A 54,299-nucleotide genomic window follows, 5' to 3' on the forward strand; every position below is an offset into this window, starting at 1 on the left:
GCTCGATCGTTGGCTTCCGCGACACCCAGCAGACGGTCTGCACCGGCGTCGAGATGTTCAAGAAGCAGCTCGATGAAGGTCTTGCGGGCGACAACGCTGGCCTCTTGCTCCGCGGTATCGCGAAGGAAGATGTGGAGCGCGGCATGGTTCTGGCGAAGCCGGGATCGATCACGCCGCACACCGAGTTCAAGGGCGAGATCTACGTTCTGAGCAAGGAAGAAGGCGGACGCCACACACCGTTCTTCAACGGCTACCGTCCCCAGTTCTACTTCCGCACCACGGACGTGACCGGATCGGCGAAGCTGCCGGAAGGCACCGAGATGGTGATGCCGGGCGATAACATCCAGCTCGAGATCACGCTGCACACGCCGGTCGCGATGGAGAAGGGTCTCCGCTTCGCGATTCGTGAGGGCGGACGCACGGTTGGCGCGGGTACGATCTCCGAGATCATCAAGTAGTTCAAGACTAACGAGGGTTGCCGGTACAAGTAGAGGTTCTTGGTCGGCAATCACTCCAAACGATCTTTGTGGTTAGAAAAGAGAAATAACATGGCTGGACAGAGAATCAGGATTCGTTTGAAAGCTTATGACTACCGCGTGCTGGACACGTCGACCGGCGAGATCGTCGAGACGGCGAAGCGCACCGGAGCCCAGGTTGCGGGACCGATTCCGCTCCCGACGATGAAGAACAAGTACTGCGTTCTGCGCTCGCCCCACGTCGACAAGAAGTCGCGTGAGGCCTTCGAGATCCGCACGCACAAGCGTCTGATCGACATCCTCGAGCCGACGCAGCAGACCGTGGACGCGCTGATGAAGCTCGACCTGCCGGCTGGCGTGGACGTTGAGATCAAGACGGTTCAGAAGTAAGTAAGAGCGTTGTAAGTTGTGCGTTCTACGTTGTAAGTGAAGGCGTAACACCGGCAGTGCTGGGCTAAAGGCCAAGCATGATGAGGAAAGGAAATTCAAATGTCCGTAGTAGGAATTCTCGGTAAGAAAATCGGCATGACCCAGATCTTCGATGAGCGCGGTGATGTTCACCCGGTCACGGTTCTGAAGGCTGGCCCATGCGTTATCACGCAGATCAAGACGATGGCGAAGGACGGCTACGAAGCCGCGCAGATCGGCTATGTCGACTTCATCAAGGCATCGAAGGTCAACAAGGCGATGACTGGGCACTTTGCGAAGTCGAACGTTCCTCCGGTCAAGATGATCAAGGAGGTCGCACTGGAGTCGACCGAGGCAAAGGCCGGCGATCGCATCCTGGTGGACATCTTCAACGATGAGCGCTTTGTTGACGTGATTGGAACCTCGAAGGGCCGCGGATTTGCTGGTGTCATTCGCCGCCACGGCTTCGGCGGCGGTCCCAAGTCGCACGGTCACATGTTCCAGGTGCAGGGTTCGATCGGAGCTTCGTCGTTCCCGTCGCGTGTATTCCCTGGGCAGCGTATGCCGGGCCACATGGGCCACGCGCAGATCACGGTCCGCAACCTTCGCATTCGTGGCATCGATATGGACGACAACCTGCTTCTGGTCGAAGGCGCTGTACCCGGACCGCGTGATGGTTTCGTGCTGATCTCAAAGGCTAAGGCTCCGCCGCGCGAGCGTCGTGGGTTTGCCGGTGCGGCTACGAAGGACGCATTGAAGGCTTCGAAGAAGGCTGCTCCTTCCAAGAAAAAGTAATTCGGCATAACTGAATTAGCTAGCTAGTTCAGAAACAAAGTTAGGGCCCGCCGCATCGATGGCGGGCAAGAAGAGAGAAGAACGATGGCAAACATCAACGTAGTAAGCCTGGCGGGAAAAAAGGTCGGGGAGTTCGAACTCGCCGACCTGTTCAGCCAGGATGTAAACGACGCTCTGCTGTGGGAGTCGGTGAAGCACTACCGCGCCGCGCTGCGCCAGGGAACTGCAGCCACCAAGACGCGTAAGAACGTCTCCGGTTCGGGCAAAAAGCTTTGGAAGCAGAAGGGCACGGGCCGCGCACGTATCGGATCGATCCGTTCGCCGCTCTGGCGCTCGGGTGGTACGGTCCACGGACCTCAGCCGCGCAGCTACGAGTACGCTTTCCCGCAGAAGAAGCTCATGGGCGCTCTTCGTTCGGCTATCTCTTCGAAGATCACCGAGGGCAAGATCACCATCGTTGAGAACTTTGATGTAGCTGAGGCGAAGACCAAGCTCTACCGCAAAGCGCTCGACACGCTCGAAGCCGGCAAGACGACGCTGTTGGTTGAGTCCAGCCGCAAGCTTGACGAGAAGCTGTACCTGGGATCGCGCAACCTGCAGGGTGTTGAGCTTGTGCTCAGCTCCGAGGTTCACCCTTACGACCTTCTCCGCTACGAGCACGCTGTGTTCTCGAAGGATGCCTTCGAAGCGCTGCAGGACACGTTGAAGAAGTTTGTATCGAAGCGCAAGCACGCTGAGAAGAATGCTGCAGAAAGCGAGGTTGCGTAATGCCTACCCTCTATGAAGTGATTCGCCGGCCTCTGATTACCGAGAAGGGCATGACCGTTAAGGAGACGCAGAACACGCTGGTGTTCGAAGTCGCCCTGAAGGCAACAAAGACTGAAGTGAAGCAGGCCGTTGAGACGTTGTTCAAGGTAAAGGTCGAGACGATCCGCACCGCGACCGTTGAAGGCAAGGAGCGCCGCCGTGGTAAGTACTCCGGCTACCGCCCTGACTGGAAGAAGGCTTATGTTCGCCTGAAAGAAGGCGAAAAGATGCCGGAGTATCTCGACAGCTTGTAAGTCGAATTTTTGAACGAATTTCGAAATTTGCGTCGCTATAGAAATAAATAGCCGCGCGGCAGAAGGAACAAGATAATGCCGATTAAGTCATTTAGACCGATTACACCGACACTCCGCTTCCAGACGAAGCTCGTCAACGACGACCTGACGACGGACAAGCCCTACAAGCCTTTGCTGGCGGTGAAGCCCCGTACGGGTGGCCGCAGCAGCACGGGTAAGCTGGCTATCCGCCACCAGGGCGGCGGTCACAAGCAGAAGCTTCGCTTGATCGACTTCAAGCGCGACAAGTACGGGATCCCTGGCAAGGTTGAGACGGTTGAGTACGATCCGAACCGCAGCTCGCGTATCTGTCTGATCGCTTACGCGGACGGCGAGAAGCGTTACATCATTCAGCCGATCGGTCTGACGGTTGGTCAGCAGATCATGAGCGGACCGGATGCAGACATCCTGGTCGGCAATGCGCTGCCGCTGAAGAACATCCCCACCGGCACGATCGTGCACAACATCGAGCTTCGTCCCGGCAAGGGTGCGCAGATGGCGCGTTCGGCTGGAGCGCAGGTGAACCTGATCGCGAAGGAAGGCGACTACGCGCTTCTGAAGCTGCCTTCGGGCGAGACCCGCAAGGTGCTGGTTGAGTGCATGGCGACGATTGGCCAGGTAGGCAACACGGACCACGAGAATGTCACGATCGGTAAGGCGGGACGCAACCGCTGGAAGGGCATTCGCCCTGCCAACCGCGGTGTCTCGATGAACCCGGTCGACCACCCACACGGTGGTGGTGAAGGTAAGACTTCAGGCGGACGTCACCCGGTCACTCCGTGGGGTCAGCCGACGCGTGGTTACAAGACGCGTAACAACAAGCGGACGGATGTATTTATCGTCAAGCGTCGCAGCAAGTAATTCGGTTTTCGTAGTTAGTTTTCAGTTCTTAGTTCTGAGAGAAACACCAAGTCTCGCACCTAAGAGATTCGTCGTATCGAGCATTGCAACAGATTTACGGAGCTAAGCAAATGTCACGTTCACTGAAGAAGGGTCCTTTCATCGACGCGCACCTCATGAAGAAGATTGAGGGCATGAACCAGATCAACGAGAAGAAGGTGCTGCGCACCTGGTCTCGCCGGTCGACCATCCACCCCGACTTTGTCGGTCACACCATTGCGGTCCATAACGGCCGCAAGTTCATCCCGGTCTACGTGACGGAGAACATGGTTGGCCACAAGCTGGGCGAGTTCTCGGCGACCAGGACCTTCAAGGGGCACTCGGCCAAGTCGGGCGAATCGGCAAAGCCTCGTTAGTCTCCCGTTCGTCTGTAGGGCGGCAATCTGCCGCGATGAAGTGCAGTGACGGAACAAGTTTGAGTTACGAAGGACGATGTTATGGCTAAGGCAGCAGCAGTAAAAGTGAGAGAGTTTCGCGCGGAAGCTAAGTTCCAGCGCACCAGCCCGCAAAAGGCGAAGCTGGTTCTCGACCTCATCAAGGGACTCCGTGTGGAGCAGGCGCTCAACACGGTCCACTTCAGCACGAAGCGTATCGCTCCGGTGGTGGAGAAGGTCCTCCGTTCGGCGATCCAGAACGCCAGCTACGTCTCGGACGAGCAGGGCCTGGATGTCGATGTCGACAACCTTTACGTTCACACCGCGGTGGCAAATGAAGGCCCGCGCATGAAGCGTATCCGCCCTGCCCCGATGGGCCGTGCGTTCCGCTACCAGCGCAGGCTGGCACACATCATCGTGACGGTCGCCGAGAAGAAGGCGCCGGAAGCAGCAGTGGCGAGCGAGCCCGAGGCGCCGGTCAAGAAGGCAGCAGGCAAGAAGACTGCAGCCAAGAAGACCGCCGCGAAGAAGGCTCCTGCTAAGAAAGCCGCCAAGAAGACGGCCGCGAAGTAAAGAAGCAGATTCCCTTCGGGAATGACAAATAGGTGTGGTTCCTTCGGGAATGACAAAGAAGATTTGAAGTAAAATTAAGGTTTTGCGAATGCCCTGCCGGCTCAACCGGCAACAGGGCCGGAGTAAAGGAAGCTATGGGACAGAAAGTCCATCCGTATGGGTTTCGCCTCGGGATCAACAAGCCGTGGAAGTCGCGCTGGTTTGTAGAACGCGGCTACGACAAGCTGCTGGTCGAGGACGTAAAGCTGAAGGCCGAGCTGCGCGAGAAGCTGAAGGCCGCTGGCGTGAGCTCGGTTGAAGTCGAGCGCCCAGGCAACAAGCTGCGTCTGATCATCCGCACCGCGCGTCCGGGTATCATCATCGGCCGTAAGGGTGCCGAGATCGACAAGCTCAAGGCCGACATCCAGAAGCGCACCAGCCGCGAGGTGTTTATCGACATCCTCGAGGTGAACAAGCCGGAGCTCGATGCTCAGCTTGTGTCCGAGGCGATTGCGTTGCAGCTCGAGAAGCGCGTCAGCTTCCGTCGCGCGATGCGCAAGTCGGTTGATTCGGCCCTGCGCTTTGGCTGCAAGGGGATCAAGGTCCGCGTATCGGGCCGTCTGAACGGCAACGAGATTGCGCGTTCGGAGTGGTATCTCCAGGGCCGCCTGCCGCTGCACACGCTGCGCGCGGACATCGACTACGGCTTCTCCGAGGCACACACGACCTATGGAATCATCGGCGTGAAGACTTGGGTCTATCGTGGCGACATCTACGAGCAGAAGAAGCGTCGCGACCAGGTTACGACGACGGGCGCTTTCGCCAGCTAATTGCAGCGAAGGGCAGCTTGAAGCAGCTAAGCGCAGCGGAACACCGCTGATGGCAGCAGGATTTGATGGACTGGTTCCTGGCGGAAAGCCGGGGCCAGAAGCTAAGAGCTAAGAGGGTTTCATTATGTTGATGCCAAAGAAGGTCAAGTACCGCAAACAGCAGCGCGGCCGCATGTGCGGTAAGGCATGGCGCGGAAGCGATCTGTCATTCGGCGAGTTTGGCCTGAAGGTGACCGAGTGCGGTTACATCACGGATCGCCAGATCGAAGCTAGCCGTATCGCGATGACGCGTTTCATCAAGCGTGGCGGTAAGGTGTGGCTGCGTATCTTCCCGGACAAGCCGATCACGAAGAAGCCTGCCGAGACCCGTATGGGTAAGGGTAAGGGAGCTCCAGATCATTGGGTCGCGGTTGTGCGCCCGGGCAAGATCCTGTTCGAGATGGAAGGCGTAACGCCTGAGCTCGCGAAGGAAGCGATGCGCCTGGCTGCCCACAAGCTGCCTCTGAAGACGAGCTTCGTGATGCGTCACGACGTGAAGGCTACGGTAGCTGCGAAGTAGGGACAAGGGATTAGGGAGAAGGGAATAGACGGCCAGAACGGCGCTAGGTCTTAATCCGGTAAGAACGTTCGTAATTCGGAATTGAAGAGAGAAGAACAATGGAACTCAAAAAGATTCGTGGCCTGAGCGACGAAGAGCTGAAGACGGAGCAGGCGAAGGCCGGCGAACAGATCTTCCGCATCCGCTTCCAGAAGAGCCTGGGCAACCAGGAAGGCATCAAGAAGCTGCGCGTGCTGAAGACCGACATCGCACGCATCAAGACGATTGCTCGTGAGCGCACTTTGAGTGCGGAGCGCGAGGCCAACCCGGTGGTGAAGAACGTCGCCCCGGCCAAGAGCACACGCACCGCGCGCAAGAACGCGAAGAAGGGCTAACCCATGGCAGAGACAGTGAACACTACCCCCGCAACTACGGACGCAACGGCTGAAGCAGCGGCTACGCGCCGCAACGAGAAGGTCGGCCTCGTCGTTTCGACGAAGATGCAGAAGACGATCGTGGTTGAGATCGAGATGCGCAAGGCGCATCCGAAGTACAAGCGCGTGATGAAGTCGAATAAGAAGTTCTACGCGCACGACGAGCAGAACTCCGCCCGCGTCGGCGATGTGGTCCGCATCCGCGAGGCGCGTCCGCTTTCGAAGCTGAAGCGCTGGTCGCTCGAGGAGATTGTTCGCCGCTCCTCGCTCGCGCAGGCTGAAGACAAGGCCCCGGTCGCTGCACCGGCGAAGTAGTTCGCCCGGAAGATAAAGCAGATCCTCCGCTTGCAGCGAAGGATGACAAGATTTAGAAGATTTGGTTAGAGATTCAGGAGCCGAACGATGTCAGTACAAATGAGAACAATGCTTGACGTGGCCGATAACTCGGGCGCACGCAAGTTGCAGGTAATCCTTCCGCTCGGCGGCGGGCTGGGCAAGAAGGCCGGTCTCGGCGATGTCGTTACGGCAGCGGTGAAGGAAGCTTCGCCCGATGGCACGGTCAAGAAGGGCAAGGTCGTGAAGGCGGTCATCGTCCGCACGCGCAAGGAGTATCGCCGCCGCGATGGCACGTATATCCGCTTCGATCAGAACGCGGCTGTCGTGATCAACGACTCGAACGAGCCGGTGGGAACGCGTGTCTTCGGACCTGTGGCCCGTGAACTTCGCGACAAGAAGTTTCTGAAGATTGTTTCGCTGGCACCTGAAGTTATCTAACTTCGGATGTTGGTGATTCGTAAGTACCAAGCAAGCCGGTCTTAGACCGAGGGACTTCGGCGGATAACCGGGGTCGATAGCGAGGAGCTAGTTATGGCAAGCATCAAGATCAAGCGGAATGACCAGGTTGAAGTAATTGCTGGCAAGGATAAGGGTAAGAAGGGCCGCGTCCTTCGTGTCATCGGAGAGAAGAACCGTCTGTTGGTTGAGGGCGTGATGATGATGAAGAAGCACGTGAAGCCGAACCCGCAGCGGAATATCAAGGGCGGCATTGCGGAGCAGGAAGCGACCATCCACATCTCGAATGTGATGCTGATCGACGCTGAGGGTAACAGGACGCGCGTCGGCACCCGGGTTGAGGGTGACAAGAAGGTTCGCGTTTCGAAGGTTTCGGGCAACGTGATTCCCGAGAAGAAGAAGTAAGAAGCGAGAGCGAAATGCGGGGATTCTTCCGCTTCACTTCGTTCAGCGTCAGAATGACGGCGGTATTGTAACTAAGGTTCACCCTACGAAACGGTAATGGCTCACTCGAAAAGCAGATCCTCCGCCTTCGGCGAAGGATGACAAGCTGAGAGAATGGTCAAACCCCGGAACCGTGGAGAAAGCGAAGAGAGCAATCATGGCGGCACGATTCAAAGAGAAGTACAACAACGAGATCAAGCAGGCGATCGCGAAGGAACTGAACATCGAGAACGCGATGGCGATTCCGAAGCTTGAGAAGATCGTCATCAACATGGGTCTGGGCGAAGCGACCCAGAACGTCAAGATCATGGACCCGCTCGTGGCTGATCTTGCTGCGATCGCCGGACAGAAGCCGGTTACGACTAAGGCGAAGAAGTCCATCGCGGCCTTCAAGGTTCGCGAGGGCATGCCCATCGGAGCGATGGTTACCCTGCGCGGCGATGCCATGTACGAGTTCCTGGACCGCCTGATTTCGATCGCGCTTCCGCGTGTTCGTGACTTCAAGGGTGTTTCGGCAAAGAGCTTCGATGGACGCGGCAACTACACGCTGGGTCTGCGCGATCAGCTCATCTTCGCTGAGATCGACTATGCGAAGGTTGACAAGCTCAAGGGCATGAACGTGACCATCGTGACGACCGCCAAGGACGATAATGGCGCTCGCACGCTGCTCAAAGCGTTCGGTATGCCCTTCCGTACTGCCTAAGCGTTAGAAACAGGCAGAACAAGTTCGGTGAAATCCACAAGTTTCGCGTAGAATTGAAAGAGAGTTATGGCAACTACAGCAAAGCGCGTCAAAGACGCACGAGTTCCGAAGTTCAAGTCCCGCCAGCACAACCGTTGCCAGATCTGCGGTCGTCCTCGCGCTTTCCTGCGTAAGTTCGGCGTCTGCCGTCTCTGCTTCCGTTCGCTCGCCCTCAAGGGTGAGATTCCGGGTGTTGTGAAGTCCAGCTGGTAATTCCGTTTGACGCGGGCTCGGCGCAAAGCTGAAGCCCGCAAAACTCCAGAGACCTCATTTCGTTGCTTCTTCGGGAGCTTCAGAGTGCAGAAGTCTGGACGTAACAAGTAGCAACATTTCCGCTGGTTCTCACGAGTGCTTTCACAAAAGGCAAGCGCGAGCGAACGGGGAATGAAGGAGAATTGATGAACCTGACCGACCCAGTAGCAGATTTTTTGACCCGTATCCGCAACTCCGTCCGTGCCCGCCACCAGAAGCTTGACGTTCCCGCCTCGAAGTTGAAGGCGGAGATCGCTCGCATTCTGAAGGAAGAGGGTTACATCGCGAACTTCAAGCCTGCTGAAGAGAACGGCATGAAGGTGATCCGCGTGTACCTGAAGTACGGCCCGAACAACGAGTCCGTCATTCGCGACCTGAAGCGCATCTCGCGTCCCGGTTGCCGTGTTTACCTTGGCCGCGATGAGATTCGTCGCGTGCAGGGTGGACTTGGTATCTCGATCATGACGACCCCGAAGGGTGTTATGACTGGCCGCCAGGCTCGCCGTGAAGGCGTTGGCGGAGAGATTCTCGCCGAAGTTTGGTAATTCTTTTTGGATTTAGGGAGTACGGCGTGAGATATCGCCGGGCTGCAGTGGAACTTATCGGTTTCGACTCATAAGGGACTCGCAAGCCACATAAGGATTCGTATATGTCACGTATTGGTAAGAAGCCGATTCCGCTTCCGGCGGGCGTCAAGTGGACCGTCAACGAAGAGGGCACCTCTGTTCTTGTCGAAGGCCCGAAGGGCAAGGTCAACGCGATACTTCCTGGCGGCATCAAGCTCGTCGTCAAAGAGGGCAACCTTATCGCCGAGCGCGAGAACGATAAGCAGGCTGCGTTTCACGGGCTTGCTCGTGCGCTTGTGTTCAACGCGGTCACTGGCGTTACGACCGGCTGGACCAAAGAGATCGACATCGTCGGTATCGGATACCGTGCGGAGTTGAAGGGCAAGAACATGGTTGTGTTCACGCTCGGCTACTCCCACCCGATCGAGTTCCCGCTGCCTACCGGCATCGAGGTAACGATCGATCCGAAGCAGACTCACCTTACCGTTTCGGGCATCGATCGCCAGAAGGTCGGTCAGATTGCCGCCGACATGCGTTCGCTGCGTAAGCCTGATCCGTACAAGAACAAGGGCGTCCGCTACACCGGTGAGAAGCTGAAGAAGAAGGTCGGAAAGACCGGCGCCAAGTAAAATTTAGGGGCCAGGGCTAGCGTCCTGGTCCCACAAAAAGAGATAGAGACCGAACGTCATCAGCACTCTGGTGACGCTACTAGGAAGGAAAAGAAAATGATTAATCCTCGTCAACGCAATGTCATTCGCCAGCGCGTTCACACGCGCATCCGCGAGAAGATGTCGGGCACCGCAGAGCGTCCGCGTCTGAACGTTTATCGCTCGCTCAACCACATCTACACGCAGCTGATCGACGACCTGAACGGCGTCACGATCGCTTCGGCTTCGTCGATGGGCAAGAAGGGCGAAGAGAAGGTCTACGGCGGCAACGTCGAGGCTGCAAAGGCTGTCGGCAAGCTGATCGCTGAGCGCGCTCTCGAGAAGGGCATCAAGAAGATTGTGTTCGATCGCGGCGGCTACCTGTATCACGGCCGCGTGAAGGCTCTCGCTGATGCGGCCCGCGAAGCTGGGCTCGACTTCTAAAGGTTCTTTAGGCGCCTGGATAGGCAGCCAGAAAGCTGGGAAAGAAATATGGCAGTTATCAAGAAAAAGATTGACGCAAACCGGCTGAACCTGAAGGACGAGGTTGTTTCGATCAACCGCGTGACCAAGGTCGTCAAGGGCGGTAAGAATATGTCCTTCGCCGCGCTGGTTGTGGTGGGTGACGCCGGTGAAGGCGTTGTGGGCTACGGTTCGGGCAAGGCTAAGGAAGTTCCCCAGGCGATTCGCAAGGGGATTGAGTCGGCCAAGAAGAACCTGTTCAAGATCAACCTGACCGAGACCACGATCCCTCACCAGGTGCTTGGGCACTTCGGCGCAGGTTCGGTGATGTTGAAGCCGGCGCCGGAAGGTACCGGAGTCATCGCCGGCAAGACGGTTCGCGCCGTCATGACCTCGGCTGGTATTCAGAACGTGCTGACGAAGTCGCTCGGTACGGCGAACCCGCACAACGTGATCAAGGCGACGTTTGACGCGCTGATCCAGTTGCGCAACAAGAGCGAAGTTGCTGCGCTGCGTGGCAAGGCTGAAGACGAGCTCTAAAGACAGTTTTAGGTTGTACGTTTTGCGTTGTAAGTAAAGACGCGGACGGCAACTATCAGGAGAATAGTTATGGCAGATACAAATGCAGTCGCGAAGATTAAGCTGCAGTACTTCCGGTCCAAGATCTGCACGCCGGTAAAGCACAAGCTCGTCATCAAGGGCCTCGGCTTTACCCGGTTGAACCAGATTGTCGAACGCGAGGACACACCTTCCGTTCGCGGCATGGTGGCGAAGGTTCCGCACCTGGTTCGCTACGTCTAAGGGCAGGAAATAACCCGCAACACAAAATCAAATGCGAGTCGGCCAGCTTCGGGCTGCCGGCGTTATAGCGAGGAAATAGAAATGGCAATCCGTAATCTTTCCAATCTGCGCGCTCCGAAAAAGGCGAATGAGAACAAGAAGCGTGTCGGCCGCGGTATGGGTTCGGGCATGGGTAAGACCTCGACCCGCGGACACAAGGGTCAGGGATCGCGCTCGGGTTCGAGCCTAATGCGTGGCTTCGAGGGCGGCCAGATGCCGCTGCACCGCCGTCTGCCGAAGCGCGGCTTCACCAACATCTTCCGCGTCGAGTACACCGTCCTCGGTCTCGACCGCGTGGCTGAGCTGGTCGCTGAGCATGGCGCGATCGAGTTCACGCTCGAGAAGATCGTTGAGCTGAACCTGCTTCGCCGGAAAAACGGTCTGATCAAGGTTCTGAAGAATGGCGAGATCAGCTCACCTGTAACGATCCATGCCCACAAGTTTTCGAAGTCGGCTAAGGAAGCGATCGAGAAGGCTGGCGGCAAGGCGATCGTGATCGGCGAAGTCGCTGCTGCGTAAGAGTTACTAAGGACTTATCTGGAAATGGTGAGGCCAGGCGAGCATGCCTGGCCTCACGCGGTAGAATGATCCCAGTAAAACACTTCTTCAAACTTGCCCTAGCCCCCGAGGTTCCAGAGTTCTGATGTTTGACAAAATCGCCAACATCTTTCGTATCCCCGACCTCCGCAAGCGCGTTCTTTTCACGCTAGGTCTCCTCGCTGTATACCGTCTTGGCGCGCATATCCCGACACCGGGCATCAATGCTGACCTGCTGGCACAGTTCTTTAACCAGAACTCGGGTTCCGCGCTTGGCCTAGTCGACCTGTTCTCGGGCGGAAACCTGCGTAAGCTGACGGTCTTCGCGCTGGGCATCATGCCGTACATTACGGCGTCGATCATCTTCCAGTTGCTTACGGTGATCTATGAACCGTTGGCGAAGCTGCAGAAGGAAGGCGAGCTTGGCCGCCGCAAGATCACTCAGTGGACCCGCTATGTGACGGTGCTGCTTGCGATTGTTCAGTCGAGCGCGATTGCGGTCTCGCTGACGAGCACCCAGACCGGTTCACCGATGGTGACCATCTCGCATCTACTCTTCGTTCCGCTCTGCGTGCTGACGCTGACGACGGGAACGGCGTTCATCATGTGGCTGGGAGAGCAGATCACGGAGCGCGGTATTGGCAATGGTATGTCGCTGCTGATCTTCACGGGTATCGTGGTCGGTCTGCCGCGTGGCATCGAAGACCTTTACGTAAAGGTTCGCGATAATGCGTGGGGTGCTTTGACTCCGCTTGCTGTGATCATCCTCGTCGTGGGCATGATCGCGGTGGTTGCGTTCATCGTGTTCGTCGAGAAGTCGGAGCGCCGGATTCCGGTGCAATATGCGAAGCGTATTGTTGGCCGCAAGATGATGGGCGGGCAGTCAACGCACCTTCCGCTGAAGGTGAACTCTGGTGGAGTGATGCCGGTCATCTTCGCGAGCTCGATCCTGTCTGTGCCGCTGCTATTTGGTGGCGTGAACTGGTTCGGGACGCCGCTGCGCGAGACTTCCTTCTTTGGCCCCATCTTCAAAAACATCGCTCCGAGTGAGCCGATGTACGAGTTGATCTTCATCGTTGCGATCATCTTCTTCGCTTACTTCTACATCTCGATCGTCTTCCGTCCGGATGACATTGCGGACAACATGCGGAAGTACGGCGGGTTCATTCCTGGCATTCGTCCGGGTAATCGTACGCGCGACTTCATCAACGATGTGCTGACGCGGATCACGCTGGTTGGCGCGATCTACCTGATCATCATCTCGCTGGTGCCGACGCTGCTGATCAGTGGTATTCACTTCAACCATCTTTGGTTGATCGGGCCGGTGTTTGACCGCCTGCCGACGTGGATGACCAATGGTTTGGGCGTGAACTTCTACTTTGGTGGAACTTCGTTGCTGATCGTTGTCGGCGTGGCGATGGATACGGTACAGCAGATTGAATCGCAGTTGATCATGCGGCACTATGACGGATTTACGCCGAAGTCTGGCCGCATCCGTGGCCGCAAGAGCTGGTAAGGAAACGCATTGACAGATTCCACACAGACACAACCGGCTCCGGCAGATGATTTCCTGCCCGGGCCGGTTCTTCTTCTTGGCGCTCCCGGAGTGGGTAAGGGTACGCAGGCGCAGATCCTGATGGAGCAGCACGGGATTCCGCAGATCTCGACGGGTGAGATATTGCGGAAGAACATTGCTGATGGGACAGAGCTTGGCCTGAAGGCGAAGGGGCTGATGGACCAGGGCCTTTTTGTTGACGACGAGACGGTGAACGGTATGGTTGCGGCTCGGCTGCATGAGCCGGGTGTCGAGCGCGGGTTCATTCTCGACGGCTACCCCAGGACGCTGGCGCAGGCGGGGTTCATCGACAGCCTGCTGGAGATTCATAAGGCTTCGGGCGTGGCGCATGGATCGCTGAACCTGCCACTGCTGGCGGTGAGCATTAGGGTTGAAGAGCAGGAACTGCTAAAGCGGATTACCGGGCGACGGATCTGCCCGACTTGCAAGCGAAGCTACAACATCTATGCTCAGCCTCCTTTGAAAGAGGGCGTCTGCGATGTCGAGGGTAGCGAGCTGGTCCAGCGGCCGGACGATACGGAAGAGACCTTTCGCGAACGCATGGTGGAGTACAACGCAAAGACGGCGCATGTGATCGAGCACTATCGTGGCCGCGGGTGCTTTGCAGAAGTCGATGGCGAGAGGCCGGTTGCAGAAGTGACGGCTAGTGTCGTTGCGGCCCTGAAGAGTCTTCGTGCTGCGGAAATGGTTACGAAGGGATAGAAGCGTACCTCAGCGGCTAAAGCCGCGGGGCGGGCGAAGCTCTGATGGCACGGCTGAAGCCGTGCCTTTCAGCGAGACGAAGATCGTAGTGTGTCTTCGCTCCATCTAAAGGATCTATGGCGATTGTGATTAAAACCCGGGCTGAGATTGAGAAGATGCGGGAGTCAGGCAAGCTGCTTCGGCAGGTGCATGATGTGCTCGCGCCGCTGGTTGTGCCGGGTGCTACGACGATGGATCTGGAGAACGCCGCGAACGCGAAGATCGCGACATGGCCCGGGGTGAAGGCTGCGTTCAAGGGGTACCATGGGTTTCCGGCGGCGTTGTGCACGTCCGTCAATTCGCAGGTGGTGCATGGGATTCCGAACGAGAAGGTTGTGCTGAAGGATGGAGACCTCGTCTCGATCGACTGCGGGCTGATCCTGGACGGGTACTACTCGGACGCTGCGGTGAGCTATGCGGTGGGTAAGGCGAGCGCGCAGACGCAGAAGCTGCTGGATGTGACGAAGGCTTCGCTGGAAGAGGCGATCAAGTTTGCGGTGGTCGGCGGGCGGCTGTTCGATATTGGGGCGGCGGTGCAGACGATGTGCGAGGCTGAGGGATTCGGCGTGGTGCGAGATTTTGTGGGCCATGGCATTGGGCGCTCGATGCATGAAGACCCACAGGTGCCGAACTTTGGGACCAAGGGCAAAGGCCCTAGGCTTAAAGAAGGCATGGTGCTGGCGATCGAGCCGATGATCAATGCAGGCAAGCCTGATGTGAAGACCCTAAAGGACGGCTGGACGGCGGTTACGGTGGATGGAAGTTACAGCGCCCACTTTGAGCATACGGTCGCTATCACAAAAGATGGGCCCTACGTGCTTACCCGCTAGGTTTTTCAAGGGAAACAGGGTATCATTAGAGATGCTGCGTGAACCTCGGCTTTCGTGTGCCGTTGTGATCCAAGCAAATCAACAAGTTTCACGGTTTTGGTTGTTGTTTCCAAGGAGATTGGTTTGTCGAAGGAAGATGCAATTGAAGTAATGGCTGTGGTCGTCGAGACCCTGCCAAACGCGATGTTCAAGGTCGAGCTCGAGAACAAGCATCAGGCGCTCGCGCACGTATCTGGACGTATGCGTAAGAACTTCATCCGCATCCTCCCCGGTGATCGCGTTGCGATTGAGTTGAGCCCGTACGACCTCAACCGTGGCCGCATCGTCTACCGCTACAAGTAGACTCTCTCCCCCTGAAGGAATTTAGCTAATAGCTTCCAAGCGCTAGCTGAAGTAGAAGTTGGGTACTATCGCGCGCCTTCAACCGGCAGTATGCGGTCGAAGGGCGAAAGCTGTTGTTTGAAGGGAAAGAACATGAAGGTTCGTGCATCCGTAAAACCGATTTGTGACAAGTGCAAGGTCATCCACCGCCGTGGTGTGGTGCGTGTGATCTGCGAGAACGCCAAGCATAAACAGCGCCAGGGCTAAGTTCGTGGTGGCCTTCCCACATCTGGCGATGAAGCTGCCAGATATAGGGCACCCGGATTTTTGCTGGAGTTGAGAGCAAGGCTCTAACAGTTTCTGAAGTACCCGGACCCATTGGGCGAGTTAGCCGAAGTCAAGGCTTGCGATGAACCTGGTGGAATCGATCCGCAACCAATTCACCCCGCTTCGCGACATGGATTCGCGAGGCCCTACAGAAAAGGAACCCTATGGCACGTATTGCCGGTGTCGATGTCCCGAACAACAAGCAGGCGAAGATCGGGCTCACGTACATCTTTGGAATTGGCGATTCGCGCGCGATGAAGATCCTCACGAAGGCTGATGTTGACCCTATCGCGAAGATCGGCACGCTCGACGAAGACGCTCTGAACCGCATCCGTCAGGTGATCGAAGTTGAGGGCGGCATTGAAGGCGATCTCCGCAAGGACATCTCGCTGAACATCAAGCGCCTGATCGAGATCCAGTCGTACCGTGGCCTTCGCCATCGCCGCAGCCTCCCGGTTCGCGGACAGCGCACCCACACGAACGCTCGTACCCGCAAGGGCCCCCGCAAGGGCACGGTTGCCGGTAAGAAGAAGGTGACCAAGTAATGGCGAAGACACAGAACCAGCAGAAGAATAAGTCGGCGGCAGGGAAGAACAAGAAGTTCAAGAAGCGCGAGCGGAAGAACGTTCCGTACGGTCTTGTCTTCATCCAGGCGTCGTTCAACAACACCATTGTCACGATCACGGACCAGACCGGCAACACGCTGAGCTGGAAGAGCTCGGGTTCGCTCGGCTTCCGCGGATCGCGCAAGGGCACCCCGTTTGCGGCACAGCAGGCAGCGGTTGGAGCGGCGAATGCTGCTCGCGACCACGGTCTTCGCTCGGTCGATGTGCGGGTTTCGGGACCGGGTTCGGGACGTGAGTCCGCGATCCGTGCGCTCGCGACTGCGGGCATCGATGTGCGCAGCATCCGCGACGTTACGCCGATGGCGCACAACGGATGCCGTCCGCCGAAGCGCCGCCGCGTTTGATCTAAGTATGAAAGCGATGTGCCGCAGCTGAGAGATTGGCTGCGGCACATCGGTCGTATCAGATTCACTGGATCGGGACATGAAGCGCTGGTATGGCGTGTAAACCGATCGTCACTCGATTCAGGAGATAAGAAATGGCACGTTATACCGGAGCAGTATGTCGTCTTTGCCGTCGTGACGGCACCAAGTTGTTTCTCAAGGGAGCCAAGTGCTTCAGCGAGAAGTGCCCCGTTGAGAAGCGCAACTTCCCCCCAGGGCAGCATGGACAGAGCCGCAAGGTGAAGAAGGTTGTGGGCTACGGTCTGCAGCTTCGTGAGAAGCAGAAGGCCAAGCGCATCTACTTCACGCTCGAGACCCAGTTCCGCGCGTACTACCAGAAGGCTTCGAACAAGACCGGCGTTACCGGCGAACTGTTGCTGCAGCAGCTTGAGACGCGTCTCGACAACGTGATCTACCGTCTTGGCTTCGCCATCAGCCGCCGCCAGGCTCGCCAGGTCGTTCGCCACGGACACGTTCAGGTGAACGGCCGCAAGGTGAACATCCCTTCGTTCCAGTGCAAGGTTGGAGATGAGATCGCGATCCGCGAGGGTTCGAAGGCGCTTGCCATTCTTGAAGAGGCGAAGGGCTTTGCCAGCGGCCAGAACTCCGTGCCGTGGCTTGACATCAACCGCGATGGTCTGTCGGGCAAGGTGCTCTCACTGCCGTCGCGTGCGGACATCAACCTGCCGGTGAACGAGCAGCTGATCGTCGAACTTTACAGCAAGTAAGCAGCAGGCTTGCTGTTGATTGGAAGCCTCGGCAGGGTAGAGGCGAAACGCAGATTCCCTTCGGGAATGACAAACAAGGGTGGGTCGTCGCTGGAACAGGGCGGCTCGCCTGTGCATCACCCACAATTTCACCCGCAACCGTAGTACACCGCCATAATCGCAGAATGCATCGCGAGTGAGCCGGATAAGGAGAAACACATGCTTTGGAGAGGTTTTCAAAAGCCCAAGCGTCTTGCAGTCGACACCGAAACACTCACAGACAAGTACGGCAAGTTTTCCGCTCAGCCGTTTGAGCGTGGTTTCGGTACGACCATCGGCAACGCGCTTCGCCGCACCCTTCTTTCTTCCATCGAAGGCGCTGCTGTAACCGCCGTTCGCATCGAAGGCGTGCTGCACGAGTTCCAGTCGATCACCGGCGTGGTTGAAGATGCGACCGACATCATCCTGAATCTGAAGCAGATCCCGTTCAAGCTGAACGGCGAGGGCCCGAAGGCGCTCTACCTGCGTTCTGACGCTGCTGGCGTCGTGACCTCGGGGATGATCGAGGCTGACGGTGATGTTGAGATCCTCGACCCGAACGTGTACGTGTGCACCATCTCCGAGGGCGGCAAGATCGACATGGAGATGCGGTTGAAGCGAGGCCGTGGCTACATCTCGGCCGATAAGAACTTCGATGGCGACCTCGGTCTCGGCTTTATCCCCGTTGACTCGGTCCACTCGCCGGTTCGCAAGGTTAATTACCTCGTTGAAGCTGCGCGTCTCGGTCAGATCACCGACTACGACAAGCTCTCGATCGAGATCTGGACGAACGGTACTGTGCTTCCTGCTGACGCGCTTGGCCTTTCCGCGAAGCTGCTGAAGGACCACATGACCATCTTCATCAACTTCGAAGAAGAGATGGAGGCTGGTCACGACGGTCTGCACGACGGCCCGGCGATCAAGAACGAGAACCTGAACCGTTCGGTTGAGGAGCTTGAGCTTTCGGTCCGCAGCTACAACTGCCTGAAGAACGCGAACATTGCGACCATCGGCGAGCTGATCCAGAAGACCGAAGCCGAGATGCTGAAGACGAAGAACTTCGGCCGGAAGTCGCTCAACGAGATCAAGGAGATTCTTGCTCAGATGGGTCTGTCGCTCGGCATGAAGATCGACGAGAACGGCAACCCGCAGCCTGGCCCGACCTCGGTTCTTCCGGCGGCGACGCTTGCAGCGAGCTTCGGTCACTTCGACGATGACGATGAAGAGGACGACGAGGATGATCTCGACGATCTTCAGGGCAGCGAACCAGAGAATTTCTAACCAGCACTGGGTTCACGAGGCGGATCATCTGCCTCGTGAACCCATTTTCATGAAGTGAACTATGTAGTATCCGACGCCTGCAAAAGCAGGAGTCGAAGGAGATCACAATGCGTCATCGTAATGCCGGATTTAAACTCGGCCGCAATACCAGCCACCGTCGCGCCATGCTGCGCAACCTCGTCACGTCTGTCATTCTGATGGATCGCGTTGAGACCACCATCACCAAATGCAAGGCCACTCGGCCAATCATCGAGAAGATGATCACGCTGGGTAAGAACGGTTCGGTTCACGCACGCCGCCAAGCTCTGGCTTACATGATGACGCCCGAGTCGGTTGACCGCTTGTTTAATGTCGTTGCGCCGCGCTATGCGAGCCGCAATGGCGGCTACCTGCGCATCACGCGCAGCGGGCCTCGCAAGGGCGATGCGGCGGAGATGGCTTACATCGAGCTGCTCGGAGCCGAGCATGAGCTGAACGAGAAGGCGCAGAAGCGTGCCGAGGCTCGCGAGAAGAAGCGCGCTGAGCTGGCGAAGCAGCTTGAAGAGCGTGGAGAGGGCGAACAGCCTGATCCGAACGCAGAGGTCTAAAATTAGGGTGTAGGGAACAGGGTTTAGGGTGTAGTCGGATTACGGCCTTAGCCCTCTGCTCAGCATTTGAAGGAAAGGCGCAAGTCCCCATGGGATTGCGCCTTTTCTTTATTTCTCAGAGAAACCTTTGTCTCATTAGCCATGCAATCTGAAACCTCTTGGGGGGGGGCCAGATCGAAGAGATGGCTTGGACGGTAAGGTCTATGAGCCTGATTTGGTGAGTTCTTCCAGGCGCTGGTTGGCTTCCTCGAGCTGACGCTGTGTCTGGCTCAGTTTGGCGCGCACCTCGTGGATCTCGGCCAGGACCTGTTGCAGCGATTTGCGTTGCATTCGAAGTTCAAGGCGGACGTTTACCTGGCGGCCGAGGATCTCCAGCGCCTGCTTCTGTTCGGGGTTCAGGCGGCGGGAGACGGTGTCGATGACACAGAGGGTGCCCAGGGGATGACCATTTGAGGTTGATATCGGCATTCCGGCGTAGAAACGGATGTTCGGCTGGTTGAGAACCATGGGGTTGTCAGCGAAGCGGTGATCGGCGGTGGCATCTTCGACGGTGAAGACGGACTCCTGCAGAATGGCGTGAGCGCAGAAGGCGAGGCTGCGGCGGCTTTCGCCGCGAGGGAGGCCGATAGCGGCCTTGAACCATTGGCGGTCTGCGTCGACGAGGCTTACGAGGCCGATCGGGGTGCCGCAGAGCGTGGCCGCGAGCGTGACGAGTTCGTCGAACTCCGGTTCGGCGTCGGTATCGAGAATTCCGAGCGCGCGCAGAGTGGCAAGTCGCTCGGTTTCATTGGGTGGGATGGCTGCTGCCTGCACGAGAGCTTCTCCAATCACATCATCGGAGGGAAACGGGACCAGGCGACGCGTGTTGCATTTTGGGACAGGTCAGTGGCAAACCCATTCATCGCGGTGAGACTGCGATGAATGGGGCACAGAGCCTTGGTGAATTGGTACTGATTTGTGCGTGTCTCATTTGACGATGGCGTTGTAGCCGTCGGCGAGGAGATGCTGGCGCATGGTGTCGGCATCTTTCCGGGTGGCGAAGGGGCCAACCTGAACGTGGAGCAGGTGGTCCTGGGGCTCGTTGCGGATGAAGACGGAGTAGCCCTTTTTCTTGAGCGCGGCGATGAGGGTGTCCGCGTCTTCCTGGTGGGAGACAGCGGCGATCTGGACCATGGTGGTGCCGTTGGGGCTCACGGGCGGCATGGCTGTGGGCGGCGGCGAGGCGGCATCTGTGGGTGCCTTTGGCGGGGCCGGATGGGCTGCGGTCGTGGCGGTCTTTGCCGGGGTCGAAGTGTCTTCAGAGGGTGTCACCGGGGCGGTTACGATATCGCCGTCGGGGTCGTGGGCGGCGTTGCTGGGGATGTCTTGAGGTTCGGAGGCTGGTGTGGTCGCGGCGTGGACGGGCGAACCGGGATTGCCCGCCGCTGGCTTGAAGCTGCTGAAGATCCCGCCCGTGGAGCTGGAGGGCTGAGGCGTGGCGGCGGTGATGGCCGTTTGAACTGACTTGCGGCCCATGGAGTATCCGAAGCCAAAGAAGATGGCGCAGAGCAGCGCGAGCGCGAAGAAGATGCCGAGGATGGTGCCGATTCCGAGGGAGATCTCGCGGTCATCCTGGTCGATGCGCGAGCGGTCGCGGTAGTCGGATACATCGTGGTCTCTGTCGTGAAGGATGGCCATTTCTCAGTCCTGTTAATGGTTGCTTGAGCGGTTGGCAGAAAGGTTCGGGCGGTTCAGGTGACGTGAGCTGTATCGAGAGTCTTCGCTCAGGATGACGGAGTTGTCGGCGAGTCAGGTTTGGGAGCGGTGAAGGTCTTGTTGAGGAGGTTCATCAGCTCCATCGGTAAAGGGAAGACGATGGTGGTGTTCTTCTCGACGCCGATCTCGGTGAGGGTCTGGAGGTAGCGGAGTTGGAGGGTCATGGGCTGGGTGGCCATGAGCTCGGCGGCTTCGACGAGCTTGGCGGCGGCGTTGAACTCGCCTTCGGCGTGGATGACTTTGGCGCGGCGCTCGCGTTCGGCTTCGGCCTGCTTGGCCATGGCGCGGAGCATGGACTCGGGCATGTCGACCTGCTTCACTTCGACGGAGACGACTTTTACGCCGAAGGGTGCGGTGTGGCCGTCGATGATGCTCTGGATGCGCATGTTGAGTTGCTCGCGGTGGGCGAGGAGGCCGTCGAGGTCGACTTCGCCGAGGACGGAGCGGAGGGTGGTCTGGGCGAACTGCGAGGTCTGGTAGATGTAGTTGGCGACTTCGATGACGGCCTTGGTGGGGTCGACGACGCGGAGGGTGATGACGGCGTTGACCTTGAGGGTGACGTTGTCGCGGGTGATGACGTCCTGCGAGGGGACTTCCATGGCCTCTTGGCGGAGCGAGACCTTGGTGATGGTCTCGAGCGGACGGAAGACCCAGACGATGCCGGGGCCGGCGGCGGCTTCGCGCACGCGGCCGAGACGGAAGATGACGCCGCGCTCGTACTCCTTGAGGATGTTGATGGAGTTGAGGGCGTAGAGGACGATGACGGCGACAACGATCAGTAACGGCATTTTGGGGTGACCTGTGCACTTTGGGCCGCAAGATGCATGCCTGTGCGTACCAAGTTTACTCCCGCATGGTTGCAGAGCGAATGCGAAATCGCCGCGTGGGACGTGCCTATTCTGGCTCACCCGTGGGTATAACGAGTAGAGTGAGACCTTCGATGGCGTGGACCCTTGCGTGAGAGCCTACCGAGAGGGCCGCAGTGGGCGAATCGAGTCGGGCTTGCCAGAGTTCGCCGCGGACTTCTACCTGGCCGGTCGGAGCGAGGGGAGTGATGACGGTGGCGATCTGGCGGAGCATGGCTTCGGGGCCGATTAGGACCTTGTTGCGGCGGGCTTTCAGGGCAACGCCAGCGAGGAAGAAGGAGATGGCTCCAAAGCCGATGCCGGCGGCGAGGGCGGTGGAGAGGTGGACTCGGAGTTCCGGGACCGGGCTGTCGACGAGGGTGGCGAGGCCGAAGACGAGGCAGGCGATTCCGGCGGCGGCGAGGACGCCGTGGCTGGCGAACTTGGCCTCAAGCACGATCATGACGAGAGCGGCGAGGAGCAGGGCTACGGCGGTGTGGCGGACGGGCAGGAGGTTCAGGCCGAAGCCTGCCAGCAGGACGCAGAGCGTGCCGAGAGCTCCGGGGATGATGGTGCCGGGAACGTTGAATTCGAGATAGATGAGCAGGCCACCGGCGACCATGAGCAAGACGGCGAGGTCGGGGCTGGCGAGGCGGGTGAGCAGGCGCTCGCGGGTGCTGGGGGCGTCGGTTTGGATGACTGCGTTCTTCAGGCTGAGGACGGCGGATGTCCCGTCGAAGCGCTTGATGGTGCGGCCGTCTAGCTGGCGGAGAAGAGTGGCGTCGTCGGGGGAGATGAGGTCGATGAGCTTGAGGTCGAGGGCCTCGGAGTCGCTGTAGGACTTGGAGTTGCGGACGGCGTCCTCGGCGGCGGTGACGTTGCGGCCACGGCGGGAGACGAAGGAGCGCAGGAAGGCGGCGGTGTCGTTTTCGAGCTTCTCCTTCATGACGGGGTCAAGGGTGGTGCCTTCGACTACGGGGTGGGCGGCTCCGGCGTTGGTACCGGGGGCCATGGCGGCGATGTCGGCGGATTCAAGGAGGAAGAAGCCCGCGGAGCCGGCCCGGCTGCCGGTGGGGGAGATGTAGACGATGACGGGGATAGGGGAGGACTCAATCGCCGTGACGATAGTTCGGGTGGAGGAGAGCAGACCCCCGGGGGTGCCTAGGGTGAGGAGAACGGCGCTTGCGTGGGAGGTTTGGGCGTCGCGGAGGCCTCGGGCGATGTACTCCTGGGTGATGGGTTGGATGGTGTCGTGGAGGGTGAGTTTTAGGACGGTAGTTTGGGCCTGTGAATGGGGCGCCAGAAAGAGCGCTAGGAGAAGGAGGAGGATCCCACCCATTCGATGAAGCCGAATGGATGGGGCACCCGGAGTGTTGGGGCGGTCTTTGGGAGTGCCATTCGCGCTTTGCGCGAATAGCCACCTTGGCGACGATAAAGCCGTCGCGAAGATGGGACATCCGGCATTCGCGGTATGAGAGCAAGACAAATGCGGGGGTCTCTCCACTGCGCTCCGCTCCGGTCGAGATGACGGGTGTACACGGGCGATAACGAATTTGCGGTCAGGCCGAATGGAGGTCATGGGATGGATTGGCCTCGGGAGATGAGTTGCTGCTTCATGCCGATGGCTGGGCCGTTCTTGGGGTCGAGTTTGAGGGCATCGGCGACGTCGTTGGCAGCGGCGGCCAGGTTGTCCTGCTTGAGGTCGAGGCGTGCGAGGACTATGTAGGCTGTGGCGTTGGGTGCGAGTTTGATGGATAGCTGCGATTCGGTGCGGGCGTCTTCGTCTGCGCCGCTGCGTTCGCGGACCTGGGCGATTCCGGCTCGGGCGGCGAAGGATCTTGGGTCGGCGGCGAGCGCGGCCTGGAACTCGCGTTCGGCTTCGGGGACGAGGCCTTGGGCGAGATAATCGTTGCCGAGTTGGGTGTATTGGGTGGCCTGTTCAGCGGGCGGGAGGGTGGCGAGGCGCATCGCTCGGACCTGATCGAGCTGGAAGGCGGCCTGGCGGAAGGACGCCTCGGAGAACGTGCGACGGATGCGTTCGAGGGGCTCGAAGCCGCCGGCGTTTATGGCGTTGGTGAGTGGGGTCCCGGTGAGGTGGAGGTTGGAGGCGATTCGGGATTTGAGTTCGGTGGCCTCGGTGTCGGCGGGGCGGAGCTTGAGGGCGGTGTCGATCTCGGGCTGGGCGTGGATGGGGTCACCCTGACGAAGGATGGCCAGGCCGAGGTTGAAGTGGTAGTCGGGATCGTTGGGGTCGGCGGTGGTGACCTGGCGGAAGAGGGCGACGGCGTCTTTACCCTGGCGGCTCTGGGCGACGGCCTCGTTGTTCAGGACTTCAGGGAGTGGGAGACGCGCTGCGACGAGCTCGAAGGCCTTCTGGGCGTCGGCGTAGTGGGCGCTGTTGAAGCGGGCCAGTCCGAGGAAGAAGTTGGCTTCGAGGGTGACGCGGTCGTTGGCGGGGACTTTGACGAGGGTGGCAGCAGCCTGGTCGTACTGGCGGGCTTGGTACTGGGCCTTGCCAAGGGCGAGGAGCGCGGCGGCGAAGTCGGGGGCTTCGTTGACGGCGGCCTGGAGGCGCTTGATGCGGTCTACGGAGCTGGTGGACTCGATGCCGCGAATGAAGTTTTCGAAGGCGCTGAGCTTGGCACCGCCGGGAGCGGAGAGGAAGGTCTGCAGGGCGACGGGGAACTTCGGGTCGATCTGGCGGGCGACCTTCCAGGCGATGGCGTTTTCGCAGTCGAAGAGCTTGGGCAGCTCGCTCGAGTCTTCGAGGGGGTTGGAGAGGTGGAGTTGCTTGACCTCAAGGACGCGGGCCTGGACGGAGATGCGGCCGTTGGCGACGGTGTAGTTGCCGACGATGACGTAGTCGGCGTCGAGGGTCTGGGCGATGCGGATGGTGGTGGCGCGGGTGGGCCGGAAGTCGATGGGAAGGCCGAGGTGGTCGAGGGCGAACTGGCGATCGTCGCGGGTGATGGTGAGGAAGCCGGAGGAGTTGAGGCGGCGATCGAGGGTATCGGGGAAGGAGTCGGCGATCCAGTTGAGGCTGGGGTCGCCGGAACGGTTCTCGAAGGGAAGGACGAGGACAAGACGGCCAGGCATGGCGGCGTCGGGGGACTGGCTTATGGCTGCGGTGGCGGAGAAGAGGGTGCAGGCGAGCAGGAGGAATGAGGCGCGGAGGTGGTGAAGGTTCAGCACATCCAAAGTATAGAGCGCGACAGGTTTATAGGAGTGTGATTGGGGTTGGCACTCGAAGGACGAACGTTTTACTTCCCACCCATGCGATGAAGCCGCATGGATGGGGCACCCGGGAAGGATGACGCAGTTTGGAAGGCCGGAGAAGAACAGGCAAATGCAAATGCAAAAGCAGATCCTCCGCTTCGCGAAGGATGACAAGGGTTGAGAGAGTGGCGAGGTTGCCTATCGGGGTGGGATGAGGCGGGCGTCGACGATGCGGGGGAAGTGAAGAATGGCGGCCCACTCGCCGCCGCGCGAGGTCTGCCAGACGACTTCGCCGTGGAGGATGGCGGCGGCTTCATTGGGGAGCAGATCGAGGTGGAAGTCGAAGTATTTGGCGTCGTTGGCGGAGTTTCGACCGGCAAGGTTAATTGCTCCGCGGGGTGGTGCCCATTTGGTGGAGAAGAGCAGGGCGGTGTCGTAGGCTCCGGGGTCAGAGGCGGCGTGCTGGATCTGGGCGAGGGAGAAGTTTTCTATAGCGACGAACTTGTACGGGTGGGTGGTGTAGCCGAGGTCGGGGCGGGAGATCTCGGCGGCTGCGGGCCATGCGGTGAGGACGGTCGCTTCGGGATAATGGGCCTGGAGGAAGTCGATGGCCTGCTGATGGACGACGATCATGTCGCGGTAGGTGAGGTTGTCCTCGGGTGCGAAGGCGTAGGGAGGGTTGATCCAGATGCCCGCGAGGAAAGCGACGGCGGTGAGCGCGGCGAGCCAGAGCCACTGCAGGCGCGGCATGTGACGCTGCCAGATGGCTACGCAGATCAAGATGACCAGTGGGTACATCGGGAGGAGGTAGCGGGTGAGGAGCGCGCCGCCGAGGATCGAGAACTCGAGGACGTTCGCGATAAGGATGACGCAGATTGCGGCGACGATGGGGCGCGAGAGGCGGGCGCGAGTGGCGATGGCGGGCATGAGGATCGCGGCGATGGCGCAGGCTACCGCGACAAACATGTTCATGTGCAGCGTGAGATGGACGATGCGGTGGTAGAGGCAGAGGAAGATGCGGTAGGCGCTGAGGTTGGCGGTGGCGTTGTAGCGGAGGAACTCGGGGTTGCCGAAGATGAAGCCGGTCTTGAAGCGGTGGTAGCCGTACCAGGCGAGGAGCGGGAGGACGGGGGTTGAGAGAGCGACTACGGATTTCAGATGCGTTGTCGCGGGGGTCTTTGGAAGGGCTCGATTGCGTCCTGCGCGGAGGGACAGCCAGAGCTCATACGCCGCAAGGGCCAGCGGGGTGATGATGGCGGTCTCTTTGGAGAGAGCGGCCAGGGAGAAGAGGATGGCGATCTTCAGGTGCGGACGATCTTCGTTTGGTTCAAGGTAGAGAGCAATGGCCCAGAGAGTGAAGGCGGCGGCGAAGATGTCGGCGTGGGCGAGGGTGCTCTGGGCGAACCAGACGGGATAGATGGCCGTGAGGAGGGTGGTCGCCCACGCGGCTCTTTCGCCGAGCAGCGTGCGGGTGAGGCGGAAGACGGCCAGCAGAGCGGCGGCGGCGAAGAGGCAGACCAGGACGCGCGTGGCGAGGATGTGGAAGCCGAAGATCTTCCACCATCCGGCCATGACGATCATCGGCAGCGGAGGGTGGGCGTTGGTGACGGTCGATTGAGGGATTAGCGTGCCGGTGCGGAAGAAGTCGAGAGCGGCGGGGACGTAGTAGCCACCTTCGTCCCAGAAGTAAGGGAGATGGAGGAGGGTGTAGTGCGAGGCTAAGACGGCGAGGAAGAAGACGGGAAAGAGGACGCAGACATATGTTGGTTTGTTTACGGGGGATGGCTGCGGGGTGAAGGTCGGCATGGAGTTTGTTGGCAGAAAGGTGCGGGCGGTTGAGGTGATGGATTACCCTCGGGGTCCTTCGACTGCGGACCTTGCAGCTACGCCAGCGTTCGCTCACAATGTCGGTCTGTTCCCGTGGCGGAGAAAACATATCCTCCGACTTCGTCGAAGGATGACAAGTCTAGGTAGTTGTTGTCCAGCCTAGTTGACCGGGCCGCCGCGCTGAGGGATTGGAACGACAAAGCGGGGTTCGCCGGAGTCTTCGGACTTGGGCTCAAGGGCGAGGTTGCCGAAGGTCTGCTCGTACTGGGCGAGATTGTGGCCGAGGACGTTCCAGAGGGCCTTGGCCTGCTGCGGGCTGAGGTAGATGCCCTGGAAGTTTTCGATCGCGACCTGTGCCTGCGATTCCTGGTGCATGGTGCCGAAGACGAGGAAGAAGTCCCAGACGCTCATGCGCACCTGGACGCTGTTGGCGTAGGAGTTGCGGTAGTCCGAGGTGGTGGAGAGCTTCAGCTCGGGCTGGTCGGGGTTCTTCGGGTCGCTCAAAAGATTGTCTCGCGGGTCGGGTCAGACCGGTGTTGGGTAGATCAGAGTTTTGGTGCGAAAGGGGGGACTTGAACCCCCACGGATTGCTCCGCCAGATCCTAAGTCTGGTGCGTCTGCCAATTTCGCCACTTTCGCACTTCCAAGGGACCTCTCTATTGTACTGCGTGCGACCGGTTGAGCAATCTACCGGGTAACCGTGCCGCGTAACGTACCGAATGTGTCGTCGACTGAAGGCATTCCGTCTTTTATAGCGAAGTTTTTTTGAAGCGTGGGGTAACGTGGACTCACTGTTGATGGGGACTTTACAAGAGGGGGACGTATGAAGCAGTTTTTGAGAGCAAGTTCAGGTCTTGGAGTGGGTATTTTCCTGATGGTTTGTATGACTGCACGTTCGCAACAGAAGCCCGCTTTTTCAGAGCGGCCGGCCACCACTCAAAATGTTGCGGCGGCCACCCCTGCAGTGACGACTGCTGTCCCGGTGACGACCACCGGAGGCACGGCTGGCCTGATGCCGGTGTGGACGGGAACGTCGACGCTCGGGAACTCGATCGTCTACCAGACAGCGACCGGGATCGGGATCGGACGCTTCCCGAACGCCACGCTGGACATCGGCGGGACGTCGACCTTTCGCGGTTCGATGGGAGTCTCGCGCTCAGGCGATGCGACGACTTCGGCGGGCACAAAGTCCTTCCCGATCCTGATGCAGTCGTCGGTTTATAACACCTCGGTGAGCCAGAATGTACTTCCTTATTTCCAGCTTCAGACCGAGCCGGTAGCGAACAACACCGCCTCCGCAGGGGCGACGCTCAACTTCCTTTACTACAGCGGGATAGGGGCGGCGCCGAGTGAGAGCGGGCTTTACTTCAATGGCAATGGGACCATCCATTTTGCTGCGGGACAGACGTTTCCCATCACCACGGGAGCAACTGGCCCTGCAGGACCTCCAGGGCCGGCCGGACCCACTGGTCCGCAAGGTCCGGTGGGCCCTGCGGGACCGACGGGTAGCGTGCCTGCGAATCTTACGGCGATCTCGGGGCAGTTGAGCACGACGAATGGTGTCGCCTATCTGGGCTCTGACACTTTTCAGTTTCCGGGTAGCTGCGTCATTGGAGATGTCTTTCTTTCGGTAAATGGCTACGGGTCGGGCAATGCCTTACCGGCCGACGGTCGATTGATCCCCATTCAAAACAACACGGCGCTGTTCTCGCTGATCGGAATCAACTTTGGTGGCAACGGAACGTCGAACTATGCGTTGCCGGATCTGCGTGCGTTTGCGCCAAAGGGGATGCAGTACTCGATCTGTCTCAACGGAATTTTTCCTTCAGAAAATTAGTCTGCCTGTATTCGAGAGTCGTTGGCATCCGCGCGGATGAGATAATTTCCATTCGCGCGGAAACCCTCGCTTTTGATTGAGGCATAGATTGAAGAAGGCATTGATTACGGGAGTTACGGGACAGGATGGAGCGTACCTGGCGGAGTTTCTGCTGGCAAAGGGGTACGAGGTACATGGGATCAAGAGGCGGTCGTCGCTGTTCAATACGGCGCGGATCGACCATATCTACGAGGACCCGCATCAGCCGCATCCGCACTTCATCCTGCATTACGGCGACATGACGGATTCGACGTCGCTGATTCATATCGTCCAGAAGGTACAGCCGGACGAGATCTACAATCTTGCCGCGCAGTCGCATGTGCAGGTGTCGTTCGAGCAGCCGGAGTATACGGCGAATGCCGATGGGCTGGGGGTCCTGCGGCTTTTGGAGGCGATTCGGATACTTGGTCTGGAGAAGAAGACGAAGTTCTACCAAGCGAGCACGTCGGAGCTCTACGGGTTGGTGCAGGAGACTCCGCAGAGCGAGAAGACTCCGTTCTATCCACGATCGCCTTATGCGGTGGCGAAGATGTATGGGTATTGGATCGTGGTGAACTACCGCGAGGCGTACGGGATGTACGCGTGCAACGGGATACTATTCAACCATGAGTCGCCGCTGCGCGGAGAGACGTTTGTGACGCGGAAGATTACGCGAGGGCTGGCGCGGATCAAGGTGGGTCTGCAGAAGGAGCTGTACCTGGGAAATCTGGATGCGCTGCGCGACTGGGGACATGCGCGCGATTACATCGAGATGCAATGGCTGATGCTGCAGCAGGAGAAGCCGCAGGACTTCGTGATCGCTACCGGCCAGCAGTACAGCGTGCGAGATTTTGTGAAGCGCTGCGCGGAGTTGCTGGAGCTCGGACTGGCATGGCAGGGTTCAGGCGTGGACGAGAAGGCCCTCGACAAAGATGGCAACGTCATCGTTGGAGTCGATCCACGGTACTTCCGGCCTTCCGAAGTGGAGACACTGCTGGGCGATGCGGGGAAGGCCTGCCGGGAGCTTGGATGGACGCCCAGGACGAGCTTCGATGACCTGGTTCGGGAGATGGTGGAGGCGGATCTTAAGTCTGCCGAGCGTGATGCGCTGGTGCGGAAGCATGGGTTCGCTGCGTATAACGTGCGGGAGAACTAAAGGCAGGGTGTAGGGGATAGGGTGTAGCGCGATGTTTTGGGTGGGGTATGGACAAGGGCAGTAGGATCTTTGTGGCAGGGCATCGCGGGCTGGTGGGGTCGGCGATTGTACGTGGGCTGGAGGCGGCGGGGTATTCGAACCTGCTGCTGCGGACGCGGGCCGAGTTGGATCTAACGGACCAGCGGGCGGTGGCGGAGTTCTTCGCGGAGGAGCGGCCGGAGTTTGTGTTTCTTGCTGCGGCGAAGGTGGGCGGGATTCTGGCGAACGATACCTATCCGGCGGAGTTCATCCGCGAGAACCTGGTGATGGAGACCAACATCATCGAAGCGAGCCGTCAGGCCAGGGTGAAGCGGCTGTTGTTCCTGGGGTCGTCGTGTATCTATCCCAAGCTTGCGCCGCAGCCGATGCCTGAATCGTGTTTGTTGACGGGGCCTCTTGAGCCGACGAACCGAGCGTATGCGTTGGCGAAGATCGCGGGCATCGAGATGTGCTGGGCTTACAACCGGCAGTATGGGACGCGATATCTTGCGGCTATGCCGACGAATCTCTATGGGCCGGGGGACAACTTCGACCTGAATACATCGCATGTTCTGCCCGCGCTGATGCGCAAGACTGCGGATGCGGTGAAGTCGGGCGCTGCGACTGTGACGGTTTGGGGGAGTGGGACGCCTCGGCGGGAGTTGTTGTACTCGGACGACGTGGCCGAGGCTTGTCTGTTTCTGATGAATCTGGACGAAGAGAAGTTTGGGACGCTGCTCGTCGAGGATGCTCCGCCGCTGATTAACATTGGAACGGGTGAGGATGTGACGATCCGTGAGCTGGCGGAGACGGTGGCTCGGGTGCTGGGTTTTACCGGGGAGTTAGTCTTCGATGCGACGAAGCCGGATGGGACGCCGCGGAAGCTGATGGATGTGGCTCGGCTGCATGGGCTGGGGTGGCGGCATAAGACGGGGCTTGAGGCGGGGATCTCGAAGACGTGGGAGCTAGTGCGGGGGCAGCTTTAGATTTGTTCCGCGAACCCACATCTGGCGATGAGGCTGCCAGATATGGGGCACCCGGCACCCGGAACCCGGCAGCGGCAGTATAAGCAATTGCAACAGCCAATGCGGGGTCTCTCCACTGCGCTGCGCTCCGGTCGAGATGACGCTTCTCAGATGAGGATGACGGGATTTTGGGGTGGGTGCGTTATCTTAGGCAGTATCACTCGGAGGAAAGTTCATGTTCATTCATAAGTTGCGGTCCGCCGCGATTGCGGTGGCGATGGTTGGCGTTTCGTATGCGTCGCAGGCACAGGGCGTCGAAGTGAAGCATCTACAGCCGAACCCCAAAGCGGCGATTGCAAGCGGTGTGTGGGCGGGAGACACGCTTTATCTGAGCGGACAACTGGCTGACCCGGTCACTCCGGCGGATGCGGCCAAGGGAACTCCGGCGGTCTATGGCGATACCGAGCAGCAGGCGATGTCGGAGCTGATGAAGATTCAGGCGCTGCTGAAGGAGCAGGGTTTGGACATGAAGGATGTCGTGAAGATGACCGTGTTCATGGCTGGCGATCCGGCCAAGGGCAACAAGCTGGACTTCGCTGGGATGATGGCCTCGTACACGAAGTTCTTTGGGACGAAGGAACAGCCGAACAAGCCGGCGCGTTCGGCGATGCAGGTTGCGGCTTTGGCGGCTCCGTGGGCGCTGTTGGAGATTGAAGTGATCGCGGTGCGGTCTAAATAGACGGGATGTTGCGGGCTGGGATCGAGAAGAATGACCCAGTCCGCCAGCCCAGCTTATAAGCGAAGGCCCATCTTCTTTGAGTCTCGGCCAGGTCTTGCTCATCGGGCGACTCGCGGGTGAAATTGGTGTCGCCGAAGGCTATGAATAGCCAGAAAAACGGAAACGCGGCATCGGACCATAGGTTCCACTGCTTGCCCGGCAGGCCGACCCAATCTCCCAAAAAGCAGATGAAACTTAGAGCGATCAGTAGCAGCGTAATCTTGTCGATCCACGGCGGTACGGTTTGGCGACCTATCCAACTCTCTCTCAGCTTGACGTTGGAAGACATTCGAAAAACGGTATAGCTGATCATCGGAATTTCTAGGAGGACTAGGATCGCCGAGGAGATTATCAGCACATTATTTGGGTTGTTGATTGTTCTGCGGAACAAACCTAAAGACACGATAACGGTCATCAGTAGATTGATCGTTGTGCGGAAGCGGGGCGGGTTCGCTCGGGATCTCCAGCGCTGCGGAGTGTTTTCGGCGGAAGTGATGGAGGCGAACATGCGCCGATTGTAGCTGTAGATGGCTGAGAAACAAAGGCCAATGCGGGGGTCTCTCCACTTCGCTACGCTCCGGTCGAGATGACGGGGCAGTAGGGCGCGAATTGGCGGGTTGGGGAGATGCGGAATCGGGCCGCGCTACACTGAATCAGACCATCTGATGCGCCTGCTGACCCGGTATATCCTTCGCGAAGTTTCGTCCCATGCGGTGCTGGGCGGGGTGCTGTTCACGTTTGTGCTGTTCATGCAGCATCTCTCGGACATTCTGGGGCTGGCGGTGCGGAACTCGGCGAGCCTGGGCGATGTGTGCCGGATCATCCTGTACATGCTGCCGAATACGCTGACGGTGACGATCCCGATGGCGATCCTGGTGGGGATTCTGCTGGGTCTGAGCCGGCTGGCGGCCGATAGCGAGATTACGGCGATGCGCGCGAGCGGGATGGGCGTGCTGGGGTTCGTGCGGATCGTTTCGATACTCGCCATTGCGGGCATGGCCGCGGGGCTGGTGAACTCGATCTGGCTGGCACCGAGATCGGCGGCGGCGCTGTTAGGGCTGGAGAGTTCGCTGAAGTCGAGCCAGGCTTCGTTCGAGGTACAGCCTCGGGTCTTCTACGAGGACCTGAAGAACTACGTGTTGTACGTGCAGGAAGTGAAGCCTGCGCTGGGCGGGGCTTCGATCTGGAAGCATGTGTTTCTCGCGGACTTGAGCGATCCGGAGTCGCCTCATATTACGACGGCGGACAAGGCCGTGGTGGTGAACGATCCTGGATCTGCAAACGCGCTTCCGGGTGGGGCGGACGGCGCAACAATCCGGCTGCATCTGCTGGATGGGACGCAGCACCAGGTCTCCGCGAGCAATCCTGGGCAGTACGACATCTCGACGTTTACGACGACGGATATACCGCTGCAGACTGGGGTACAGAACGGCACAAGGGTGAGCCGTTCGGATACGCCGATCCATGCACTGAGCCTGGCGGAGGTCTACCAGCTGAGCCGGGTCGCGCCGAAGGATGCGAAGGATTTTTCTTCGAGGCCGTTTCTGATCGAGCTGAACTCGCGGTTCTCTTACCCGTTTGCCTGCATCGTGTTGATGCTGGTGGGTGTGCCGCTGGGGTTGTCCTCGAAGCGCAGCGGCCGGAGCACAGGGATCGTGCTGGCGATTGCGCTGGTGTTTGTGTACTACCTCACTTCGCTCGTGGGTGTGGCATTCGCGAAGTCGGGGAAGGTGTCGCCGTTTGTGGGGGTGTGGTCGGCGAATTTGATTTTTCTGGTTGCGGGCGTGCTGCTGCTGCAGCAGCTGTCGCGTGGCGGCATTGCGCTGAACATCTTTGCGTCCGTGGGGCAGTGGCTGGGACGGATGCTGGAGCGGATGATGAGCCGCGATGAGGACGGGCCGGGGGCTGCGGAGCGGGTCACCATGGCGCAGAGGCTTGCGATCTTCCGCGCCACGTTGCATATACGGTTTCCGCTTTTGCTGGACGACTACGTGATGCGGGAGTTCGTGACGAACTTCTTCTTCGTTCTGTCGAGCTTCGCGGTGCTGTTCATTGTATTCACCTTCTTTGAGCTGATCGGCGACATCATCCGCAACCGGACCGCGCTGGTGACGGTGGGCGAGTATCTGGTGAATCTGATTCCGTACATCATCTCGGCGGTGACGCCGCTTTGCGCTCTCGTCGCGGTGCTGGTGACGTTTGGTGCCTTGAATCGCTCGTCGGAGCTGACGGCGATGAAGGCTACGGGGATCAGTCTGTATCGCGTGGTTGCTCCGGTGTTGGTGATCGCGGCGGTTCTGGCGGCTTCGCTGTTCGCCTTCGACGAGTACTACTTGCCGGGGGCGAACCGGCGGCAGGAAGCGCTGCGGGCGGTGATCAAGAACAAGCCGGCGCAGACGTTCCTGCGGCCAGACCGGAAGTGGATCTCGGGACAGACGGGATCTACTGCGGTTCCGGCTGTTACAACGACGGGGAAATCTGGAAGGATCGTGCAGCCGGCAGCGGCTGGCGAGCCGGCGAGGATCTTTTACTATCAGTTCTTCGACAGCAACAAGGATGTCTTTGCGAACCTGACGGTGTTTGAGCTGGAGCCGGATACGTTTGTGCTGCGGCGGCGGATCTTTGCCTCGTCGGTGCGGTGGGACGGGCATAACTGGATCTTCGACCAGGGATGGCAGAGGACGTTTGCGGGCGAGACGGTGGGGACGTATGAGCCGTTCGCGGTGGCCGAGTTTCCTGAGATCAAGGAGCAGCCTTCGTACTTCAAGAAGGAAGATCTGCAGTCGCAGGAGATGTCGTTTGCGGAGCTGTCCGACTATATCGGCGACCTGAAGCAGAGCGGCTTCGACACGATGCGGTTGCGGGTGCAGTTGATGAAGAAGATCGCCTACCCCGTGGTGACGCTGGTGATGGCGATCCTGGCGGTGCCGTTTGCGCTGTCGATGGGCAAGCGCGGGTCGCTGGTGGGGATCTCGACGGCGATTGGGCTGGCGATCTCATACTGGGTGGTGGCGGGACTGTTTGAGGCGATGGGTAATGTGAATACGCTGCCGCCGGTGCTGGCGGCGTGGTCGCCGGATGTCTTGTTCGGGATCGCTGGGGCGTATTTGCTGCTGCGGACGCCGACGTAGAAGGGGAATCCCACCCATCGCGGTGAAGCTGCGATGGATGGGGCACCCGGAACCCGGACCTGACGCCGACACAGTTCACACAAAGTAGCGGCTGGAGACGGTAGGATAGAGGCATCTATGAAGCTTGCTCTCGCAGTGTTCGCGCTCTCCTCCGCCGCCCTCGCTCAGACACCCGCTCCGGCAACTGCCGCGAAGCCTGTCACTCACCATGCCGCTACGACGGCGACTGCTAAAACGGCAGCTGCGGGGCCGCCGAAGGTGGTTGGCGTGCCGCATACGATGTACTCGCTGAAGTACATCGACACGAAGATTGGCACCGGGCCACTGGCTGAGCCGCGGAAGTACTACACGGTGAACTACACGGGATACTTTCCCGATGGAACCAAGTTCGATTCTTCGCTGGACCGCAAGGAGCCGTTTACGTTCCCGTATGGCGCGCATCGCGTGATTATCGGATGGGACACGGGATTTGAGGGAATGCACGTCGGTGGAAAGCGCCGGTTGTTCGTGCCGTATCAGCTTGCTTATGGGCCGTTGGGAAATCCGCCGCGGATGCCAGCGAAGGCGAATCTGATCTTTGATGTGGAGCTGATCAGCTTCTCGGATACTCCTCCTGTGCCGCCGACGCCTCCTGCACCGCCCGCTGCTCCGAAAGCACCGGCCAAGCCTGCGGATGCGCCTGCTGCGGCACCTGCTGGTGCCCCGGCAACGCCTCCGCCAGCTAGCGCGCCAGCGACCGCTCCACCGGCGGACAAGCCTGCGACTCCGCCTGCTCCGGATAAGCCGGCTACACCGCCTTCGAAGTAAGGTGGACTCAGAAACATGGGCGGCTGAGAATCTTCAGCCGCCTTTGCCGTCTCTAACGTAAGGAGATTCCGACAGAAATATGTTCAAGAGACTCGCGCCGTTAGCACCCTATCTGAAGCGTTACTGGCCGAGTCTTGCCCTGGGCGGTGTGTCGACGGTCTTCTATAACGTGGTCAAGGTGCTGATCCCGCTGGTGATTGGGCACGCGATCGACGATATGCACTCCGGCATCACCGAGCAAAAGGTGATGTATCACGCGCTCCGGCTGGTGGGGCTGGCGGTGCTTTCAGGGTTGTTTCTCTACCTGACCCGGCAGGTGGTGATCGGGGTCTCGCGCAAGATCGAGTTCGATCTGCGGAACGATATGTTCGCGAATCTGGAGCGTCAGTCGGCTAGCTACTACCAGACGCATCGGACGGGCGACATTATGGCCCGAACGACCAACGATCTGAACGCGGTGCGGCAACTGCTGGGCCCGGCGATCATGTACAGCGCGAACACAATTGTGTTCACGGCGGCGGCGCTGCCGTTCATGTACAGGATCAGCCCGAAGCTGACGTTCTTTGCGTTCGTGCCGCTGCCCTTGGCTTCAGTGCTGGTGCAGTACTTCGGCAACCGGATTCATACGCGGTTCGAGCGGATCCAGGCGATGTTCTCGGACATCTCGGCGAAGGCGCAGGAGAACTTTTCCGGAGCGCGGCTGGTCCGGGCGTTCGCGCAGGAGGATGCGGAGATCGCGTCGTTCGAGAAGGCGAATCAGGAGTACATCCGGCGGAGCCTGCTGCTGGTAAGGCTGATGGCGATGCTTTGGCCGACGCTGGAGTTTGTGCTCGGGCTGTCGCTGATGATTACGCTGCTGGTGGGTGGGCACGAGGTGGTGTCGCACTTCATCTCGGTGGGCGAGTTTACCTCGTTCAACGTGTACATGGTGCAGTTGACGTGGCCGATGATCGCGGTGGGCTGGGTGGTGAATCTCTTTCAGCGTGGCACGGCTTCGGTGGTGCGTATCGACGAGCTGTTGAAGGAGGTGCCGACGATTCGTGACGCGGAGGGCGCGGCGCACACGGCGGAGGAGATCGAAGGCGCAATCAGCTTTCGCAATCTGAACTTCGCTTACAACGAGGGCGCGCCGGTGCTGTCGGATATCGATCTGGAGATTCCGGCGGGGTCGAGCCTGGCCATTGTGGGGCCAACCGGGTCGGGCAAGACGACGCTGGTGAACCTGATTCCGCGGCTCTACGACGCACCGATGGGGAGTGTGCTGATCGATGGGCGGTCGATCCGGGAGTACCGGCTTGAGGACCTGCGCCGAAGCGTTGGATTTGTGCCTCAGGAGACGTTTCTATTCTCGGATACGATCCGGGAGAACGTGGCGTTTGGCGTTGCGAGCGCGACCGATGCGGAGGTGGAAGCGGCGGCTTCGACGGCACATATCAAGACGGAGATCCTGGAGTTTCCCAAGGGCTTCGCGACCATGGTGGGCGAGCGTGGGGTGACGCTCTCCGGAGGGCAGAAGCAAAGGACGGCGATTGCGCGTGCGGTGCTTCGCGATCCAAAGATTCTGGTGCTGGACGATGCTCTGGCCAGCGTCGATACCTACACGGAGGAGCAGATCCTTGGCGGGCTTCGCGAGGTGATGCAGGGAAGAACGACGATTCTCATTGCGCACCGGGTGTCGACGGCGAGGAACGCGGACAGGATTGCGGTGCTGGTCGAGGGACGGATTGTGGAGCTTGGCACCCACGAAGAGTTGATTGGAGAGGGTGGGTATTACAGCGGGCTTTATGAGAAGCAGCAGTTGGAAGAAGAGATTGCTGTGACGAGCTAGGGTTGTAGTACGAAGACAAAGGCGAAATTCGGGGGTCTCTCCACTGCGCTTCGCTCCGGTCGAGATGACGATTCTTTGAGGATGCGGAATCAGAGTTGAGAGTTATGCGCTCCAGCTTGAGCGTTTCGCTTCGCCAGTGGGCATCTCGAGGCGAGATGTATTGGGGACGAAGGTCTCTTCCTGGGTGCGGAGTTCGCGGGGGAGGACTCTTCCCGCGACGGGGTCCTTTGCGGCTACGGCCCAGGCTTCGCGGACGTTGCGGACACAGGCGATGACCTCCAAAAGCTGTTCTTTCGAGGAGTTGTGCGAGGCCTCGAGCGTCATGGTGAACATGGCCGCATAGAAGTCCGAGAGCACAGCCGCTTGGGTTGGGCCGACGTCTGGCCGCAGTCGGGCCTGGAGGTACATGAAGACATCGATGGCCTTCTTGACGGCCATCCTGCGGCCCTGAGTGTCTTCCTCTTCGACACATTGAACCGCGCGATGGAGAAATCGGATCGCGCCGTCGTAGAGGGCGAGGACGAGTTCAACGCCGGTGGCTCCCGCAAGTGCCTTTTCCCGATAGCTGCTGCTGTCCATGGACTTCCTTAGCTGTTCGTGTACTCGTTGTAGCCGCTGATGGCGCTATAGATCTGGTTGATTTCGCTCAGTTGCTCCGGGATGGCCTGGAGCTCCTGGTCTGCGGTGGTGAGTTCGGCGGTAAGGGTCGTCTGCTGCTGTGCGATGAGGGCATCCTGCGCGGTGATACTGGCGTTAAGACTGGTCTCCTCGGTCGAGTTCTGTTGCTGCGCGAGGGAGACTGCACCGTTGACCGAGGTGTTCCCAAGGTTGCTGAGCGTCGTGCTGAACGTCTGGCCGAAGCTACCGGAGTTTTGAAAGTAGCCGACGATGTCGGAGAAGTTGGCGTTAAGCGCGTTGTCGAGTGTGCTGGTGTCGAGGGTGAGCGTGCCGTCCGTGTTGGATGTAATGCCAAGCTGCGAGAGGCTGTTGATACTTCCGCTGGCTGAGCCCCCGAAGATGGCTGACTGGAGCTGGGTCTGAATGAGAGAGAGCGTAGGGCTGCCATAGAGCGGCTCGGGGTTGCCCGAAGAGTCGTTTTTTTCCTGGCCGGAGATGTCTGCGATGACGGCGTTGTACGCCTTGACGAGCGAGCTGACCGCGGATTCGATGTCGGTGTTGTCGTTGGTGACCTGGATCTGGACGGTGGTGCCAGGAGAGGACGAGAGGAGTTGAAAGGTGACTCCGGGAATAGCGCCGGTGACGGTATTGGATGCACTGGATACGGCGAGGCCATCCACGGTGAGGGCGGCGTTAGCCCCTGCCTGTGCGGTGTGGAAGGCGATGGCCGTACTGGTGGTGGAATCGGTGAGCGAGCTCGAGACGGTGATGGCGCCCGCCGCGCCGCTGGTGTTGCTGGTGATGGAGAGGCGCGATCCGTTGGCGTCCGTGACAATGCTGGCGGTGACGCCGACGGCGGCGTTGTTGATCGCTGTGGCGAAGGTCTGGAGGGTGTCGCTGGTACCGCTGACGACGCTGATCTGATGGCCGTTGATGGTGAGACTGCCGCTGAGGGTGTCGCTGGCGGTGGCGATAGAGTCCGAGTAGTTCGATGCCGTGGTGGCGAGCGAGGTGACGACGACGCTGTGGCTGCCGGCGACGGCGGTGGTGTCGGCACTGGTGAGGGTGAGGACATTGGTGTTGGAGCTTGAGCCCTGCTTCTCCGCGAGGACCCCATCGAAGGAGGTGAGTGACGAGAGGGCGGTGCTGAGCGTGGAGAGGTCCGTGCCGAGCGTGCTGAAGACGGTGTCCTGCGCCTGCAGGGCGGCGAGTTGTGTCTTCCAGGGTGTCTCGATGGCCTGCTGCGTGGCGAGGATCGCGGTGACGGTGGTGGCGACGTCGAAGCCCGCGCCGCTGGTGGCCGAGCCAAAGTTCAATCCGACAGTTCCCATGATGGGCGCTCCGTGTGTATCTCTGTCCGTCGTGCGCGGTCGTCGTGTGACCGGCGGCGGTGACGGGGCTGTAAGAACTTACCTTTTCAGAGCAGTTCGGCTGCCACTGTGCGGCGCAAATAGTGAGAAGCGGTTGAGGTGCTAACGGAAAAATGCGGGTAAGACCCATGAGGCCTTACCCGCCGTAGAGTGTGGCGGTTTATTGCAGCAGCTTGAGGATCTCCTGCTGCACGGTGTTGGCCTGGGCGAGAGCGCTGATGCCCGTCTGGCTCAGAACCTCGTACTTTGCGAGGTCGCTGGTTGCCTGGCCGTAGTTGGTCGCCTGAATTGCGTTCGAGGCGGAGGTGAGATTGACGTTTGCCGTGTTCGCAACGCCAGCCGCGGCGTTGAGCTGGTTGATGTTGGCACCGAGAATACCGCGCTGGTACGCGACGTCTGCAATGGCAGAGGTTAGGCTGGTCAGCACTGCCGAAGCATTGCTGGCGGTCAGGGTGTTGATGCTCTGGTCAGTGAAGTTGACCCCGGCACCAGGCGTGGCCTTGGTGGTCTGGGTCAGGGCGCTTCCGGTGAAGTTGAGGGTTGAGCCCGTACCTGCAGGCCCATAGATGCTGAGCGTGCCAGTGGTAGAGCTGTAGGATGCGACGATGTTGGCATTCTGAAAGGTTGTGTTGGCGTTGATCTGCGCGGCCAACTGACTACCGGTCGTGCCTGCGTTCACGGTGATGGAGGTCTGGGCGCCGGTACCTACGCCGATGGTGAGCGTTCCCGCAACCGTGGTGGGCAAGGTAGACAGAACGATGCTCTCCAGCGAACGGCCATCGACCGCAGCCGTGCCGGAAGCGGCAACCGGAGCCGTGTCCGTAACGCCGGCAGCGGTGGTCGACGTCAAGTTGCTGGTAAAGGTTACCGAACCGCCGATGCCGCTGACGGGCCCCTTGATGGTAATCACGCCTGTTCCAGTGTTGACGGTTGCGGTGATCCCCTGCGAAGAGAACGTCGTATTGGCGTTGAAGGCTGCGGTGAACTGGCTGGCGGTAAGGCCAGTCACGGAGAAGTTGTTCGCGGTGCCGCCAGACAAGGAAACAGCGATGGTGCCGCTGATCAGGTCGGTTGCATTGGTTGGGGTAATGGTGCCAGTCGATTGCACGCTGGCGGCGGAGGTGCTGCCGGCTGCTGCGACCGTCACGGCTCCGGTGGAGACTCCGCCGGTGGACGGACTCTGACCTACGCTGGCCGTTGTGAGGATGCCTACCGTGTCGTTGTACGTATTGGCACCAGTGGCTGAACCATCGGATACGAAAAGGTTCGTGGTGTTAGCAGTAAAGACCTGGTTGCCGGAGAAGTTCGTCGACGAGCCGATTGCACCGATCTCAGAGAGGATGGTCTGATACTCCTGGTTAGCGGAACTGACCTGCTGAGAGTTGAGGGTGGAGTTTGCGGACTCTGTCGCCAAAGTTACAGCGCGGGTGAGGAGGCTGGTGACCTGGGCCAAAGCTCCGTCTGCGGTCTGCAGAAGTCCGGTACCGTTGGTGGCGTTCTGGGCGGACTGTTGCAGGGCGGCTTCGTTGGCCTGCAAGCCGTTAACGACTGAAAGGCCGGCCGCGTCGTCCGCGCCGCTGTTGATCCGTGAACCGGAAGAGAGCTGTTGCAGGACCGTCTGCAGACTCGCCTGAGTCTGGTTCAGATAATTCTGCGCGTATAGTGCCGAGATATTGTTGAGGACACTCAAGGACATTGTGTTCCGCTCCTGTACTAACGATTTGGTGGTATCAAGGTTTTGACATCAGCGCCGAGTCTGCCCCGAGTGCCGATCGGACCCTGTTGCCCACGAGCTCTTGCAGGTCCCGATCATCATGCGGAAGGCTCCGCGTTCCCAGACTTCATCGGCGACGGGACTTTTCGCATTAGCGTGTCTGAATGCGAGAACGGGAAGTATGCGGTGGCGGGAAGGATGAAGGTCGATTCCTTGAAAGTCGGCTCGTGAGTGGGGAGTGGCCGCCGATGAAGCATTCGAGGCGGGGCATCCGATGATTGAGCTGACCAGGCTGAACGGTAATAAGTTCTCTATTAATTGCGACACGATCAAGTACATCGAAGCGGCGCCGGATACGACACTGTCGTTGACGACCGGAGAGAAGATCCTGGTGGTCGAGACATGCGAGACCGTGGTGCAGCGGTGCATCGAGCATCGGGCGAAGGTGCTGCGTTTAGCTTGGCCGGACGCGCGCATGTTTCTGACCGGCAAGCCGGTGGAAGGTGCGAACCCAAATCCGGCCAAGCCTGCGCTCGTGGGCTCTTCCAACTCCTGATGGGCGACTTGTAGTGGCAGTGATTGCGGGTCAGAAAGGAACTTCCTGTGGACATCGCCAGTGTGATGGGCATAACCCTGGCCCTGCTGGGCATCCTGGGCGGCATGTTGATGGAGGGCGGGAGCATCGCCCAGATCACGCAGCCGACCGCTGCGATCATCGTGCTTTGCGGCACCGGCGGGGCAGTGCTGCTGCAGTTCCCTTTCAGCATCTTCATGGCCGCGGTGCGACAGGTGGCGAGGGTGTTCACGGTAGAGGTCTCGAATGCGCAGGTGACCTTGAGCCAGATTGTGGAGTTTGCCAACAAGGCGCGCAGGAGTGGCGTGGTCTCACTCGACGAAGACCTGCCGCGCATCGCGGAGCCTTTCATGAAGCAGGCGCTGATGCTTGCCGTCGATGGCATGGATCCAAGCTCTATACGGCAGATCATGCACCTGGAGCTGGAGAACGGCGCGGAGATTGAAGAGAAGATCGCCTCGGTGTTTGAGGCTGCGGGCGGGTATTCGCCTACGGTGGGAATTCTTGGCGCGGTGCTGGGGCTAATCCAGGTGATGCAGCATCTGGAGAACATCAATGAAGTGGGTAAAGGTATCGCCGTAGCGTTTGTGGCGACGATCTACGGAGTGGGACTGGCGAACCTCGTCTATCTCCCCATTGCGGGAAAACTGAAGATCAAGCATCGCGAGGAGCAGGTGGTGAAGGAGATGGTGCTGGAGGGTATTGTGTCGATCCTTGAAGGCATGAACCCGCGCATGCTTGAGTTGAAGCTGAATACTTATCTGCTGGAAGCGCGCGCTGAAGAGCAGCGGGCAGAAGATCGCAGGATTAAATAATGAGGAAGAAAGCGGTATCGCATGTGAGCCACGAGCGATGGCTGGTGTCTTACGCGGACTTCATCACGCTGCTCTTCGCATTCTTCGTGGTGCTGTTTGCTTCGAGCCGTGGGGACAAACGCAAGCAGGTGCAGGTGTCGGATGCGATGAAGTCTGCGTTCTCGGAGATGGGCGTCTTCGATCCAAGTTCGAAGACGATCTCGTTGATGAACGCGGGCGGGGCGACCTCTTCGGGCAAGCCTGTCCCCTTGCCCATGGCCGAGTTGAGTCCAGAAGAGTTGAAGAAGGCGATCGACCAGGTGGTGGCGAACCAGGTGAGCCAGGGGAAGCTGGCAGCGGGCAGCGTGACCACGCGCATTGCTCCGGATGGGCTGGTGATTTCGCTGCATGATGCTGGGTTCTTCGCGTCGGGGTCGGCGGACGTGAACCCGGCGTCGCTGCATATTCTGACGACAATCATCGAGGCTCTGCCTAATCGTCGGCTGCGCGTGGAAGGTCATACGGACAATGTGCCCATCCACACGCAGCAGTATGCGACGAACTGGGAGTTGTCGACGGCGCGGGCGTCGGCGATTGCTCGGTTCATCATTGAGCGGCATACGATTGACGCCAATAATCTATCGGCGGCTGGCTATGCGGAGTTCCATCCCGTGGCGAGTAACGACACGGAAGAAGGCCGCACGCAGAACCGGCGTGTGGACATCATTGTCTTGTCAGGCCAGGTATCGTAAGGACGCCCTACGCGGACGGCGGTCACTTCGTGCGGTATTGGGCTTCGCGTGGTGCTCCCGTTGGTCGCAAGATGAACCCTATGCTGACCAACGTGAGGCCCACGCGAAGCGGTATACATGTCACGAAGTGACCGCTCCGCGCGTAGCGGGCCCGTCCGGCAGGAGTCCAGGCTACTTTGTTAGGCCAAGTATCTTGACGATGACGCGCTTGTCGCGCCGGCCATCGAACTCCGCATAGAAGATGCGCTGCCACGGGCCGAGGTCGAGTCGGCCCTTGGTGATGGGCAGCGTCGTCTCGTGATGCAGCAGGAGCGACTTTAGATGAGCGTCGCCGTTGTCTTCGCCGGTATGGTGGTGCTTGTATCCGGGCCAGCGTGGGGCGATGTTTTCGAGCCACTGAGAGATGTCTTCGAGCAGGCCATCCTCGTGGTCGTTGACGTAGATGGCGGCGGTGATATGCATGGGGCTGACGAAGCAGAGACCGTCGTCGATGCCGCTTTCATGGACGATATCTTCGATCTCGGGCGTAAGGTGCACCATCTCATAACGCTCCTTCGTGTTGAGCGTCAGGTAGGCAGTGTGGGACTTCATTGTGGCCATGAATCTCCTCTAAAGATCGCAGTGTTGCAGCTAATAAACGGGCCGAATGGGAGAGATTTATAGTGAGGGGATGAGCCGCGAGACCGATGCTGCCGATATTTCCAGTATGCATTCGAACATCACTGAAGTGTTTGATGCAGGATTAGAGTGCATGGCCGAGGGGAACGCTTCTCGAGCGGCGGAGATGTTCGAGCAGGTGCTGGCTTTACGGCCTAGTGATGTTGAAGCTGCACATGGCCTGATCCGGGCTTTGGTGGATGCGGGACGAGTCGATGAGGCGCTGGCGAGAACGCAGCAGTTGATCGAACAAGAGCCGGACGATGTGCTGGCGGTAACGAGGCTTTCGATGATCTACCAGCAGAAGGGGATGATTGCCGAGGCGGAGGCCGCTGCTGCTCGGGCGAAGATATTGGGTTGGAAGATGGAGCTTCGCGGCGGGCCGGCGGCGAAGACGGACCTATGACAAGAAGACTGCTGGTTGCGAGCACGAATAAGGGGAAGCTGCGGGACTTTGCCATTGCTGCGAAGGGCGACGCGAACCTGCTGCCGCTGCCAGGGCTGGAGGGGATCGCCGCGCCGGACGAGGATGAAGATACGTTTGAGGGGAACGCTCGGATCAAGGCTACGTATTACTCGCTGTTTGCGCCGGGGGAGATTGTGATTGCGGATGACTCGGGATTGGAGGTCGATGCTCTCGGTGGCGCTCCCGGTGTGCGGTCGGCCCGGTATGCGGAGGACATGAAGTTTGCGGGCGAAGGGTCGGTGGATGTCCGGAATAATTCGTGCCTGATGGCGGCACTTGAAGGCGTTGAGGCGCGGGCAGGGCGATATCGCTGCGCGCTGGTGGCGGCTCGTGATGGGAATGTGCTGGCTGTGGGTGACGGCACGGTTGAAGGATGGATTCTTGCGGCGGCCCAAGGCGATGGCGGCTTTGGGTACGATCCTTACTTTTTGCCAGAGGGCGCGACCGGGTCGATGGCGGAGATCGGAAATGCTGAGCGAATGTTGTTGAGTCATCGTGGACGGGCGTTGCGGGATCTGCTGCCGAAGTTGATGGCCGTAGCGGCGATTTGATGGGATAGAGAATTTCGCACAAACACTTCGATAATCGGACATTGAGCGGACGGTTTCTTGACGCTGGTTGAATGCGGGCGGAATAATCCGAGTTGCGCGTCTGTTTTTGCCGATGCGTGCCCGTAAGGAGCTCTTCCCATGGCAACTGTCGCTCCGCCTGTACCTTCCTCTTCGACAACTCGTGGTGTGCAGCCTTTGCGTGCTGGGCAGGGGAACTCGTTTCTGTGGCGCAAGCTGCATTCGCTCTCGGGAATTGTGCCGATTGGCGCGTTTTTAGTCGAGCATATTCTTTCCAACTTTGAAGCGATCCATGGGCCGCTTGCCTACGCGCAGCAGGTGAAGTTCCTGAACAGCCTGCCCTTGGTGCGGGTGCTGGAGTGGGCGTTCATCTTCATTCCGCTGGCATTTCATGCGGGGTATGGCGTGTTCATCGCGTTCCGCGGACGCAGCAATGTGAACGTCTATCCGTGGGCGGGCAACTGGATGTATATCGCGCAGCGCGTGACCGGGCTGATCGCGTTTGTGTACATCATTCAGCATGTCTGGCGTCAGCGGTTCAGCGGTGTGAGTCTGCCGGAGCATCCGGGAGCGGCGTTTGCCAAGGTGCAGCATGAGCTCGCGAATCCGTGGATGCTGGCGATCTATGTGATCGCGATGGTGGCTACGACGTGGCACTTCGCGTATGGGATATGGCTGTTCGCGGCGAAGTGGGGGATCACGCCGGGGGATCGCGCTCGGAAGAGATTTGGATATGTGTGCGCGGCGATTGGGACGGCGCTTTGCGTGATGGGGCTTTGGGGGATGTGGGCGTTTGTGGGTCCGCAGTATCAGAATGCGCCGGCGGATGTAATGCCGACGCAGACTTCGCATCTCCTTTCAGGAACGATCCCAATGTTTGATCCCAATGGTGTTGTTCGTCTTGTTCCCTACCAGGAAATCGACCAAGCAATAGCCGCTGGCGGGACACGTGCCGTAAAAGTTGAAGATAGCGATAACTCAACGCGCTGGCTACGCGAGGATCAGGTTGAGGCAGCAGTCAAGCAAGGCGCTAATGTAGTGCCATACTCGCCCCACACAAAATAAGAGGAAGCAAGCATGGCAGCTCCAAGAATCATCGTTGTAGGCGGCGGACTGGCTGGGCTTTCGGCGGTCATCAAGATCGCGGAGGCGGGCGGTACGGTTGACCTGTTTTCGATTGTGCCGGTGAAGCGGTCGCACTCGGTCTGCGCGCAGGGCGGCATCAATGCGGCGAAGGACCTGAAGGGCGAAGGAGACTCCGTCCTGAAGCACTTCGACGACACGGTCTACGGCGGCGACTTCCTCGCCAACCAGACGCCGGTGAAGAACATGACGGCGCAGGGGCCGGCGATCGTCGATCTGCTCGACCGCATGGGCGTGCCGTTCAACCGCACGCCGGAAGGTCTGCTGGACTTTCGCCGCTTCGGAGGAACGCTCTATCAGCGGACAGCGTTTGCGGGCGCGACGACCGGCCAACAGCTCCTCTATGCGCTGGATGAACAAGTCCGGCGCCATGAGTCTGAAGGCAAGGTGACGAAGTACGAAGGCTGGGAGTTCCTCTCCGCGGTGCTGGATGCCAATGGCGCGTGCCGCGGTATCTGCGCGATGGACCTAAGGACGATGGAGACGCGGACGTTTCCAGCGGACGCCATCATCATCTGCACGGGCGGCAACGGAGCGATCTTCGGCAAAAGCACGAACTCGGTGGTGTGTACCGGCTCGGCGCAGTCCGCGCTGTACCAGCAGGGAGCGTTCTACGCGAACGGCGAGTTCATCCAGGTGCATCCTACCGCGATTCCGGGAGAAGACAAGCTGCGGCTGATGAGCGAGTCAGCGCGTGGCGAGGGCGGCCGCGTATGGGTGCCGCGCGACAAGAACGACAAGCGCGTGGCGCGTTCTATCCCGGAGGGCGACCGTTGGTACTTCCTGGAAGAGTGGTATCCGAAGTATGGCAACCTCGTGCCGCGCGATGTGGCGACGCGCGCGATCTTCAAGGTCGTCTATGAGCATGGCATGGGCATCGACGGGCAGCCGATGGTCTACCTCGACCTGACGCATCTTCCCAAGGAGCGGCTACACAAGCTCGAAGGCATCCTTGAGATCTACGAGAAGTTTGTAGGCGACGATCCGCGCGAAGTGCCGATGAAGATCTTTCCGGGCATGCACTACACGATGGGCGGCCTGTGGGTGGACTTCGAACAGCAGACCAACATCCCGGGCGTGTTTGCAGCGGGCGAGGCGGACTACAGCATTCATGGAGCGAATCGGTTGGGCGCGAACTCGCTGCTCTCGTGCATCTACGGCGGCTTCGTGGCGGGGCCGAATGCGCTTGCTTATGCGAAGAATCTGGCAGCGCAGCCGGGCGATGGCGGCCACGCAGCCGAGCTGCAGCGGCAGAAGGAAAAGAACAACGGGCTGCTCTCTTCCACCGGCACGGAGAACCCGTTCAAGCTATGGCGCGAGCTGGGCGAGACGATGACGAAGCATGCCACCATCATTCGCTATAACAGCGGTCTGGATGAGGCGGACGCGAAGATCGTCGAACTGCTGGGGCGCTACAAGAACATCAATCTTTCGGACAAGAGCCAGTGGGCCAATACGAGCTTCGCGTTTACGCGGCAGCTTGAGAACATGCTCGAACTGGGGCGCGTGATTGTGCAGGGAGCGCGGCTGCGGGATGAGTCTCGCGGGGCACACTTCAAGCCGGACTTTCCGGAGCGGAATGATGAGAAGTTTTTGAAGACGACGAAGGCGAAGTTTGTGGAGGGTGCGCCGGCGTTTGAGTTTGAAGAGGTGGATACGAGTTTGATCGTGCCGCGGGCTAGGAATTACGCGGCTAGTGCGTAGGGGCAGAAAGCGTTCTAGTTGGTTTTTTGTAGTGACTCAGATTGCAGAGGGGCGACATGAGAACACAACTCGCGGTTTGCGCTTTTTTGGCAATATGCTTGGCTGCGACTGCTCAGACTAAAATTAAAGGGCATCGCTTAGGGGAATCGCCTTCGGAGTTTCTTAAATCTGATGCTCCGCTTGCGATCAAGCTACAAGAATGTCATCAGGACGCGCCTCATGCGCTTACCGCCGAACAGGTACATTCCCTCCCGGACGATGAGATTTCAGCGATAGCCCTCCATTATCCCAATTTTCCAAATCGTAAGAAATTAGAGAAGCTAGCTGCCTCTAGTGTCGTTATGAGCTCCGACAAGCGTTTTCCGGGTAGGCAGGTCTTTTGTGATGCGGCCATCGCGGTTCTAGAGGACGGCAAGGATGGACGGTTCCTGTCAGATATTTATTTTCCCGATATCTCCGTTCCAAATACACAGTTTGTGTTCTGGAAGGGGAGTCTTTCTGAAATTGACTTGGATCTTTTCCACGTAGAGTTCGCAGATGTGTCTGCGGATTTTGAACAAAAAGTTGGGATGAAGCCAGTGGAAACTCAGCCGCAGATGCAGAATGGCATGGGAGCGGTATGGCTTGATCGAGTCGCAGTGTGGACCACGCCTGAGCTCCATGCCGTACTTCATGAGAGTCGAAATCCCGCTAAGCCTGAACTGTCATTTGTTATTAAATCCACGGCTCTTCGTTCTGTTGAGGCTGCCGAAAAAACTAGTCGTCCAAGCGCGCTCGACTAGTGCTTGGGAAATAATTCTTTTAGAAATGGGTGCTCCAGTGTTTTCCAATCACGCGAAGACGATTAAGGTTGAGATCAAGCGACAGAGCGGGCCGGATGGCTCCTCAACGGTAGAGAAGTTTGAGATCCCCTACCGCCCGAACATGAACATCACCTCGGTGCTGGGCGAGATTGCGTGCAATCCCATCACGGCGGATGGCACGGCGACCGCACCCATCACCTACGACGCAAACTGCCTGGAGGAGATCTGCGGCTCCTGCGCGATGCTCATCAACGGCAAGGCGCGGATGGCGTGCTCGGCGCTGGTGGACAAGCTGACCGACGGCAGCGAGCCGATCACGCTGGCTCCGCTGTCTAAATTTCCAGTCGTGCGCGACCTCTCGGTCGACCGCAGCGTGCTCTTCAAGAACCTGAAGGCGGTGAAGGCGTGGGTGCCGATCGACGGGACGTATGATCTCGGCTCAGGGCCAAGACAGTTTCCCCAACTTCAGGAAGAGCTTTATCCGCTGTCGAACTGCATCTCCTGCACGATCTGCATGGAGGTGTGCCCGCAGTTCAACGATTCGACGAACTTCGTGGGTGCGGCGACCATCGCGCAGGTCAAGCTGTTCAATAACAATCCGACCGGAGCCGTGCTGAAGGCGGAGCGGCTGCGGGCGCTGGCCGGCGATGGCGGCGTGCAGGAGTGCGGGTTTGCGCAGAACTGTGTGGAGGCCTGCCCGAAGCAGTTGCCGCTGACCGAGGCGATCTCCGATGTGAGCCGGGACGTGCTGCTGCAGCAGGTGAAGGACTTCTTCGTGCGGTAACGCGCGCGATTGCGGTCTGATCGGAGCGGGAGTACGCTAAGCAGATGAGCGAACTCCTCTTCAACGTCACGCAGGATTCGGATGGTGGCTACGTCGCGATTGCCGATGGACCATCCATTGCGACACAGGGGGACACATGGGACGAGCTATGCTACATGGTTCTGGATGCCGTCAAGGGGTACTTTGAAGTCGAAGGTACTCAGCCACCAGAACGAATCCGCCTCTTTCTTCATGTTGAGCAAGTCCTCGCGGTTGCGTGAAGACTCCAAGAAATCTATATGGGCGGGAACTTGCCGACCATCTCATCCGCCATTGGGAATATGTCGAAAGCCGACAAGCCGGTAGCCACATCGTGATCCGCACGGAGTCTCCGACGGGTCAATCGATTCCGATTCCAGCCCACAAACCGCTCCGCACAGGGACGCTCAACGCCATCCTTCGAATGGTTTCCGACCATAAGAAGGTCAGCCGAGAGGATGTCTTGCGCGGTATCTAGAACAGACAATTTATCGCTTCAGGAGAGAACATGAGCATTGGACTTGCAGAGGCTCGTCGCATTATCGCGGCGGCGGAGAAGAAGGCAGAGGAGCTTGGGCAGCCGATGAACGTCGCGGTTGTGGATGCAGGGGGCAACCTCGTCGCGTTTGAGCGGATGGAGAACGCTTGGCTGGGGTCGATCGATATCTCGCAGAAGAAGGCCTGGACTTCGCGGGCGTTCGACATTACGACGAAGGACCTGGGAACGCATTCGCAATCGGGAGACCAGTTCTTTGGCATCCATGCTTCGAATGATGGCAAGGTGATGATCTTTGCTGGTGGGATTCCGCTCAAGGTCGATGGCAAGGTGGTGGGTGCGATTGGCGTGAGTGGTGGGTCGGGTGAGCAGGATCATGCCGTGGCTGAAGCTGGGGCGGCGGCGCTGTAAGTAACGCACCCATCGCGATGAGACTGCGATGGATGGGGCACCCATTTCGTGGCGGCACTGAAGGGAAAAGCGAAATGCGGGGGTCTCCCCACTACGCATTGCGATGAGACTGCAATGCTCCGGTCGAGATGACGCTTCATACAAGGGTATGTAAAGGAAACGCCCCGATCTCAATGTAGATCGGGGCGTTCGTGTGTTGCGCTGTTGTCCGCTGGTTAGGGTTTGGGAACTTCGTTGATCGTCTTGAGGATCTGGGAGACGATCTGGTACGGATCGCCCTGCGAGTTCGGGCGTCGGTCTTCGAGGTAGCCTTTGTAGCCGTTCCTGATGAAGTTCACGGGCATGCGGATAGACGCGCCGCGGTCGGAAAGACCGTAGCTAAACTGGTCGATCGCCGCCGTCTCGTGCAGACCTGTCAGGCGAAGGTGGTTGTCCGGGCCGTAGACGGCGATGTGGTCGGCGACGTTCTTCTCGAAGCCCTTCATGAGCGACTCGAAGTAGGGCTGTCCGCCGGTCTCGCGAATGTATTTGGTGGAGAAGTTGGTGTGCATGCCGGAGCCGTTCCAATCGCCCTTGATGGGCTTGCAGTGGAGTTCGACGTCGACCTCGTACTGCTCGCAAAGACGCATCATGAGGTAGCGGGCGACCCAGGTGTCGTCGGCGGCCTTCTTGGAGCCCTTGGCAAAGATCTGGAACTCCCACTGGCCCTTGGCGACCTCGGCGTTGATGCCTTCGTGGTTGATGCCGGCGTCAAGACAGAGGTCGAGGTGCTCTTCGACGATCTGGCGGGCGATGCTGCCGACGTTCTTATAGCCTACGCCGCAGTAATAAGGGCCCTGGGGGCCGGGGTAGCCGGTCTCGGGGAAGCCGAGGGGACGGCCATCCTGGTAGAGGAAGTACTCCTGCTCCAGGCCCACCCAGAAGTCCGGATCGTCTTCGATGGTGGCGCGGTAGTTGGTGGGGTGGGGGGTGCCGTCCGGAAGCATGACCTCGCAGAGGACGATGTATCCGTCGATGCGGCTGGAGTCGGGATACAGGGCGACGGGCTTAAGGATACAGTCAGAGCTCTTGCCTTCTGCCTGCTGGGTGGAGCTGCCGTCGAATCCCCAGAGCGGAAGGTCGGCGAGCGTGGGCTCGTTTTCGAAGGACTCAAGCTTGGTCTTGCCGCGCAGGTTGGGAACCGGCTTGTAGCCGTCGAGCCATATGTATTCGAGTTTGTACTTGGTCATAGGAGTATTCGCTGACGCTCGGCTTTCTGATGGGTTTTTGACGACTGGTTTCAAACGACGTGGGTACGTTCAGGCATAAGAGCGCCGTGGAGACAGGCGTGCGGCGCATCGTTTGCTCAGTATTTGAATCTAAAGTTATCAGATTCCGGCGGATGAGCGCGAAGAAGTTCACGCAGCCTTTACGTCCCCTTTATAACTTTGTGAAGCGATTCCCACCTTTCCTTTCTGAGGGCGGGATGCGGGCGCTGCAGCGTCCCCTACGGGGATTTGCTGCGAATAGAATCAGGAAGTCAGGCTCTGTTTGAGCCGTTGTGGAGGTTTGAAGTGGCAGGTTCCTTGAAGAATAAGAAGATCGCACTGATCCAGATGTCGTGCGAGCCGGATACGGCGGCGAATTTGGACAAGGCGGCTGACCGGGTTCGCGAGGCTGCGCGCGCCGGGGCGAACATTGTGTGTCTGCCGGAGCTTTTCCGGGCGCAGTATTTCTGCCAGCGCGAGGAGCATGCGCTGTTTGACCTGGCGGAGTCGATTCCGGGGCCGAGCTCCGAGCGGCTGGCGGCGGTGGCGAAGGAAGAAGGCGTCGTGGTGATTGCGTCGCTGTTCGAGCGGCGTGCACCGGGGCTCTATCACAATACGGCAGCGGTTCTGGAGCAAGATGGGTCGCTGGCGGGGATCTACCGCAAGATGCATATCCCGGATGATCCGCTCTACTACGAGAAGTTCTACTTCACGCCGGGCGATCTGGGCTTTAAGGCGATGAAGACGTCGCAGGGGCACATCGGCACGCTGGTGTGCTGGGATCAGTGGTATCCGGAGGGCGCGCGCGTGACCGCGCTACAGGGAGCGAATACGCTCTTCTTCCCGACGGCGATTGGCTGGCATCCGAGCGAGAAGGAAGAGTTTGGCGAAGCGCAGTATTCCGCTTGGCAGACGGTTCAGCGGGCTCATGCGATTGCGAACGGCGTGTTCGTGGGCGCGGTGAACCGCGTTGGCTTCGAGCATGGCGACGTAATCCACAACGGGGAGCACATCAAGGGACCGGAAGGTGCGGGGCTGGAGTTCTGGGGCGGCAGCTTTATCGCCGATCCGTTCGGCAGGATCATCGCGAAGGCTCCGCATGACCGCGAGGATATTCTGATCGCGGAGATCGATCTGAAGCTGCTGGAAGATACGCGGAGGAACTGGCCGTTCCTGCGGGACCGGCGGATCGATGCGTATGGCGGGATCACCAGCCGGTTTATCGATTGAGTTTCTTCACGTTAATGGAAGCAGATAAGAAAGCAAGGTTGATGACGACACCCCGCCCCAAAGACTACCGTATGCCCGCAGAGTGGGCCCCACACGGAGCTACGTGGATTGCTTGGCCGCACAACGCCGAGGACTGGCCTGGGAAGTTCCAGCCGATTCCGTGGGTGTACTCGGAGATTGTGCGGCATCTTTCACGGGTGGAGGACGTGAACATCCTGGTGAACGATCTCCCGGCGGAGAAGCGGGCCACACAATTGCTGAAGCGTGCCGGGGCCAACCTGGCCCGGCTGCACTTTCATCATTGGGCGACGGATCGGGTATGGCTGCGGGACTCCGGGCCGATCTTTGTGAAGAACGCGGAGGGGGCGCTGGCGATTACAAACTGGAAGTTCAATGCTTGGGCCAAGTACGACAACTGGCGGCGCGACGACCAGATTCCGCAGCATGTGGCGAAGCTGTATGCGATGACGGAGTTTCGACCGGAAGTGAATGACCACAGGCTGGTGCTTGAGGGTGGCAGCATCGACACGAACGGCGCGGGCATTCTGCTGACGACTGAGGAGTGCCTGCTGAGCGAGGTGCAGCAGCGTAATCCCGGCGTGAGCCGCGAGCAGTTAGAGGCGGCGTTCGGCGAGTATCTGGGTATCGAGAAGGTGTTGTGGATGCACAGGGGATGCGCAGGCGACGACACGCATGGGCACATCGACGATGTGACTCGATTTGTGGGTGAGAACACCATTTTGACGGCGGTCGAGAAGAACACGGCGGATGAGAATCATCTGCCGCTGGCGGAGAATCTTGACCGGCTGAAGACTGCGCGGAACCTGAGCGGCGGTACATTTGATGTGCGCGAGTTGCCGATGCCGAATCCTGTGATCTTCGATGGCCAGAGGCTGCCCGCAAGCTATGCGAACTTTTATATCGCGAATGGCCTGGTGCTGGTGCCGACCTTCAACGACTGCCACGACCGGCTGGCGTTGAACATCATCGCGGAGTGTTTTCCGGAGCGTGAGGTCATCGGAATTCATGCGGTAGACCTGGTGTGGGGGCTGGGCACGCTGCATTGCATGACGCAGCAGGAACCGGCCTAGATGGTGGAGGATCTCGACTTTTTGCGGGCCGCGATTGAGCAGGCTGAAGCGGCTGAGCGCGATGGCGAGGTACCGGTGGGCGCGGTTGTTGTTCTTGACGGCGAGATCATCGCGCGGGGCAACAACCGCGTTCTACGGGACAGCGATCCGACGGCGCACGCGGAGATCGTTGCAATGCGGGCGGCGGGGAAGCTGCTCGGGAACTATCGGCTGGAGGGATGTTCACTGTACGTGACGCTGGAGCCCTGTGCGATGTGTGCGGGGGCAGTTCTACATGCGCGAATCGCTCGTCTGTTCTATGCGGCGAGCGATCCCAAGGCTGGGGCGTGTGGATCGGTGCTGGGCGTGATGAATCATCCGCAGTTGAACCACAAGGTCGAGGTGGAGGCTGGGCTCCTCGGCGAGGAGTGTGGGGCGATGCTGACGAGGTTCTTTCGCGAAAGAAGGCTACAGGCAGCGCAAGCCGGAAAATAACCTGGAGATTAATCCTGCCGACGTGCGATTGGCTGAAGCCTTGCATCTACCTTCTCAGGGGTGAACGACTATGGCATCTGGACGTCTTTTGGGAAA

General features: G+C 59.3%; 68 protein-coding genes and 1 tRNA gene (1 of these 69 running past the window's edge). 55 read left to right on the forward strand and 14 right to left on the reverse strand.

The window, feature by feature from the left end:
• The 32 genes from OHL18_RS19595 to rplQ all read left to right on the forward strand — a co-directional run.
• Positions 1–458: EF-Tu C-terminal domain-related protein (locus OHL18_RS19595; RefSeq protein ID WP_263376587.1), on the forward strand; the 458-nt coding region annotated here is incomplete at its 5' end.
• Positions 459–548: 90 nt separating this feature from the next.
• On the forward strand, positions 549–866 hold the full coding sequence (rpsJ, locus tag OHL18_RS19600) for a 30S ribosomal protein S10 (protein ID WP_013581294.1): 318 nt from the start codon (positions 549–551) through the stop codon (positions 864–866).
• Positions 867–965: 99 nt separating this feature from the next.
• Positions 966–1,679, forward strand: coding sequence for a 50S ribosomal protein L3 (gene rplC, locus OHL18_RS19605; protein ID WP_263376588.1), 714 nt, complete (start codon positions 966–968; stop codon positions 1,677–1,679).
• 84 nt (positions 1,680–1,763) lie between these two features.
• Positions 1,764–2,447, forward strand: coding sequence for a 50S ribosomal protein L4 (gene rplD, locus OHL18_RS19610; protein ID WP_263376589.1), 684 nt, complete (start codon positions 1,764–1,766; stop codon positions 2,445–2,447).
• Positions 2,447–2,740, forward strand: coding sequence for a 50S ribosomal protein L23 (locus OHL18_RS19615; RefSeq protein ID WP_184213801.1), 294 nt, complete (start codon positions 2,447–2,449; stop codon positions 2,738–2,740). Before rplD ends, OHL18_RS19615 begins: the two co-directional genes overlap by 1 nt.
• Positions 2,741–2,815: 75 nt before the next feature.
• Entirely contained in the window at positions 2,816–3,640 is an 825-nt protein-coding gene (gene rplB / locus OHL18_RS19620; RefSeq protein ID WP_263376590.1) for a 50S ribosomal protein L2, read from the forward strand.
• A 110-nt stretch (positions 3,641–3,750) separates the two neighbouring features.
• Positions 3,751–4,035 carry a 30S ribosomal protein S19 gene (rpsS, locus tag OHL18_RS19625; protein ID WP_184213799.1) on the forward strand — a complete coding sequence of 95 codons (285 nt, stop codon included), beginning with the start codon at positions 3,751–3,753 and terminating at the stop codon, positions 4,033–4,035.
• A gap of 81 nt (positions 4,036–4,116) precedes the next feature.
• On the forward strand, positions 4,117–4,626 hold the full coding sequence (gene rplV, locus OHL18_RS19630; protein WP_263376591.1) for a 50S ribosomal protein L22: 510 nt from the start codon (positions 4,117–4,119) through the stop codon (positions 4,624–4,626).
• A gap of 134 nt (positions 4,627–4,760) precedes the next feature.
• Positions 4,761–5,435 (forward strand): 30S ribosomal protein S3, encoded by a 675-nt coding sequence (gene rpsC / locus OHL18_RS19635; RefSeq protein WP_184213797.1) that lies wholly within the window; start codon positions 4,761–4,763, stop codon positions 5,433–5,435.
• A 124-nt stretch (positions 5,436–5,559) separates the two neighbouring features.
• Positions 5,560–5,994 (forward strand): 50S ribosomal protein L16, encoded by a 435-nt coding sequence (rplP, locus tag OHL18_RS19640; RefSeq protein WP_263376592.1) that lies wholly within the window; start codon positions 5,560–5,562, stop codon positions 5,992–5,994.
• Positions 5,995–6,092: 98 nt separating this feature from the next.
• Positions 6,093–6,368, forward strand: coding sequence for a 50S ribosomal protein L29 (rpmC, locus tag OHL18_RS19645; protein WP_263376593.1), 276 nt, complete (start codon positions 6,093–6,095; stop codon positions 6,366–6,368).
• 3 nt (positions 6,369–6,371) lie between these two features.
• Positions 6,372–6,722, forward strand: coding sequence for a 30S ribosomal protein S17 (gene rpsQ / locus OHL18_RS19650; RefSeq protein ID WP_184213794.1), 351 nt, complete (start codon positions 6,372–6,374; stop codon positions 6,720–6,722).
• An 87-nt stretch (positions 6,723–6,809) separates the two neighbouring features.
• On the forward strand, positions 6,810–7,181 hold the full coding sequence (rplN, locus tag OHL18_RS19655; RefSeq protein ID WP_184213793.1) for a 50S ribosomal protein L14: 372 nt from the start codon (positions 6,810–6,812) through the stop codon (positions 7,179–7,181).
• Between the two features lie 93 nt (positions 7,182–7,274).
• Entirely contained in the window at positions 7,275–7,604 is a 330-nt protein-coding gene (rplX, locus tag OHL18_RS19660; protein WP_396274917.1) for a 50S ribosomal protein L24, read from the forward strand.
• A 196-nt stretch (positions 7,605–7,800) separates the two neighbouring features.
• Positions 7,801–8,346: a 50S ribosomal protein L5 gene (rplE, locus tag OHL18_RS19665; protein ID WP_263376594.1), complete on the forward strand. Its 546-nt coding sequence runs from the start codon at positions 7,801–7,803 to the stop codon at positions 8,344–8,346.
• 66 nt (positions 8,347–8,412) lie between these two features.
• Entirely contained in the window at positions 8,413–8,598 is a 186-nt protein-coding gene (locus OHL18_RS19670) for a type Z 30S ribosomal protein S14 (RefSeq protein WP_184213791.1), read from the forward strand.
• 185 nt (positions 8,599–8,783) lie between these two features.
• On the forward strand, positions 8,784–9,182 hold the full coding sequence (gene rpsH / locus OHL18_RS19675; RefSeq protein ID WP_184213790.1) for a 30S ribosomal protein S8: 399 nt from the start codon (positions 8,784–8,786) through the stop codon (positions 9,180–9,182).
• Positions 9,183–9,286: 104 nt separating this feature from the next.
• Entirely contained in the window at positions 9,287–9,832 is a 546-nt protein-coding gene (rplF, locus tag OHL18_RS19680; protein ID WP_263376595.1) for a 50S ribosomal protein L6, read from the forward strand.
• Positions 9,833–9,928: 96 nt separating this feature from the next.
• On the forward strand, positions 9,929–10,294 hold the full coding sequence (rplR, locus tag OHL18_RS19685; protein ID WP_263376596.1) for a 50S ribosomal protein L18: 366 nt from the start codon (positions 9,929–9,931) through the stop codon (positions 10,292–10,294).
• 48 nt (positions 10,295–10,342) lie between these two features.
• The gene (gene rpsE, locus OHL18_RS19690; protein ID WP_263376597.1) at positions 10,343–10,852 is read left to right on the forward strand and encodes a 30S ribosomal protein S5; all 510 of its coding nucleotides are present in this window, start codon (positions 10,343–10,345) and stop codon (positions 10,850–10,852) included.
• A 69-nt stretch (positions 10,853–10,921) separates the two neighbouring features.
• The gene (gene rpmD / locus OHL18_RS19695) at positions 10,922–11,113 is read left to right on the forward strand and encodes a 50S ribosomal protein L30 (RefSeq protein WP_263376598.1); all 192 of its coding nucleotides are present in this window, start codon (positions 10,922–10,924) and stop codon (positions 11,111–11,113) included.
• Between the two features lie 81 nt (positions 11,114–11,194).
• Positions 11,195–11,671, forward strand: coding sequence for a 50S ribosomal protein L15 (gene rplO, locus OHL18_RS19700; protein ID WP_263376599.1), 477 nt, complete (start codon positions 11,195–11,197; stop codon positions 11,669–11,671).
• A 124-nt stretch (positions 11,672–11,795) separates the two neighbouring features.
• Entirely contained in the window at positions 11,796–13,205 is a 1,410-nt protein-coding gene (secY, locus tag OHL18_RS19705; RefSeq protein WP_263376600.1) for a preprotein translocase subunit SecY, read from the forward strand.
• Positions 13,206–13,214: 9 nt separating this feature from the next.
• Complete coding sequence (locus tag OHL18_RS19710) at positions 13,215–13,967, forward strand: adenylate kinase (RefSeq protein ID WP_263376601.1); 753 nt, start codon at positions 13,215–13,217, stop codon at positions 13,965–13,967.
• 116 nt (positions 13,968–14,083) lie between these two features.
• Positions 14,084–14,836, forward strand: coding sequence for a type I methionyl aminopeptidase (gene map / locus OHL18_RS19715; protein WP_263376602.1), 753 nt, complete (start codon positions 14,084–14,086; stop codon positions 14,834–14,836).
• Positions 14,837–14,959: 123 nt separating this feature from the next.
• A complete protein-coding gene (gene infA / locus OHL18_RS19720) occupies positions 14,960–15,178 on the forward strand; it encodes a translation initiation factor IF-1 (protein ID WP_013581270.1) in 219 nt (72 codons plus the stop codon).
• A 132-nt stretch (positions 15,179–15,310) separates the two neighbouring features.
• Positions 15,311–15,424, forward strand: a complete 114-nt coding sequence (gene rpmJ / locus OHL18_RS19725) for a 50S ribosomal protein L36 (RefSeq protein WP_174335722.1) — start codon at positions 15,311–15,313, stop codon at positions 15,422–15,424.
• Between the two features lie 224 nt (positions 15,425–15,648).
• On the forward strand, positions 15,649–16,029 hold the full coding sequence (gene rpsM, locus OHL18_RS19730) for a 30S ribosomal protein S13 (protein ID WP_184213781.1): 381 nt from the start codon (positions 15,649–15,651) through the stop codon (positions 16,027–16,029).
• Positions 16,029–16,454, forward strand: a complete 426-nt coding sequence (rpsK, locus tag OHL18_RS19735; protein ID WP_184213780.1) for a 30S ribosomal protein S11 — start codon at positions 16,029–16,031, stop codon at positions 16,452–16,454. The genes rpsM and rpsK overlap by 1 nt, the downstream gene beginning before the upstream one ends.
• Before the next feature lie 134 nt (positions 16,455–16,588).
• Positions 16,589–17,221 carry a 30S ribosomal protein S4 gene (gene rpsD / locus OHL18_RS19740; protein WP_263376603.1) on the forward strand — a complete coding sequence of 211 codons (633 nt, stop codon included), beginning with the start codon at positions 16,589–16,591 and terminating at the stop codon, positions 17,219–17,221.
• Between the two features lie 198 nt (positions 17,222–17,419).
• On the forward strand, positions 17,420–18,520 hold the full coding sequence (locus tag OHL18_RS19745; protein ID WP_263376604.1) for a DNA-directed RNA polymerase subunit alpha: 1,101 nt from the start codon (positions 17,420–17,422) through the stop codon (positions 18,518–18,520).
• 107 nt (positions 18,521–18,627) lie between these two features.
• Positions 18,628–19,107 carry a 50S ribosomal protein L17 gene (rplQ, locus tag OHL18_RS19750; RefSeq protein WP_263376605.1) on the forward strand — a complete coding sequence of 160 codons (480 nt, stop codon included), beginning with the start codon at positions 18,628–18,630 and terminating at the stop codon, positions 19,105–19,107.
• 201 nt (positions 19,108–19,308) lie between these two features.
• Here rplQ and OHL18_RS19755 read toward each other — a convergent pair whose 3' ends face one another.
• The 8 genes from OHL18_RS19755 to OHL18_RS19790 form a co-directional block, all read right to left on the reverse strand.
• Positions 19,309–19,920, reverse strand: coding sequence for a GAF domain-containing protein (locus OHL18_RS19755; protein WP_263376606.1), 612 nt, complete (start codon positions 19,918–19,920; stop codon positions 19,309–19,311).
• Between the two features lie 153 nt (positions 19,921–20,073).
• Positions 20,074–20,784, reverse strand: coding sequence for an SPOR domain-containing protein (locus OHL18_RS19760; RefSeq protein WP_263376607.1), 711 nt, complete (start codon positions 20,782–20,784; stop codon positions 20,074–20,076).
• 86 nt (positions 20,785–20,870) lie between these two features.
• Positions 20,871–21,650, reverse strand: a complete 780-nt coding sequence (locus OHL18_RS19765; protein WP_263376608.1) for a slipin family protein — start codon at positions 21,648–21,650, stop codon at positions 20,871–20,873.
• 106 nt (positions 21,651–21,756) lie between these two features.
• Positions 21,757–23,046: an NfeD family protein gene (locus OHL18_RS19770; protein ID WP_263376609.1), complete on the reverse strand. Its 1,290-nt coding sequence runs from the start codon at positions 23,044–23,046 to the stop codon at positions 21,757–21,759.
• Positions 23,047–23,282: 236 nt separating this feature from the next.
• The gene (locus OHL18_RS19775) at positions 23,283–24,899 is read right to left on the reverse strand and encodes a tetratricopeptide repeat protein (protein ID WP_263376769.1); all 1,617 of its coding nucleotides are present in this window, start codon (positions 24,897–24,899) and stop codon (positions 23,283–23,285) included.
• Between the two features lie 222 nt (positions 24,900–25,121).
• The gene (locus OHL18_RS19780) at positions 25,122–26,729 is read right to left on the reverse strand and encodes an ArnT family glycosyltransferase (protein WP_263376610.1); all 1,608 of its coding nucleotides are present in this window, start codon (positions 26,727–26,729) and stop codon (positions 25,122–25,124) included.
• Between the two features lie 180 nt (positions 26,730–26,909).
• The gene (locus OHL18_RS19785) at positions 26,910–27,254 is read right to left on the reverse strand and encodes a DUF3467 domain-containing protein (protein ID WP_263376611.1); all 345 of its coding nucleotides are present in this window, start codon (positions 27,252–27,254) and stop codon (positions 26,910–26,912) included.
• A 50-nt stretch (positions 27,255–27,304) separates the two neighbouring features.
• A tRNA-Leu gene (locus OHL18_RS19790) sits at positions 27,305–27,389 on the reverse strand.
• 244 nt (positions 27,390–27,633) lie between these two features.
• Here OHL18_RS19790 and OHL18_RS19795 point away from each other — a divergent pair.
• The 4 genes from OHL18_RS19795 (at position 27,634) to OHL18_RS19810 (ending at position 31,483) form a co-directional block, all read left to right on the forward strand.
• A complete protein-coding gene (locus tag OHL18_RS19795; RefSeq protein WP_263376612.1) occupies positions 27,634–28,587 on the forward strand; it encodes a phage tail protein in 954 nt (317 codons plus the stop codon).
• An 88-nt stretch (positions 28,588–28,675) separates the two neighbouring features.
• Complete coding sequence (gmd, locus tag OHL18_RS19800) at positions 28,676–29,761, forward strand: GDP-mannose 4,6-dehydratase (protein ID WP_263376613.1); 1,086 nt, start codon at positions 28,676–28,678, stop codon at positions 29,759–29,761.
• Positions 29,762–29,832: 71 nt separating this feature from the next.
• A complete protein-coding gene (locus OHL18_RS19805) occupies positions 29,833–30,765 on the forward strand; it encodes a GDP-L-fucose synthase family protein (RefSeq protein ID WP_449727822.1) in 933 nt (310 codons plus the stop codon).
• Between the two features lie 214 nt (positions 30,766–30,979).
• On the forward strand, positions 30,980–31,483 hold the full coding sequence (locus OHL18_RS19810; RefSeq protein ID WP_263376615.1) for a Rid family hydrolase: 504 nt from the start codon (positions 30,980–30,982) through the stop codon (positions 31,481–31,483).
• Here OHL18_RS19810 and OHL18_RS19815 read toward each other — a convergent pair.
• A complete protein-coding gene (locus OHL18_RS19815) occupies positions 31,476–32,030 on the reverse strand; it encodes a hypothetical protein (RefSeq protein WP_263376616.1) in 555 nt (184 codons plus the stop codon). The genes OHL18_RS19810 and OHL18_RS19815 overlap by 8 nt on opposite strands.
• A 157-nt stretch (positions 32,031–32,187) precedes the next feature.
• Here OHL18_RS19815 and OHL18_RS19820 point away from each other — a divergent pair, with 157 nt between their 5' ends.
• The 3 genes from OHL18_RS19820 to OHL18_RS19830 all read left to right on the forward strand — a co-directional run bounded on the left by OHL18_RS19820 (position 32,188) and on the right by OHL18_RS19830 (position 37,288).
• Positions 32,188–34,653, forward strand: coding sequence for an LptF/LptG family permease (locus OHL18_RS19820; protein ID WP_263376617.1), 2,466 nt, complete (start codon positions 32,188–32,190; stop codon positions 34,651–34,653).
• Between the two features lie 117 nt (positions 34,654–34,770).
• Positions 34,771–35,460: an FKBP-type peptidyl-prolyl cis-trans isomerase gene (locus OHL18_RS19825; RefSeq protein WP_263376618.1), complete on the forward strand. Its 690-nt coding sequence runs from the start codon at positions 34,771–34,773 to the stop codon at positions 35,458–35,460.
• Between the two features lie 79 nt (positions 35,461–35,539).
• Positions 35,540–37,288, forward strand: a complete 1,749-nt coding sequence (locus OHL18_RS19830) for an ABC transporter ATP-binding protein (RefSeq protein ID WP_263376619.1) — start codon at positions 35,540–35,542, stop codon at positions 37,286–37,288.
• A 102-nt stretch (positions 37,289–37,390) separates the two neighbouring features.
• On the opposite strand, the gene fliS is transcribed toward OHL18_RS19830, so the two are convergent.
• The 3 genes from fliS to OHL18_RS19845 form a co-directional block, all read right to left on the reverse strand.
• Positions 37,391–37,867 carry a flagellar export chaperone FliS gene (gene fliS, locus OHL18_RS19835; RefSeq protein WP_263376620.1) on the reverse strand — a complete coding sequence of 159 codons (477 nt, stop codon included), beginning with the start codon at positions 37,865–37,867 and terminating at the stop codon, positions 37,391–37,393.
• An 8-nt stretch (positions 37,868–37,875) separates the two neighbouring features.
• Complete coding sequence (gene fliD / locus OHL18_RS19840; protein ID WP_263376621.1) at positions 37,876–39,237, reverse strand: flagellar filament capping protein FliD; 1,362 nt, start codon at positions 39,235–39,237, stop codon at positions 37,876–37,878.
• Between the two features lie 199 nt (positions 39,238–39,436).
• Complete coding sequence (locus OHL18_RS19845; protein WP_263376622.1) at positions 39,437–40,972, reverse strand: flagellin N-terminal helical domain-containing protein; 1,536 nt, start codon at positions 40,970–40,972, stop codon at positions 39,437–39,439.
• A 256-nt stretch (positions 40,973–41,228) separates the two neighbouring features.
• On the opposite strand from OHL18_RS19845, the gene OHL18_RS19850 reads away from it, so the two are divergent.
• The 3 genes from OHL18_RS19850 to OHL18_RS19860 are packed head-to-tail and all read left to right on the forward strand — an operon-like array spanning position 41,229 to position 43,110.
• A complete protein-coding gene (locus OHL18_RS19850) occupies positions 41,229–41,546 on the forward strand; it encodes a flagellar FlbD family protein (RefSeq protein WP_263376623.1) in 318 nt (105 codons plus the stop codon).
• 47 nt (positions 41,547–41,593) lie between these two features.
• Positions 41,594–42,379 carry a flagellar motor protein gene (locus tag OHL18_RS19855; RefSeq protein ID WP_263376624.1) on the forward strand — a complete coding sequence of 262 codons (786 nt, stop codon included), beginning with the start codon at positions 41,594–41,596 and terminating at the stop codon, positions 42,377–42,379.
• The gene (locus OHL18_RS19860; RefSeq protein WP_263376625.1) at positions 42,379–43,110 is read left to right on the forward strand and encodes an OmpA/MotB family protein; all 732 of its coding nucleotides are present in this window, start codon (positions 42,379–42,381) and stop codon (positions 43,108–43,110) included. Before OHL18_RS19855 ends, OHL18_RS19860 begins: the two co-directional genes overlap by 1 nt.
• A 171-nt stretch (positions 43,111–43,281) precedes the next feature.
• On the opposite strand, the gene OHL18_RS19865 is transcribed toward OHL18_RS19860, so the two are convergent.
• Positions 43,282–43,710: a secondary thiamine-phosphate synthase enzyme YjbQ gene (locus OHL18_RS19865; RefSeq protein WP_263376626.1), complete on the reverse strand. Its 429-nt coding sequence runs from the start codon at positions 43,708–43,710 to the stop codon at positions 43,282–43,284.
• Between the two features lie 106 nt (positions 43,711–43,816).
• Here OHL18_RS19865 and OHL18_RS19870 point away from each other — a divergent pair, with 106 nt between their 5' ends.
• The 9 genes from OHL18_RS19870 to OHL18_RS19910 all read left to right on the forward strand — a co-directional run bounded on the left by OHL18_RS19870 (position 43,817) and on the right by OHL18_RS19910 (position 50,161).
• Entirely contained in the window at positions 43,817–44,173 is a 357-nt protein-coding gene (locus OHL18_RS19870; protein WP_396274933.1) for a tetratricopeptide repeat protein, read from the forward strand.
• On the forward strand, positions 44,170–44,784 hold the full coding sequence (locus OHL18_RS19875; protein ID WP_263376628.1) for a non-canonical purine NTP pyrophosphatase: 615 nt from the start codon (positions 44,170–44,172) through the stop codon (positions 44,782–44,784). Before OHL18_RS19870 ends, OHL18_RS19875 begins: the two co-directional genes overlap by 4 nt.
• Positions 44,785–44,922: 138 nt before the next feature.
• Positions 44,923–45,867 (forward strand): succinate dehydrogenase cytochrome b558 subunit, encoded by a 945-nt coding sequence (locus OHL18_RS19880; protein WP_263376629.1) that lies wholly within the window; start codon positions 44,923–44,925, stop codon positions 45,865–45,867.
• A gap of 12 nt (positions 45,868–45,879) precedes the next feature.
• Positions 45,880–47,649, forward strand: a complete 1,770-nt coding sequence (gene sdhA / locus OHL18_RS19885; RefSeq protein WP_263376630.1) for a succinate dehydrogenase flavoprotein subunit — start codon at positions 45,880–45,882, stop codon at positions 47,647–47,649.
• A gap of 56 nt (positions 47,650–47,705) precedes the next feature.
• Positions 47,706–48,431, forward strand: a complete 726-nt coding sequence (locus OHL18_RS19890) for a hypothetical protein (RefSeq protein WP_263376631.1) — start codon at positions 47,706–47,708, stop codon at positions 48,429–48,431.
• 37 nt (positions 48,432–48,468) lie between these two features.
• Positions 48,469–49,236, forward strand: a complete 768-nt coding sequence (gene sdhB, locus OHL18_RS19895) for a succinate dehydrogenase iron-sulfur subunit (RefSeq protein WP_263376632.1) — start codon at positions 48,469–48,471, stop codon at positions 49,234–49,236.
• A 44-nt stretch (positions 49,237–49,280) separates the two neighbouring features.
• Positions 49,281–49,496: a type II toxin-antitoxin system HicB family antitoxin gene (locus tag OHL18_RS19900; protein WP_263376633.1), complete on the forward strand. Its 216-nt coding sequence runs from the start codon at positions 49,281–49,283 to the stop codon at positions 49,494–49,496.
• Entirely contained in the window at positions 49,493–49,732 is a 240-nt protein-coding gene (locus OHL18_RS19905) for a type II toxin-antitoxin system HicA family toxin (protein WP_263376634.1), read from the forward strand. The genes OHL18_RS19900 and OHL18_RS19905 overlap by 4 nt, the downstream gene beginning before the upstream one ends.
• 30 nt (positions 49,733–49,762) lie before the next feature.
• Complete coding sequence (locus OHL18_RS19910) at positions 49,763–50,161, forward strand: GlcG/HbpS family heme-binding protein (protein WP_263376635.1); 399 nt, start codon at positions 49,763–49,765, stop codon at positions 50,159–50,161.
• A gap of 215 nt (positions 50,162–50,376) precedes the next feature.
• On the opposite strand, the gene OHL18_RS19915 is transcribed toward OHL18_RS19910, so the two are convergent.
• Positions 50,377–51,390 carry a glutamine synthetase beta-grasp domain-containing protein gene (locus OHL18_RS19915; protein ID WP_263376636.1) on the reverse strand — a complete coding sequence of 338 codons (1,014 nt, stop codon included), beginning with the start codon at positions 51,388–51,390 and terminating at the stop codon, positions 50,377–50,379.
• A gap of 324 nt (positions 51,391–51,714) precedes the next feature.
• Here OHL18_RS19915 and OHL18_RS19920 point away from each other — a divergent pair, with 324 nt between their 5' ends.
• The 4 genes from OHL18_RS19920 to OHL18_RS19935 form a co-directional block, all read left to right on the forward strand.
• Positions 51,715–52,638, forward strand: coding sequence for a carbon-nitrogen hydrolase (locus OHL18_RS19920; RefSeq protein ID WP_396274939.1), 924 nt, complete (start codon positions 51,715–51,717; stop codon positions 52,636–52,638).
• Positions 52,639–52,679: 41 nt separating this feature from the next.
• Positions 52,680–53,729: an agmatine deiminase family protein gene (locus tag OHL18_RS19925; RefSeq protein ID WP_263376637.1), complete on the forward strand. Its 1,050-nt coding sequence runs from the start codon at positions 52,680–52,682 to the stop codon at positions 53,727–53,729.
• Positions 53,730–54,203: a tRNA adenosine(34) deaminase TadA gene (gene tadA, locus OHL18_RS19930; RefSeq protein WP_263376638.1), complete on the forward strand. Its 474-nt coding sequence runs from the start codon at positions 53,730–53,732 to the stop codon at positions 54,201–54,203.
• 70 nt (positions 54,204–54,273) lie between these two features.
• Positions 54,274–54,299, forward strand: the 5' portion of a protein-coding gene (locus tag OHL18_RS19935) for a glucose 1-dehydrogenase (RefSeq protein ID WP_263376639.1). 751 nt of this gene lie beyond the right edge of the window; only the first 26 of its 777 coding nucleotides appear in the window; it begins with the start codon at positions 54,274–54,276; its stop codon lies off the right edge, out of view.

It is taken from the genome of Granulicella aggregans, assembly GCF_025685565.1.
Classification (GTDB): Bacteria; Acidobacteriota; Terriglobia; order Terriglobales; family Acidobacteriaceae; genus Edaphobacter; species Edaphobacter aggregans_B.

Bases quoted from the DNA above. Each gene is read 5' to 3' on its own strand.
- rpsJ (WP_013581294.1), top strand. From the start codon at position 549: ATGGCTGGACAGAGAATCAGGATTCGTTTGAAAGCTTATGACTACCGC.
- rplC (WP_263376588.1), top strand. From the start codon at position 966: ATGTCCGTAGTAGGAATTCTCGGTAAGAAAATCGGCATGACCCAGATC.
- rplD (WP_263376589.1), top strand. From the start codon at position 1,764: ATGGCAAACATCAACGTAGTAAGCCTGGCGGGAAAAAAGGTCGGGGAG.
- OHL18_RS19615 (WP_184213801.1), top strand. From the start codon at position 2,447: ATGCCTACCCTCTATGAAGTGATTCGCCGGCCTCTGATTACCGAGAAG.
- rplB (WP_263376590.1), top strand. From the start codon at position 2,816: ATGCCGATTAAGTCATTTAGACCGATTACACCGACACTCCGCTTCCAG.
- rpsS (WP_184213799.1), top strand. From the start codon at position 3,751: ATGTCACGTTCACTGAAGAAGGGTCCTTTCATCGACGCGCACCTCATG.
- rplV (WP_263376591.1), top strand. From the start codon at position 4,117: ATGGCTAAGGCAGCAGCAGTAAAAGTGAGAGAGTTTCGCGCGGAAGCT.
- rpsC (WP_184213797.1), top strand. From the start codon at position 4,761: ATGGGACAGAAAGTCCATCCGTATGGGTTTCGCCTCGGGATCAACAAG.
- rplP (WP_263376592.1), top strand. From the start codon at position 5,560: ATGTTGATGCCAAAGAAGGTCAAGTACCGCAAACAGCAGCGCGGCCGC.
- rpmC (WP_263376593.1), top strand. From the start codon at position 6,093: ATGGAACTCAAAAAGATTCGTGGCCTGAGCGACGAAGAGCTGAAGACG.
- rpsQ (WP_184213794.1), top strand. From the start codon at position 6,372: ATGGCAGAGACAGTGAACACTACCCCCGCAACTACGGACGCAACGGCT.
- rplN (WP_184213793.1), top strand. From the start codon at position 6,810: ATGTCAGTACAAATGAGAACAATGCTTGACGTGGCCGATAACTCGGGC.
- rplX (WP_396274917.1), top strand. From the start codon at position 7,275: ATGGCAAGCATCAAGATCAAGCGGAATGACCAGGTTGAAGTAATTGCT.
- rplE (WP_263376594.1), top strand. From the start codon at position 7,801: ATGGCGGCACGATTCAAAGAGAAGTACAACAACGAGATCAAGCAGGCG.
- OHL18_RS19670 (WP_184213791.1), top strand. From the start codon at position 8,413: ATGGCAACTACAGCAAAGCGCGTCAAAGACGCACGAGTTCCGAAGTTC.
- rpsH (WP_184213790.1), top strand. From the start codon at position 8,784: ATGAACCTGACCGACCCAGTAGCAGATTTTTTGACCCGTATCCGCAAC.
- rplF (WP_263376595.1), top strand. From the start codon at position 9,287: ATGTCACGTATTGGTAAGAAGCCGATTCCGCTTCCGGCGGGCGTCAAG.
- rplR (WP_263376596.1), top strand. From the start codon at position 9,929: ATGATTAATCCTCGTCAACGCAATGTCATTCGCCAGCGCGTTCACACG.
- rpsE (WP_263376597.1), top strand. From the start codon at position 10,343: ATGGCAGTTATCAAGAAAAAGATTGACGCAAACCGGCTGAACCTGAAG.
- rpmD (WP_263376598.1), top strand. From the start codon at position 10,922: ATGGCAGATACAAATGCAGTCGCGAAGATTAAGCTGCAGTACTTCCGG.
- rplO (WP_263376599.1), top strand. From the start codon at position 11,195: ATGGCAATCCGTAATCTTTCCAATCTGCGCGCTCCGAAAAAGGCGAAT.
- secY (WP_263376600.1), top strand. From the start codon at position 11,796: ATGTTTGACAAAATCGCCAACATCTTTCGTATCCCCGACCTCCGCAAG.
- map (WP_263376602.1), top strand. From the start codon at position 14,084: ATGGCGATTGTGATTAAAACCCGGGCTGAGATTGAGAAGATGCGGGAG.
- rpmJ (WP_174335722.1), top strand. From the start codon at position 15,311: ATGAAGGTTCGTGCATCCGTAAAACCGATTTGTGACAAGTGCAAGGTC.
- rpsM (WP_184213781.1), top strand. From the start codon at position 15,649: ATGGCACGTATTGCCGGTGTCGATGTCCCGAACAACAAGCAGGCGAAG.
- rpsK (WP_184213780.1), top strand. From the start codon at position 16,029: ATGGCGAAGACACAGAACCAGCAGAAGAATAAGTCGGCGGCAGGGAAG.
- rpsD (WP_263376603.1), top strand. From the start codon at position 16,589: ATGGCACGTTATACCGGAGCAGTATGTCGTCTTTGCCGTCGTGACGGC.
- OHL18_RS19745 (WP_263376604.1), top strand. From the start codon at position 17,420: ATGCTTTGGAGAGGTTTTCAAAAGCCCAAGCGTCTTGCAGTCGACACC.
- rplQ (WP_263376605.1), top strand. From the start codon at position 18,628: ATGCGTCATCGTAATGCCGGATTTAAACTCGGCCGCAATACCAGCCAC.
- OHL18_RS19760 (WP_263376607.1), bottom strand. From the start codon at position 20,784: ATGGCCATCCTTCACGACAGAGACCACGATGTATCCGACTACCGCGAC.
- OHL18_RS19765 (WP_263376608.1), bottom strand. From the start codon at position 21,650: ATGCCGTTACTGATCGTTGTCGCCGTCATCGTCCTCTACGCCCTCAAC.
- OHL18_RS19770 (WP_263376609.1), bottom strand. From the start codon at position 23,046: ATGGGTGGGATCCTCCTCCTTCTCCTAGCGCTCTTTCTGGCGCCCCAT.
- OHL18_RS19780 (WP_263376610.1), bottom strand. From the start codon at position 26,729: ATGCCGACCTTCACCCCGCAGCCATCCCCCGTAAACAAACCAACATAT.
- OHL18_RS19795 (WP_263376612.1), top strand. From the start codon at position 27,634: ATGACTGCACGTTCGCAACAGAAGCCCGCTTTTTCAGAGCGGCCGGCC.
- OHL18_RS19810 (WP_263376615.1), top strand. From the start codon at position 30,980: ATGTTCATTCATAAGTTGCGGTCCGCCGCGATTGCGGTGGCGATGGTT.
- OHL18_RS19815 (WP_263376616.1), bottom strand. From the start codon at position 32,030: ATGTTCGCCTCCATCACTTCCGCCGAAAACACTCCGCAGCGCTGGAGA.
- OHL18_RS19820 (WP_263376617.1), top strand. From the start codon at position 32,188: ATGCGCCTGCTGACCCGGTATATCCTTCGCGAAGTTTCGTCCCATGCG.
- OHL18_RS19825 (WP_263376618.1), top strand. From the start codon at position 34,771: ATGAAGCTTGCTCTCGCAGTGTTCGCGCTCTCCTCCGCCGCCCTCGCT.
- OHL18_RS19830 (WP_263376619.1), top strand. From the start codon at position 35,540: ATGTTCAAGAGACTCGCGCCGTTAGCACCCTATCTGAAGCGTTACTGG.
- fliS (WP_263376620.1), bottom strand. From the start codon at position 37,867: ATGGACAGCAGCAGCTATCGGGAAAAGGCACTTGCGGGAGCCACCGGC.
- fliD (WP_263376621.1), bottom strand. From the start codon at position 39,237: ATGGGAACTGTCGGATTGAACTTTGGCTCGGCCACCAGCGGCGCGGGC.
- OHL18_RS19845 (WP_263376622.1), bottom strand. From the start codon at position 40,972: ATGTCCTTGAGTGTCCTCAACAATATCTCGGCACTATACGCGCAGAAT.
- OHL18_RS19860 (WP_263376625.1), top strand. From the start codon at position 42,379: ATGAGGAAGAAAGCGGTATCGCATGTGAGCCACGAGCGATGGCTGGTG.
- OHL18_RS19865 (WP_263376626.1), bottom strand. From the start codon at position 43,710: ATGGCCACAATGAAGTCCCACACTGCCTACCTGACGCTCAACACGAAG.
- OHL18_RS19870 (WP_396274933.1), top strand. From the start codon at position 43,817: ATGCATTCGAACATCACTGAAGTGTTTGATGCAGGATTAGAGTGCATG.
- OHL18_RS19875 (WP_263376628.1), top strand. From the start codon at position 44,170: ATGACAAGAAGACTGCTGGTTGCGAGCACGAATAAGGGGAAGCTGCGG.
- OHL18_RS19880 (WP_263376629.1), top strand. From the start codon at position 44,923: ATGGCAACTGTCGCTCCGCCTGTACCTTCCTCTTCGACAACTCGTGGT.
- sdhA (WP_263376630.1), top strand. From the start codon at position 45,880: ATGGCAGCTCCAAGAATCATCGTTGTAGGCGGCGGACTGGCTGGGCTT.
- OHL18_RS19890 (WP_263376631.1), top strand. From the start codon at position 47,706: ATGAGAACACAACTCGCGGTTTGCGCTTTTTTGGCAATATGCTTGGCT.
- OHL18_RS19900 (WP_263376633.1), top strand. From the start codon at position 49,281: ATGAGCGAACTCCTCTTCAACGTCACGCAGGATTCGGATGGTGGCTAC.
- OHL18_RS19910 (WP_263376635.1), top strand. From the start codon at position 49,763: ATGAGCATTGGACTTGCAGAGGCTCGTCGCATTATCGCGGCGGCGGAG.
- OHL18_RS19915 (WP_263376636.1), bottom strand. From the start codon at position 51,390: ATGACCAAGTACAAACTCGAATACATATGGCTCGACGGCTACAAGCCG.
- OHL18_RS19925 (WP_263376637.1), top strand. From the start codon at position 52,680: ATGACGACACCCCGCCCCAAAGACTACCGTATGCCCGCAGAGTGGGCC.
- tadA (WP_263376638.1), top strand. From the start codon at position 53,730: ATGGTGGAGGATCTCGACTTTTTGCGGGCCGCGATTGAGCAGGCTGAA.